At 74.5% G+C, this 56,491-nt stretch carries 49 protein-coding genes (2 of these 49 running past the window's edge); 26 read left to right on the top strand and 23 right to left on the bottom strand.

Annotated features, from left to right (window positions below; all coding sequences use genetic code 11):
- Positions 1 to 1,165 carry the 3' portion of an MFS transporter gene (locus ABZ862_RS16080; protein ID WP_360957934.1) on the top strand. It extends 68 nt beyond the left edge of the window, so 1,165 of the gene's 1,233 nt are visible here — the last part of the coding sequence; its start codon lies off the left edge, out of view; it ends in the stop codon at positions 1,163 to 1,165.
- Between the two features lie 20 nt (positions 1,166 to 1,185).
- Here the strand turns inward: ABZ862_RS16080 and ABZ862_RS16075 are convergent, their stop codons facing one another.
- On the bottom strand, positions 1,186 to 1,650 hold the full coding sequence (locus tag ABZ862_RS16075; RefSeq protein ID WP_360957932.1) for an RpiB/LacA/LacB family sugar-phosphate isomerase: 465 nt from the start codon (positions 1,648 to 1,650) through the stop codon (positions 1,186 to 1,188).
- A gap of 92 nt (positions 1,651 to 1,742) precedes the next feature.
- Here ABZ862_RS16075 and ABZ862_RS16070 point away from each other — a divergent pair, with 92 nt between their 5' ends.
- Positions 1,743 to 2,492, top strand: coding sequence for a maleylpyruvate isomerase family mycothiol-dependent enzyme (locus tag ABZ862_RS16070; protein WP_360957929.1), 750 nt, complete (start codon positions 1,743 to 1,745; stop codon positions 2,490 to 2,492).
- A 72-nt stretch (positions 2,493 to 2,564) separates the two neighbouring features.
- Here ABZ862_RS16070 and ABZ862_RS16065 read toward each other — a convergent pair whose 3' ends face one another.
- Together ABZ862_RS16065 and ABZ862_RS16060 are read right to left on the bottom strand one after the other, a co-directional pair.
- Positions 2,565 to 3,221, bottom strand: a complete 657-nt coding sequence (locus tag ABZ862_RS16065; RefSeq protein WP_360957926.1) for a response regulator transcription factor — start codon at positions 3,219 to 3,221, stop codon at positions 2,565 to 2,567.
- Between the two features lie 466 nt (positions 3,222 to 3,687).
- A complete protein-coding gene (locus ABZ862_RS16060; RefSeq protein ID WP_360957923.1) occupies positions 3,688 to 5,016 on the bottom strand; it encodes a geranylgeranyl reductase family protein in 1,329 nt (442 codons plus the stop codon).
- Positions 5,017 to 5,276: 260 nt separating this feature from the next.
- On the opposite strand from ABZ862_RS16060, the gene ABZ862_RS16055 reads away from it, so the two are divergent.
- Positions 5,277 to 6,632, top strand: a complete 1,356-nt coding sequence (locus tag ABZ862_RS16055) for a dipeptidase (RefSeq protein WP_360957920.1) — start codon at positions 5,277 to 5,279, stop codon at positions 6,630 to 6,632.
- A gap of 288 nt (positions 6,633 to 6,920) precedes the next feature.
- Here ABZ862_RS16055 and ABZ862_RS16050 read toward each other — a convergent pair whose 3' ends face one another.
- From ABZ862_RS16050 to ABZ862_RS16040, 3 genes are all read right to left on the bottom strand, one after another.
- Positions 6,921 to 7,961, bottom strand: coding sequence for an NUDIX domain-containing protein (locus ABZ862_RS16050; RefSeq protein WP_360957918.1), 1,041 nt, complete (start codon positions 7,959 to 7,961; stop codon positions 6,921 to 6,923).
- Between the two features lie 157 nt (positions 7,962 to 8,118).
- Complete coding sequence (locus ABZ862_RS16045) at positions 8,119 to 8,319, bottom strand: hypothetical protein (protein WP_360957915.1); 201 nt, start codon at positions 8,317 to 8,319, stop codon at positions 8,119 to 8,121.
- Positions 8,320 to 8,503: 184 nt separating this feature from the next.
- On the bottom strand, positions 8,504 to 9,466 hold the full coding sequence (locus ABZ862_RS16040; protein ID WP_360957913.1) for an ROK family protein: 963 nt from the start codon (positions 9,464 to 9,466) through the stop codon (positions 8,504 to 8,506).
- A 272-nt stretch (positions 9,467 to 9,738) separates the two neighbouring features.
- Between ABZ862_RS16040 and ABZ862_RS16035 the strand changes: the two genes are divergently transcribed.
- On the top strand, positions 9,739 to 10,725 hold the full coding sequence (locus tag ABZ862_RS16035; protein ID WP_360957910.1) for a LacI family DNA-binding transcriptional regulator: 987 nt from the start codon (positions 9,739 to 9,741) through the stop codon (positions 10,723 to 10,725).
- An 89-nt stretch (positions 10,726 to 10,814) separates the two neighbouring features.
- On the opposite strand, the gene ABZ862_RS16030 is transcribed toward ABZ862_RS16035, so the two are convergent.
- The 5 genes from ABZ862_RS16030 to ABZ862_RS16010 all read right to left on the bottom strand — a co-directional run bounded on the left by ABZ862_RS16030 (position 10,815) and on the right by ABZ862_RS16010 (position 15,717).
- A complete protein-coding gene (locus tag ABZ862_RS16030; protein WP_360957907.1) occupies positions 10,815 to 12,158 on the bottom strand; it encodes an aldolase/citrate lyase family protein in 1,344 nt (447 codons plus the stop codon).
- Between the two features lie 148 nt (positions 12,159 to 12,306).
- Positions 12,307 to 13,269, bottom strand: a complete 963-nt coding sequence (locus ABZ862_RS16025) for an electron transfer flavoprotein subunit alpha/FixB family protein (protein ID WP_360957905.1) — start codon at positions 13,267 to 13,269, stop codon at positions 12,307 to 12,309.
- 104 nt (positions 13,270 to 13,373) lie between these two features.
- Positions 13,374 to 14,159, bottom strand: a complete 786-nt coding sequence (locus ABZ862_RS16020) for an electron transfer flavoprotein subunit beta/FixA family protein (RefSeq protein ID WP_360957903.1) — start codon at positions 14,157 to 14,159, stop codon at positions 13,374 to 13,376.
- A gap of 218 nt (positions 14,160 to 14,377) precedes the next feature.
- On the bottom strand, positions 14,378 to 14,887 hold the full coding sequence (locus ABZ862_RS16015; protein WP_360957902.1) for a flavin reductase family protein: 510 nt from the start codon (positions 14,885 to 14,887) through the stop codon (positions 14,378 to 14,380).
- Between the two features lie 416 nt (positions 14,888 to 15,303).
- Positions 15,304 to 15,717: a thioredoxin family protein gene (locus ABZ862_RS16010; protein ID WP_360957900.1), complete on the bottom strand. Its 414-nt coding sequence runs from the start codon at positions 15,715 to 15,717 to the stop codon at positions 15,304 to 15,306.
- Between the two features lie 75 nt (positions 15,718 to 15,792).
- On the opposite strand from ABZ862_RS16010, the gene ABZ862_RS16005 reads away from it, so the two are divergent.
- Together ABZ862_RS16005 and ABZ862_RS16000 are read left to right on the top strand one after the other, a co-directional pair.
- Positions 15,793 to 16,218, top strand: coding sequence for a DUF4395 domain-containing protein (locus tag ABZ862_RS16005; protein ID WP_360957897.1), 426 nt, complete (start codon positions 15,793 to 15,795; stop codon positions 16,216 to 16,218).
- A gap of 210 nt (positions 16,219 to 16,428) precedes the next feature.
- Positions 16,429 to 17,157, top strand: a complete 729-nt coding sequence (locus ABZ862_RS16000) for a lysophospholipid acyltransferase family protein (RefSeq protein WP_360957894.1) — start codon at positions 16,429 to 16,431, stop codon at positions 17,155 to 17,157.
- A 33-nt stretch (positions 17,158 to 17,190) separates the two neighbouring features.
- On the opposite strand, the gene ABZ862_RS15995 is transcribed toward ABZ862_RS16000, so the two are convergent.
- From ABZ862_RS15995 to ABZ862_RS15980, 4 genes are all read right to left on the bottom strand, one after another.
- Complete coding sequence (locus ABZ862_RS15995; protein ID WP_360957891.1) at positions 17,191 to 17,781, bottom strand: transglutaminase domain-containing protein; 591 nt, start codon at positions 17,779 to 17,781, stop codon at positions 17,191 to 17,193.
- A 110-nt stretch (positions 17,782 to 17,891) separates the two neighbouring features.
- Positions 17,892 to 18,962: a low specificity L-threonine aldolase gene (locus tag ABZ862_RS15990; RefSeq protein ID WP_360957889.1), complete on the bottom strand. Its 1,071-nt coding sequence runs from the start codon at positions 18,960 to 18,962 to the stop codon at positions 17,892 to 17,894.
- Entirely contained in the window at positions 18,959 to 19,714 is a 756-nt protein-coding gene (locus ABZ862_RS15985; RefSeq protein ID WP_360957886.1) for an SDR family NAD(P)-dependent oxidoreductase, read from the bottom strand. Before ABZ862_RS15985 ends, ABZ862_RS15990 begins: the two co-directional genes overlap by 4 nt.
- Before the next feature lie 164 nt (positions 19,715 to 19,878).
- Positions 19,879 to 21,276: a DUF6421 family protein gene (locus ABZ862_RS15980; RefSeq protein ID WP_360957883.1), complete on the bottom strand. Its 1,398-nt coding sequence runs from the start codon at positions 21,274 to 21,276 to the stop codon at positions 19,879 to 19,881.
- A 536-nt stretch (positions 21,277 to 21,812) separates the two neighbouring features.
- Here ABZ862_RS15980 and ABZ862_RS15975 point away from each other — a divergent pair.
- Positions 21,813 to 22,496: a glycerophosphodiester phosphodiesterase family protein gene (locus tag ABZ862_RS15975; protein ID WP_360957880.1), complete on the top strand. Its 684-nt coding sequence runs from the start codon at positions 21,813 to 21,815 to the stop codon at positions 22,494 to 22,496.
- Positions 22,497 to 22,565: 69 nt separating this feature from the next.
- Here ABZ862_RS15975 and ABZ862_RS15970 read toward each other — a convergent pair whose 3' ends face one another.
- Entirely contained in the window at positions 22,566 to 23,108 is a 543-nt protein-coding gene (locus ABZ862_RS15970) for a GNAT family N-acetyltransferase (RefSeq protein WP_360957877.1), read from the bottom strand.
- Positions 23,109 to 23,204: 96 nt separating this feature from the next.
- On the opposite strand from ABZ862_RS15970, the gene ABZ862_RS15965 reads away from it, so the two are divergent.
- A complete protein-coding gene (locus ABZ862_RS15965; protein ID WP_360957874.1) occupies positions 23,205 to 23,597 on the top strand; it encodes a VOC family protein in 393 nt (130 codons plus the stop codon).
- A gap of 71 nt (positions 23,598 to 23,668) precedes the next feature.
- Here the strand turns inward: ABZ862_RS15965 and ABZ862_RS15960 are convergent, their stop codons facing one another.
- Together ABZ862_RS15960 and ABZ862_RS15955 are read right to left on the bottom strand one after the other, a co-directional pair.
- Positions 23,669 to 24,226, bottom strand: coding sequence for a MarR family transcriptional regulator (locus tag ABZ862_RS15960; RefSeq protein ID WP_360957872.1), 558 nt, complete (start codon positions 24,224 to 24,226; stop codon positions 23,669 to 23,671).
- A complete protein-coding gene (locus ABZ862_RS15955) occupies positions 24,223 to 25,863 on the bottom strand; it encodes an FUSC family protein (protein ID WP_360958167.1) in 1,641 nt (546 codons plus the stop codon). Before ABZ862_RS15955 ends, ABZ862_RS15960 begins: the two co-directional genes overlap by 4 nt.
- Positions 25,864 to 26,126: 263 nt before the next feature.
- Between ABZ862_RS15955 and ABZ862_RS15950 the strand changes: the two genes are divergently transcribed.
- The 4 genes from ABZ862_RS15950 (at position 26,127) to ABZ862_RS15935 (ending at position 29,686) form a co-directional block, all read left to right on the top strand.
- On the top strand, positions 26,127 to 26,708 hold the full coding sequence (locus ABZ862_RS15950; protein WP_360957869.1) for a DUF5134 domain-containing protein: 582 nt from the start codon (positions 26,127 to 26,129) through the stop codon (positions 26,706 to 26,708).
- An 86-nt stretch (positions 26,709 to 26,794) separates the two neighbouring features.
- Positions 26,795 to 27,736 (top strand): M56 family metallopeptidase, encoded by a 942-nt coding sequence (locus ABZ862_RS15945; RefSeq protein ID WP_360957866.1) that lies wholly within the window; start codon positions 26,795 to 26,797, stop codon positions 27,734 to 27,736.
- A gap of 341 nt (positions 27,737 to 28,077) precedes the next feature.
- Positions 28,078 to 28,779, top strand: coding sequence for an HAD-IA family hydrolase (locus ABZ862_RS15940; RefSeq protein WP_360957863.1), 702 nt, complete (start codon positions 28,078 to 28,080; stop codon positions 28,777 to 28,779).
- A 178-nt stretch (positions 28,780 to 28,957) separates the two neighbouring features.
- Entirely contained in the window at positions 28,958 to 29,686 is a 729-nt protein-coding gene (locus tag ABZ862_RS15935; protein WP_360957861.1) for a helix-turn-helix domain-containing protein, read from the top strand.
- On the opposite strand, the gene ABZ862_RS15930 is transcribed toward ABZ862_RS15935, so the two are convergent.
- Entirely contained in the window at positions 29,669 to 30,025 is a 357-nt protein-coding gene (locus ABZ862_RS15930) for a helix-turn-helix domain-containing protein (RefSeq protein WP_360957858.1), read from the bottom strand. The genes ABZ862_RS15935 and ABZ862_RS15930 overlap by 18 nt on opposite strands.
- A gap of 235 nt (positions 30,026 to 30,260) precedes the next feature.
- Between ABZ862_RS15930 and ABZ862_RS15925 the strand changes: the two genes are divergently transcribed.
- Both ABZ862_RS15925 and ABZ862_RS15920 read left to right on the top strand, forming a co-directional pair.
- Positions 30,261 to 31,337 (top strand): NADH:flavin oxidoreductase/NADH oxidase, encoded by a 1,077-nt coding sequence (locus tag ABZ862_RS15925; protein WP_360957856.1) that lies wholly within the window; start codon positions 30,261 to 30,263, stop codon positions 31,335 to 31,337.
- Between the two features lie 453 nt (positions 31,338 to 31,790).
- The gene (locus ABZ862_RS15920) at positions 31,791 to 32,768 is read left to right on the top strand and encodes a polysaccharide lyase family 1 protein (RefSeq protein ID WP_360957853.1); all 978 of its coding nucleotides are present in this window, start codon (positions 31,791 to 31,793) and stop codon (positions 32,766 to 32,768) included.
- A 120-nt stretch (positions 32,769 to 32,888) separates the two neighbouring features.
- Here the strand turns inward: ABZ862_RS15920 and ABZ862_RS15915 are convergent, their stop codons facing one another.
- Complete coding sequence (locus ABZ862_RS15915; RefSeq protein ID WP_360957850.1) at positions 32,889 to 33,638, bottom strand: PaaX family transcriptional regulator C-terminal domain-containing protein; 750 nt, start codon at positions 33,636 to 33,638, stop codon at positions 32,889 to 32,891.
- A gap of 73 nt (positions 33,639 to 33,711) precedes the next feature.
- Here ABZ862_RS15915 and ABZ862_RS15910 point away from each other — a divergent pair, with 73 nt between their 5' ends.
- Positions 33,712 to 35,379, top strand: a complete 1,668-nt coding sequence (locus ABZ862_RS15910; protein WP_360957847.1) for an acyl-CoA dehydrogenase family protein — start codon at positions 33,712 to 33,714, stop codon at positions 35,377 to 35,379.
- A 161-nt stretch (positions 35,380 to 35,540) separates the two neighbouring features.
- On the opposite strand, the gene ABZ862_RS15905 is transcribed toward ABZ862_RS15910, so the two are convergent.
- Positions 35,541 to 36,125, bottom strand: coding sequence for a hypothetical protein (locus tag ABZ862_RS15905; RefSeq protein WP_360957844.1), 585 nt, complete (start codon positions 36,123 to 36,125; stop codon positions 35,541 to 35,543).
- A 291-nt stretch (positions 36,126 to 36,416) separates the two neighbouring features.
- Between ABZ862_RS15905 and ABZ862_RS15900 the strand changes: the two genes are divergently transcribed.
- The 4 genes from ABZ862_RS15900 to ABZ862_RS15885 all read left to right on the top strand — a co-directional run bounded on the left by ABZ862_RS15900 (position 36,417) and on the right by ABZ862_RS15885 (position 40,392).
- A complete protein-coding gene (locus tag ABZ862_RS15900) occupies positions 36,417 to 37,502 on the top strand; it encodes an exo-alpha-sialidase (RefSeq protein ID WP_360957841.1) in 1,086 nt (361 codons plus the stop codon).
- 106 nt (positions 37,503 to 37,608) lie between these two features.
- Complete coding sequence (locus ABZ862_RS15895; protein ID WP_360957838.1) at positions 37,609 to 38,286, top strand: uracil-DNA glycosylase; 678 nt, start codon at positions 37,609 to 37,611, stop codon at positions 38,284 to 38,286.
- A complete protein-coding gene (locus tag ABZ862_RS15890) occupies positions 38,283 to 39,314 on the top strand; it encodes a BadF/BadG/BcrA/BcrD ATPase family protein (RefSeq protein WP_360957835.1) in 1,032 nt (343 codons plus the stop codon). Before ABZ862_RS15895 ends, ABZ862_RS15890 begins: the two co-directional genes overlap by 4 nt.
- Before the next feature lie 151 nt (positions 39,315 to 39,465).
- A complete protein-coding gene (locus tag ABZ862_RS15885; protein ID WP_360957833.1) occupies positions 39,466 to 40,392 on the top strand; it encodes a hypothetical protein in 927 nt (308 codons plus the stop codon).
- 430 nt (positions 40,393 to 40,822) lie between these two features.
- On the opposite strand, the gene ABZ862_RS15880 is transcribed toward ABZ862_RS15885, so the two are convergent.
- Positions 40,823 to 41,839 carry a lactonase family protein gene (locus ABZ862_RS15880; RefSeq protein ID WP_360957830.1) on the bottom strand — a complete coding sequence of 339 codons (1,017 nt, stop codon included), beginning with the start codon at positions 41,837 to 41,839 and terminating at the stop codon, positions 40,823 to 40,825.
- Between the two features lie 431 nt (positions 41,840 to 42,270).
- Here ABZ862_RS15880 and ABZ862_RS15875 point away from each other — a divergent pair, with 431 nt between their 5' ends.
- Entirely contained in the window at positions 42,271 to 42,747 is a 477-nt protein-coding gene (locus tag ABZ862_RS15875) for an Lrp/AsnC family transcriptional regulator (RefSeq protein WP_360958165.1), read from the top strand.
- A gap of 7 nt (positions 42,748 to 42,754) precedes the next feature.
- On the opposite strand, the gene ABZ862_RS15870 is transcribed toward ABZ862_RS15875, so the two are convergent.
- Complete coding sequence (locus ABZ862_RS15870) at positions 42,755 to 43,555, bottom strand: LysR substrate-binding domain-containing protein (RefSeq protein ID WP_360957827.1); 801 nt, start codon at positions 43,553 to 43,555, stop codon at positions 42,755 to 42,757.
- An 88-nt stretch (positions 43,556 to 43,643) separates the two neighbouring features.
- On the opposite strand from ABZ862_RS15870, the gene ABZ862_RS15865 reads away from it, so the two are divergent.
- The 6 genes from ABZ862_RS15865 to ABZ862_RS15840 form a co-directional block, all read left to right on the top strand.
- Positions 43,644 to 44,093, top strand: a complete 450-nt coding sequence (locus tag ABZ862_RS15865; RefSeq protein ID WP_360957824.1) for a DUF5997 family protein — start codon at positions 43,644 to 43,646, stop codon at positions 44,091 to 44,093.
- 224 nt (positions 44,094 to 44,317) lie between these two features.
- Positions 44,318 to 45,172: a DUF4132 domain-containing protein gene (locus tag ABZ862_RS15860; protein WP_360957821.1), complete on the top strand. Its 855-nt coding sequence runs from the start codon at positions 44,318 to 44,320 to the stop codon at positions 45,170 to 45,172.
- Positions 45,169 to 50,205: a hypothetical protein gene (locus ABZ862_RS15855; RefSeq protein WP_360957818.1), complete on the top strand. Its 5,037-nt coding sequence runs from the start codon at positions 45,169 to 45,171 to the stop codon at positions 50,203 to 50,205. The genes ABZ862_RS15860 and ABZ862_RS15855 overlap by 4 nt, the downstream gene beginning before the upstream one ends.
- Positions 50,202 to 51,371, top strand: coding sequence for an AAA family ATPase (locus ABZ862_RS15850; protein ID WP_360957815.1), 1,170 nt, complete (start codon positions 50,202 to 50,204; stop codon positions 51,369 to 51,371). The genes ABZ862_RS15855 and ABZ862_RS15850 overlap by 4 nt, the downstream gene beginning before the upstream one ends.
- Before the next feature lie 62 nt (positions 51,372 to 51,433).
- A complete protein-coding gene (locus ABZ862_RS15845) occupies positions 51,434 to 55,051 on the top strand; it encodes a DUF5682 family protein (protein ID WP_360958162.1) in 3,618 nt (1,205 codons plus the stop codon).
- Positions 55,048 to 56,491, top strand: partial view of a hypothetical protein gene (locus tag ABZ862_RS15840; RefSeq protein ID WP_360957812.1) — the 5' portion only. 386 nt of this gene lie beyond the right edge of the window; the window shows 1,444 of its 1,830 coding nt (coding positions 1–1,444); it begins with the start codon at positions 55,048 to 55,050; the stop codon falls past the right edge of the window. Before ABZ862_RS15845 ends, ABZ862_RS15840 begins: the two co-directional genes overlap by 4 nt.

Genomic DNA, 56,491 nt, shown 5'->3' with positions numbered 1-56,491 from the left:
CCGTGCCGCGCTGACCGTCTTCTTCTTCCTCGACGGGTTCGTCTTCGCAGGCTGGGTCGTGCGCATCCCCGCGATCAAGCACCAGACCCACGCCTCCGCCGGGTCGCTGGGGCTCGCGCTGCTCGGGGTGTCCGCGGGGGCCGTGGTCACCATGACGCTCACCGGGCGGCTCTGCCGCCGCTTCGGCAGTCACCTCGTGACCGTCTGGTGCGCGGCACTGCTCTCCCTCACCGTGGTCCTGCCCCCGCTCACCCACTCGGCGCCTGCCCTCGGTGCCGTGCTGCTGCTCTTCGGCGCCGCGTACGGCTCGCTGAACGTCGCCTTCAACAGCGCGGCCGTCGACCTGGTGGCCGCGCTGGGGCGACCGGTCATGCCCAGTTTCCACGCCGCGTTCAGCCTGGGCGGCATGGTGGGCGCGGGGCTCGGCGGACTGGTGGCGGGCGCCCTGTCACCCACCGTGCATCTGGCCGGGCTGGCCGTGACCGGTCTCGTGGTCACCGCCGCCGCCGGACGTGTGCTCCTGCGGTACGACGCCCCTGCCCCCGCGACTGCGGCGGCGGCCCCCGCGGCCGTGACGGCGGCGCAGGAGACCGCCCCGGCCCCGCGCGGGCTCGGCCCCCGCAACCGCGGACCCGTGATCGTCTTCGGCCTCGTCGCCCTCTGCACGGCCTACGGCGAGGGCGCCCTGGCCGACTGGGGTGCCCTGCACCTCACCCAGGACCTGCACTCCTCCCCGGGTCTCGCGGCCGCGGGCTACTCCTGCTTCGCGCTCGCCATGACCGCCGGCCGGCTCAGCGGGACGACGCTCCTCGAACGGCTGGGCCGCTCGCGCACCGTGGTGGCGGGCGGCGCCACGGCCGCCGCCGGAATGCTGCTGGGCGCGCTCGCCCCGGCCGCCTGGGCCGTGCTGCTCGGCTTCGCGGTCACCGGCCTCGGACTCGCCAACATCTTCCCCGTCGCCGTCGAACGCGCGGGCGCCCTCGCCGGACCGAGCGGCGTCGCCGTCGCCTCCACGCTCGGCTACGGGGGCATGCTCCTCGGACCGCCCGCGATCGGCTTCATGGCCGAGTGGTTCTCCCTTCCGACCGCGCTGACCAGCGTCGCCGTACTCGCCGCCGTGGCCGCCGTGATCGGCTTCCGGGCCCGGCACGCCGCCGCCGGATGACGTCCGGTCACCGGCCCGCGTCAGATGTCCTGCGGCGCCGTCCTGTCCGCGTCCAGCCGGGCCACGTACGCCACGTTCTCCCGGTCGTCGGTGTCCTGGCCCGCCTCGGCGGCGAACCAGGCGTCCAGGATCTCCGTCAGCAGCGGCCCGGAGGTCAGCCGCAGACCGAGGGCGAGGACATTGGCGTCGTTCCAGCGGCGGGCGCCGTCGGCGGTGTACGCGTCCGTGCACAGGGCCGCCCGGACACCGGGCACCTTGTTGGCGGCGATCGACGCCCCGGTGCCGGTCCAGCAGCACACGACGGCCTGGTCGGACCGTCCGGCGGCGACGTCACGGGCCGCCGCCCCGGAACACACCGCCCACCGCGGGTCGTCCCCGGGGCGCAGCGCGCCGTACGTCAGCACGTCGTGACCGCGTTCGCGCAGCTCGGCGACGACGGCGCGGGCCACGGGTTCGTCCGTGTCGGAGGAGACGGAGATCCGCATGTGCCCGACGATAGCCGTCCCGGACGTCACGGCGCGGAGAGTCCCGTCGGCCCCTGGGCCGGCGGCGGGCTCGCTGAGGCAGACTCCTCCCCATGGAGACTGCCGAGTTCGTAGAGATCCTGGACCGCGAAGGCCGGTCCCTGGCCGCGGCCGCCGAGGAGGCGGGCATGGACGCCGGTGTGCCGCCCTGCCCCGGCTGGCGGATACGCGATCTGATCGAGCACATCGGGCCGATCCACCGATGGGCGGCCGGGTTCGTCGCGGAGCAGTTCACCTCGCCCCGGCCGGCCGGCCCGCCGCCGCCCGGTCTCGACGATGCCGCGCTGCTGTCCTGGTACCGGGAGGGGCACCGGCAGCTCGTCGACACGCTCTCCTCCGCCGCGCCGGACGTGGCGTGCTGGCACTTCATGCCCGCGCCCACGCCGCTGGCCTTCTGGGCACGGCGGCAGGCGCACGAGACGGCCGTGCACCGTGTCGACGCGGAAGCCGCACGCGGGGGCGGACCGGGTGTGGTCCCGGCCGGGTTCGCCCTCGACGGCATCGACGAGATCCTGTGCGGCTTCCACGCCCGCGCCAAGAGCCGGGTCCGCAGCGACGAGCCCCGCGTGCTGCGGGTACGGGCCACCGGCACGGGGGACGACGCCGCTGACGGCGTGGTGTGGACCGTACGGCTGTCGCAGGAACCGCCGGTCGCGGAGCGGGGTGCGACGGCGGAACCCGATGCGGAGATCAGCGGCCCCGCTGCCGAGCTGTATCTGGCGCTGTGGAACAGGCTGCCCCTGCCCCGGGGGTCCGGCGACGCCGCGACGCTACGGCTGTGGCGGGAGAATTCCGCGGTCTGAGACCGGGAGGCACGTCCCGGGAGAGGGGTCCCGACCGGCCGGGTCCGGCCGGGCTCACCCCGGCCGATCGGCTCACCCCGGTCGTATCAGCCCCGACTCATAGGCCAGCACGACCAGTTGGGCGCGGTCGCGGGCACCGGTCTTGGTCATGGCGCGGCTCACACGGGTCTTCGCGGTGAGCGGGCCGACCACCAGCCGGCGGGCGATCTCCTCGTCGGACAGGCCGATGCCGACGAGGACCAGCACGTCCCTCTCCTGTTCGGTGAGTCCGGCGAGGGCGCCCGCTGCCGCCGGATCCCGGAAACGGGGCGCGAACTCGGCGATCAGCCTGCGGGTCGCCGCCGGCGCCGGGAGCGCGTCGCCCGCGACCACCGCCCTGACCGCACGGAGGAGTTCGTCCGGCCCGGTGTCCTTGGCCAGGAAGCCGGAGGCACCGGAGCGGATCGCCTCGAAGACGTACTCGTCGAGCTCGACGGTGGTGAGGACGACGACCTTCACGTCCTGCAGTCCGGCGTCCTCGTCGATGTGCCGGGTCGCCGCCAGGCCGTCCACCACAGGCATCCGGATGTCCATGAGGACGACGTCCGGGAGCAGTTCGCGCGCCCGGCGCAGCGCCTCCTCGCCGTCGGCGGCCTCCCCCACCACCTCGATGTCCGGCTCGGCGTCCAGCAGAACCCGGAAGCCGGCCCGGACCGACGGCTGGTCGTCGGCGAGCAGTACGCGGATCATCGGCCGTCCTCCTTGCCCCGGCGCGCACCCCCGCCCGCGCCGGGCCGCCGGTGTCGTTCCCGTACGTGCGAACCGGCGACCTGGCGGCCACCTGCCCCGCCGCCGTCCGTAAACGGTCCCGCCTCGATCGTGCCACCCGGCGCGTCGGCCCGCTCGCGCATGCCGGCCGGGCCGCTGCCACCGCCGGCCCCGGTCCTGTGCGGCTGCCTCGGGCGCGGGACGGCCCGAAGCCGTGCTCTTCGACGGCGCCGGCCGCGGCCCGTTCCCGCGCCGGACCGTGCTGTACCGCGCCGTACCGCCCCCGACCACACCGTCTTCCGCATCGGCGCCGCAGGCCGACGGTCAGGGTCCGACCGCGGAGAGCGGCTGTCACGGACTCACCTCGGCCACCGGCCGCAGACCACCGGCCGTCACGGACCCGGCACCGCCGACCGGCCGTCACGGACCGGCTGTCACGGACCGGCCGTCACGAGCCCGCCGTGTCCTCCGAGGCGGCATCCCCCACCGCGCCGGTCTCCGCGCCCTCGCCCGGATCCCCGTCGTCCGGGGCGGCCGCCGGGTCCGCGCCCGGCCCCGTGCCCGTCCCGGTCCTGCGGTCCAGCAGGTTCAGCCCACGCTGGGCCAGCGGATGGGTGCGGACGAGTTCGCCCAGGGTCGTCGCGCCCTGGGTGATGTCCTTGAACGCCCGCCAGGCCGGACGGAAGCCGGTCAGGGCGGCGTGGAACAGCCCGGGACGGCGCTCGAACGCCGCCAGCATCCGCTTGCCGACGCTCATCTCGACGCCCAGGCCCGCCTTGACGGCGAACGCGTAGTTCAGCGCCTGCCGCCGGGTGTCCACCGCGTCGTGCGCCTCGGAGATCCGCACCGCCCACTCCCCCGCCAGCCGCCCCGACCGCAGCGCGAAGGAGATACCCTCCCGGGTCCACGGCTCGAGCAGCCCGGCCGCGTCCCCGCACACCAGCACCCGTCCCCTGGACAGCGGCGAGTCGTCGGCACGGCAGCGCGTCAGATGCCCGGAGGAGATGCTCGGCTCGAAACCGGCGAGGCCCAGCCGGGCGACGAAGTCCTCCAGGTAGCGCTTGGTCGCCGCGCCCTCGCCCCGCGCCGAGATGACCCCGACCGTGAGCGTGTCGCCCTTGGGGAACACCCAGCCGTAACTGCCCGGCATCGGGCCCCAGTCGATGAGCACGCGCCCCTTCCAGTCCTCGGCGACGGTCTCCGGGACCGGGATCTCCGCCTCGAGACCGAGGTCGACCTGGTCGAGCTTCACGCCGACGTGCGCCCCTATGCGGCTGGCGCTGCCGTCCGCGCCGACCACCGCGCGGGCCAGCACGGTCTCGCCGCCCTGCAGCACCACGGCGACCGTCCGCCGGTCGGGCACCGCCGAACCGTGCTGCTCGACCCGCTGCACGGCCGCGCCGGTACGCAGTTCGGCGCCCGCCTTCTGCGCGTGCTCGACCAGCTGCTGGTCGAACTCCGGCCGGTTGATCAGGCCGAACAGCATCTGCTTGGAGCGGCGGGTGCGCGTGAACCGGCCGTTGTGGGAGAAGGTGACCGCGTGCACCCGGTCCCGCAGCGGCAGCTCGAAGCCGGGCGGCAGGGAGTCCCGGGAGGGTCCGATGATGCCGCCGCCGCATGTCTTGTAGCGGGGCAGTCCGGCCTTCTCCAGCAGGAGGACGCTGCGCCCCGCGACCGCCGCCGCGTAGGCGGCCGAGGCCCCCGCGGGTCCCGCGCCCACCACGACGACGTCCCACACCCGCCGCATGTCGTCCGCCGAAGAGTTCTCGCTGCTCACCAAGGTCCGCTGCTCCCGATCAAGGTGCCTGACGCTCCTGTCTCCCGCATCCTACGGCGGCCGGCGATCAAGCCGCTGTGGCAGGATCGGCACCGCCGGGACCCTGCACACACGTACGACACCTACGCGGACGGGCGCACGGGACCCCCCGGACACCACGAACACCCACGCAGTACGGAAGTACTCGGCGGGCACGCGGGCGACCCGACGTGCTCCACCCGTACTCCCGCTACAACGTCGCACCCACAAGGAGCGTGCCCATGTCGCCGCATCCGGTCGCCGAGACCGTCGCCTCTCTGATGCCCCGGGCGAAGGCGGAGCTCACCGAACTGGTGGCCTTCAGATCGGTGGCGGACTTCGACCAGTTCCCCCGGAGCGAGAACGAGGGCGCCGCGAACTGGATCGCCGGCGCGCTGCGCGCCGAGGGTTTCGAGGACGTGGCCCTGCTCGACACGCCCGACGGCACGCAGTCGGTCTACGGCTGTCTGCCCGGCCCCGAGGGCGCGAAGACCGTCCTGCTCTACGCCCACTACGACGTGCAGCCGCCGCTGGACGCGGCCAGCTGGACGACCCCGCCCTTCGAACTGACCGAGCGCGACGGCCGGTGGTACGGCCGGGGCACGGCGGACTGCAAGGGCGGCGTGCTCATGCATCTGCTCGCGCTGCGCGCCCTGAAGGCGAACGGCGGCGTCCCGGTGCGCGTCAAGGTGATCGTGGAGGGCTCGGAGGAGCAGGGCACGGGCGGTCTCGAGCGGTACGCCGAGGCACACCCGGAGCTCCTCACCGCCGACACGATCGTCATCGGCGACACGGGCAACTTCCGCGCGGGACTGCCGACGGTCACCTCGACGTTGCGCGGTATGACCATGGTGCGGATCCGGGTCGACACCCTCGAGGGCAACCTGCACTCGGGCCAGTTCGGCGGCGCCGCCCCCGACGCGCTGGCCGCGCTGATCCGGGTGCTGGACTCGCTGCGCGCCGAGGACGGCTCGACGACCGTCGACGGGCTGTCCGGCGACGCGGCGTGGGACGGACTGGCCTACGACGACGAGCAGTTCCGCCAGGACGCCAAGGTGCTCGACGGTGTGGAACTGATCGGCTCCGGCACGGTCGCCGACCGCGTGTGGGCACGGCCCGCGGTGACGGTCCTCGGCATCGACTGCCCGCCGGTCGTCGGCGCCACGCCGTCCGTGCAGGCGACTGCCCGCGCCCTGGTCAGTCTGCGGGTGCCGCCGGGCGTCGACGCGGCCGGGGCGAGCAGGCTGCTGGAGGCCCATCTGGCGGCGCACACGCCGTGGGGCGCGCGGGTCAGCACCGAGCAGGTCGGGCAGGGCCAGGCGTTCCGCGCGGACACCACCAGCCCGGCGTACCGGGCGATGGCCGACGCGATGGCGGTCGCCTACCCCGGCCAGAAGATGCAGTACGCCGGTCAGGGCGGCTCCATCCCGCTGTGCAGCACGCTCGCCACCCTCTACCCGGACGCGGAGATCCTGCTCATCGGGCTGAGCGAGCCGGAGGCGCAGATCCACGCCGTGAACGAGAGTGTCTCCCCCGACGAGCTCGAGCGTCTGTCGGTGGCGGAGGCGCTGTTCCTGCGCGCCTACGCGGCGAGCTGAACCCCGCCGGCCCCGGCCGGTGCACCGCTCCCCGGGGCCTCCCGCCGCCGGGGCCGTGACACCGCCTCCCCGCCGCCCTCCCGGCCGCGCCCGACGCGGCCGGGAGGGTGTCCGGAACGGGACGGGACCCGCACACCGGGGAACGGGCCCGCCCGCGGCCTGCCGGTACGCGGAAGACACGGCCCCTTCACCGGTGCGGGGAACGGACCGCACCGCCGGTGCGGGGAAGCCGGAGCATCCGCCTCCCGGCACCCGGCCGCCCGGGATCCGGCCGTCGCGCCCCCGGTGTCAGCCGACCGGTATCCCGGCCTCCAGGTACAGCGCCGCACCGCGCTCCCGGGCGCGCAGCGCCCAGCGCAGCCGCTCGTAGCGGACCGGGGGCAGCAGGTCGGCGGCCTCCGCTTCGGTGACGAAGCGCCAGGCGCGCAGTTCCGGTCCCGGGAGGGTCAGCCGGGCGGCGTCGCCGGTGCCGAGGCGTCCGCCGTCGAACAGCAGGCGCAGACCGCCGTAGCCGGGCGGCGCGGGCCGCTCCCAGTCCACGACGAGCAGGCTGGGCACCTCGTCGAGCTGTATCCCGGTCTCCTCGGCGACCTCGCGCATGCCCCCGCGTGCGGGAGCCTCACCGGGTTCGACGACGCCCCCGGGGAACTCCCAGCCGGCCTTGTAGGTGGGGTCGACGAGCAGCACCCGGTCGTGCTCGTCGAACAGCAGCACCCCGGCGGCGAGGGTCTCGGCGCCGGGCTCCGGGGTCTGCACTATGTCGCAGGCGGGGACGTCGCCGTCACGGACGGCCTCCGCGATACGGACCGCGGTCTCGTACGGGGTGAGGGCGCCGGTGTCGATCGGGTGGGAGTCGGCGGTGAGCCAGGCGGCGAGAGCGTGGCGGTACGGCTCGATCTGGTCGTAGGACCACTGGCGTACGCGTATCTCGCCGTCGGGGAGGTCCGGGGGGACCTCGCGGTTCGCTATCCGCTCGCGCAGGATCGTTTCGGCCGGTGCCAGCAGAATGTGCCGTACGGGAATCCTGCGGGCGGCCAGGCCTCCGAAGATCTCGTCGCGGTAGTCCTGGCGGAGCAGGGTCATGGGGACCACGAGGGTCCCGCCGAGTTCGGTGAGCATGGCGGCGGCGGTGTCGATGACGAGCCGCCGCCAGATCGGGAGGTCCTGGTAGTCGCCGGCCTCCGCCAGGCGTTTGGCCGGCAGCAGACGGGTCAGTGCTCCGCCGATGACCTCGGGGTCGAAGAGCGCGCTGTTCGGGATCAGGTCGATCAGTTCCCGTGCGGTGGTGGACTTCCCCGCACCGAACGCACCGTTGATCCAGACGATCACGGTTCCCCCTCGTGTATTGGACCCCTGTGGCTTGCCCGCTCCACCCTGCCACGAAAACCAGGCCCAGTTGAGGGCACGCCCGGAGGGCGCCGGTGCCCGCCGCCACGTGCGGGGGGACCGGCGCTCTCCGGGCGCCGCCGTCGGCCGTACGCGGCCGTCAGGCGTGCTGTCCCGTCACGCCGCCGTCGTCGTCGGCTGCGGGAGCGTCCTGGGCGAGGGGGTGGTCCGGAGCGCCGACGGTGTCCTTCACGTCGAGACCGCCGGGTCCGGCGTGGTGGCCGGAGTGCGACGGACTGATCGCCGCGACGACGAACCCGGTGGCGAGGGAGGCGATGGCGAGCATGCTGCGCTTCTTCATATCCGGCTCAACGCCCGGAAGGGCGCAGGGGTCACGCCCTGCGCCCGGCCACCGGCCGCCGCCCCGGGGGCGCGGGGCCGTAGCGGCATACGGCTCCGCCGCGCGGACGCGACCGGCACCCCCCGCACCGGCACCGGCCGACGGCGGGGGGAACCGCACCGCCGACCGTGCCGGGACACCTGCGTCAGACCCCCGCGACCCCCGCCACCGGTTCGTCCCAGCGGCGCGTCAGCGCGGCCGCCGCGGCGCCGACGAGCCCCGCGTCGGTGCCCATCTGCGCCGGTACGACCTTCACGTGCTGTGCGAAGGACAGCGTGGCGTAGTCGCGGAGGGCGAGCCGCAGCGGGGCGAACAGCACCTCGCCCGCCTTGCCGACGCCACCGCCGATGACGGCGATGTCGATCTCGACGAGGGTGGCGGTGGCCGCGATACCGGCGGCCAGGGCCTGTGCGGCCCGTTCGAAGGAGGCCACGGCGATCGGGTCGCCCCGGCGTGCCGCGGCGGCCACGGCTGCCGCCGAGGTGTCACCGTCGGGGCCGGGCCGCCAGCCGTTCTCCACCGCACGGCGGGCGATGTTGGGGCCGCTCGCGATGCGCTCGACACAGCCGCGCGCGCCGCACGGGCACAGGTCGCCGTCCAGGTCGACGCTGATGTGCCCGATGTGGCCCGCGTTGCCCGTGGGGCCGGGGTGCAGCTGTCCGTTGAGGACGAGGCCGCCTCCGACACCGGTGGAGACCACCATGCACAGCGCGTTCTCATGGCCGCGGGCGGCGCCCTGCCAGTGTTCCGCCGCGGTGATGGCGACGCCGTCGCCGATCAGCTCGACCGGCAGTCCCCCGGCCGCGGCCCGGACCCTCTCGACGAGCGGATAGCCGCGCCAGCCAGGCACGTTGACGGGGCTGACCGTGCCCACGGAGCGGTCCACGGGGCCCGCGCTGCCGATGCCGATCGAGGCTGCTCGTCCCCACAGCGGCGACACGGTGAGCTCACCGATCACCTCCGCGACGGCACCCATCACGGTGTCGCCGTCCTGCTGTGCCGGCGTGGCCCGCTGGGCGCGCACCAGGATGCGACCGTCGCCGTCGACCAGCGCACCGGCGATCTTGGTGCCGCCGATGTCGAGCGCGGCCACGAGGTTGGTAGTCATAGAAAGTCAGGTCTCCCCGTTCAACCATGGGATATGGGGTGGCCCGGCCACGCAGGGGGACGCGGTCCGGAGTTTGCGATGCACAGTCTCTCGCGCCTCTGACAACGTTGTCCAGGCCGTATGCTCGACGCCACATCCTCATACAGACCCATGGGCCGCCGCATCCCCGTGGACGACAAAGGACAGGACAGCGCATCGTGCCCGAGGCCATCCGACGCACCGCCCGCCCCGCAGACCCCCGCACCGGATCGCGTTACGGCAATCGTCCGACGATGAAGGACGTAGCCGCCCGGGCCGGGGTGGGGCTGAAGACGGTCTCCCGCGTCGTCAACAGCGAGCCCGGGGTCACTCCCGACACCGAGCGGCGCGTCCAGGAGGCCATCGACGCGCTCGGCTTCCGCCGCAACGACAGCGCACGGGTGCTGCGCAAGGGCCGCACCGCCAGCATCGGGCTGGTGCTGGAGGATCTCGCCGACCCGTTCTACGGTCCGCTGAGCCGCGCCGTGGAGGAGGTGGCCCGCGCCCACGGCACCCTGCTGTTCAACGGCTCCAGCGCCGAGGACCCGGAGCGCGAGCAGGAACTGGCGCTGGCCCTGTGCGCCCGGCGTGTGGACGGTCTCGTGGTGATCCCGGCGGGGGACGACCACCGCTATCTGGAGCCCGAGATCAAGGCGGGCGTGGCAACCGTGTTCGTGGACCGTCCGGCCGGTCAGATCGACGCGGACGTGGTCCTGTCGGACAACTTCGGCGGCGCGCGGGACGGGGTCAACCACCTGATCGCGCACGGCCACCGCAGGATCGGCTTCATCGGTGACATGCCGCGCATCCACACGGCGGTCGAGCGGCTGCGCGGATACCGGGCCGCCATGGAGGACGCGGGCATATCCGTCGAGGACACCTGGATGTCCCTCGGCGTCACGGATCCCGAGCGGGTGCGTCTGGCGGCCGAGGGGATGCTCACCGGGTCCTCTCCCGTCACCGCGATCTTCACCGGCAACAACAGGGTGACGGTGACCGTCATCCGGGTCCTCGCCGAGCACACCCGGCCGGTCGCCCTGGTCGGCTTCGACGACTTCGAGCTCGCCGATCTGCTCACACCGGGCATCACGGTCGTCGCCCAGGACTCCGCGGCGCTCGGCCGCACGGCCGCCGAGCGCCTCTTCCACCAGCTGGACGGCACTCCGCTCGCCCCGGAACGCATCGAGCTGCCGACCCGTCTGATCACCCGCGGCTCGGGCGAACTGCCCCCGGCGGACTGACCTTCCGTGCCTGCCGCGGACGAGGGCGCCGCGCGGGTGCCCCGCGCCGGTGCCGCCGTCCTCGTCCGCCCTGTCCTCCGTCACCACCGCTACGAGCCCGGTGTCCCCGTGCCGAGCCCGTCCCGCCCGGCGAAGCGCTCCAGTCCGGCCCTCGTCAGGCCGGTCGCCGTCGTGACCTCGGTGTCGTCGAGGGCTCCGCAGTCCAGACCGCGCAGCAGATGGCCGCTGAGAGCCTTCGCGGTGGCGGGTTCGTCCATGACCGCGGTGACCGTGCCCGTGTCCCCGGGGCCGCCGGTGTTCCCGGGGCCGCCGCCGGCGCGGCGGGCGTAGCGGGCGAGGCGGTCGGCGGCCGGGCGCCAGCCCTCGCGGTAGAACGCGAAGACGGCGGCGTAGCGGGTGGGAAGGTGTCCGGGGTGCATGTCCCAGCCCTGGTAGTAGGCGCGGGCCAGGGCACGGCGGGTGAGACCGTGGTGCAGTCGCCAGGCGGCGTGGACCTGTGCGGTGGGGCCGACGGGCAGCACGTTGGTGGAGCCGTCGCAGACCCGTACGCCGGTGCCCGCGGCCGCGACCTGCATGACCGCCTTGGCGTGGTCGGCGACGGGATGGTCGCTCGTCTGGTGGGCGGCGGAGACACCGAGGGCGGCGCTGTAGTCGAAGGTGCCGTAGTGCAGTCCGGTGGCGCGGCCTTCGGCGGCCCGGATGAGACGGGCGACGGTGGCGGTGCCGTCGGAGGCGAGGATGGCCTGGCCGGTCTCGATCTGGATCTCGAAGCCGATCCGGCCGGCCGGCAGCCCATGGGTCCGCTCGAACGCGCCGAGCAGCCGGACCAGCGCGGTGACCTGCTGCGGGTAGGTCACCTTGGGCAGGGTGAGCACCAGCCCGCCGGGCAGCCCGCCGGCGGCCATGAGCCCGGTGAGGAAGATGTCGAGGGTGCGGATGCCCCGGTCGCGGACGGCCGCCTCCAGGCATTTCGTCCGGATCCCCGTGTACGGCGGCGCGGTGCCGTCGGCGTACGCCTGCGCGACCAGCCGGGCGGCACGGGCGGCCGCCTCGTCCTCCTCGGCGTCGGGGCGCGGGCCGTAGCCGTCCTCGAAGTCGATCCGCAGGTCTTCCACCGGTTCGCGTTCGAGTTTGGCCCGGACCCGGGCGTGGACCTCTTCGGCGAGGCTGTCGGGCAGACCGAGGACGGCGGCGAAGGAGGCCGCGTCGGGGGCGTGTTCGTCGAGGAGCGCCAGGGCCCGGTCGCCCCAGGAACGGACGGTGCCGGCGTCGAACGTGTCGCCGGGCACGTAGACGGTGTGCACGGGCTGGCGGGTGCCGGGGTCCCCGGGGTAGCGGCGCGCGAGTTCGGCGTCCACGGGCGCGAGGGAGGCGCCGATCTCCTCGCGGACGGCGCCGCTGATGCTGGTCGCCACCTTTTCCCGCTGCCCCATCCGGTACCCCCTCGGTTTCCGCAGCACGGAATCGGTGATCCGCAGCGAAGCTATCCGTGGCTCCGCCCGGGGTCAACACCCTCCCGGGACGGCCGGAGGCTCCCGGGACCGGTGCGGTCGCGGGAGCCTTTGCCGGGTGCGGCGGGGTTCAGCCCTTGCGGGTGTTGATCTCTTCGGTGAGCTGGGGGACGACGTCGAAGAGGTCGCCGACGACGCCGTAGTCGACGAGGTCGAAGATGGGGGCCTCGGGGTCCTTGTTGACGGCGACGATGGTCTTGGAGGTCTGCATGCCGGCGCGGTGCTGGATGGCACCGGAGATGCCGTTGGCGATGTAGAGCTGCGGGGAGACGCTCTTGCCGGTCTGGCCGACCTGGTTGGTGTGCGGGTACCAGCCCGCGTCGACCGCGGCGCGGGAGGCGCCGACGGCCGCGCCCAGGGAGTCGGCGAGGGCCTCGATGACCGCGAAGTTCTCCGCGCCGTTCACCCCGCGGCCGCCGGAGACCACGATCGCGGCCTCGGTCAGCTCCGGACGGCCCGTCGACTCGCGCGGCGTGCGGGCGGTGACCTTCGTGCCGGTCGCCAGCGCGGAGAACGACACCTCCAGGGCCTCGACGGCGCCGGCGGCCGGAGCGGCCTCCACGGCGGCGCTGTTGGGCTTGACGGTGATGACCGGGGTGCCCTTGCTGACGCGGGATTTGGTGGTGAAGGAGGCGGCGAACGCCGACTGGGTGGCCACCGGGCCCTCGTCGCCGGCCTCCAGGTCGACGGCGTCGGTGATGACGCCCGAGCCGATGCGCAGCGCGAGACGGGCGGCGACCTCCTTGCCCTCCGTGCCGGAGGGGACCAGCACGGCGGCCGGGGAGACGGCGGCGACGGCGGCCTGCAGGGCGTCGACCTTCGGCACGACCAGGTAGTCGGCGTACTCGGGGGCCTCGTGGGTCAGTACCCGGGTGGCGCCGTGCTCGGCGAGCACGGGGGCCGTCGCGGCGGCGCCCGCGCCGAGGGCCACGGCGACCGGCTCGCCGAGGCGGCGGGCCAGGGTCAGCAGTTCGAGGGTGGGCTTGCGGACGGCACCGTCCACGTGGTCGACGTAGACGAGGACTTCAGCCATGGGAATGCACTCCTGCGGAACGAAGGTGAGGGACGGTCAGCGGGGACGGCTGCCGGACGTGCGGGCTGCGGGCCCCGGATGCGCTTCTGGCCCGCGAGGCCGTGTCAGACGAATTTGCGCTCCGCGAGGAAGGCGGCGAGCTGCCTGCCGCCCTCGCCCTCGTCCTTGACGATCGTGCCCGCCGTGCGCGCCGGGCGCTCCGTCACGGTCTCGACCGCGCTCCACGCGCCCTCCAGGCCGACGTCCCCGGCCTCGATGTCCAGGTCGGACAGGTCCCACGCCTGGACCGGCTTCTTCTTCGCCGCCATGATCCCCTTGAAGGAGGGGTAGCGGGCCTCGCCCGACTGGTCGGTGACCGACACGACCGCCGGAAGCGACGCCTGGAGCTGCTCGGACGCGGTGTCGCCGTCCCGGCGGCCCGTGACGACGCCGTCCTCGACCGTGACCTCGGACAGCAGCGTCACCTGAGGCACCCCCAGCCGCTCCGCCAGCAGCGCGGGCACGACGCCCATGGTGCCGTCGGTGGAGGCCATGCCGGAGACGACCAGGTCGAAGCCGGCCTTCTCGATCGCCTTCGCCAGCACCAGCGAGGTGCCGATGGCGTCGGTGCCGTGCAGGTCGTCGTCCTCGACGTGGACCGCCTTGTCGGCGCCCATCGACAGGGCCTTGCGCAGCGCGTCCTTCGCGTCCTCCGGACCCACCGTCAGGACGGTCACCTCGGCGTCGTCCGCGCTCTCCGCGATCTGCAGGGCCTGTTCGACGGCGTACTCGTCCAGTTCGGAGAGCAGACCGTCCACATCGTCCCGGTCGACGGTCAGGTCCTCGGCGAAGTGCCGGTCGCCGGTGGCGTCGGGCACGTACTTCACAGTGACAACGATCCTCAAGCTCACGCCGGCTCTCCTACTGCATCGTCATTTCCGGACTGCCTTGCCGCAGGCAGCCTGGGCGCCACGAGCGGCTCGGCCCGGTCGGGGCACCCCACGCTCCGAACGAAATATTACTCACCAGTACAGCGAGTTCCTGCCCGCTAAGCAAGCGCTTTGAACTGTGACCTGCGCAACGCAGCGTAACCAAATCCGGACGGCTTCGCAGGATGACCGCGCAGTGACTAATGCCGCAGGCCGTTGAACCTGCCCTGGTGGTAGAGAAGGGGACGGCCGGTTCCCCCGGTGTCACCGGCGAGAACCTCCGCCAGCACGATCCGGTGATCGCCGGCGGGCACCCGGGTGACGACCCGGCAGACCGTCCAGGCCAGAACGTCTTCGAGGACCGGTACCCCCTCGGGTCCCTCGTACCAGGCGGTGGCCGCGCCGAACCGGTCGGCGCCGCTGCGCGCGAAGGTGACGGCCAGATCCTCCTGGTGCTCGCCGAGTATGTGCACCCCCACCAGTCCCGAACTCTCTATCGCGGCCCAGCTGGAGGCACCGGTGCCCATGGCGAAGGAGAGCATCGGGGGCTCGGCGCACACGGAGGAGAGGGAGGTGGCGGTGAAGCCGACGGGACCGTCGGCGCCGCGCGCGGTGATCACCGCGACTCCGGCGGCGTGCCGCCGGAAGACGGAGCGGAGGAGGTCGGGGGAGGCGAGCTGGGGGGTGCGGACGTCAGGTGTTGCCGTCATGGATGAAGGTGTCCTTCTGCGGAGGGGGCGAGCGGGTTCCGTGGCGGTTCAACTGCCCCGGCACAGGGCGCTCGCGGTGCCGGCGTGGTCCTTTCGGACGCGCCCGTGGAGAAGGAGGTCCCTAGGCATGGTGTCAGACTGACGATAGGTGGCCGGTGCAGTCAAGTGGGTCCGGGCGGATGGGAGCAGCCTCACGGTCGCCGGCAGGACCGTGCGGACCCTTGCGCGCGGGCCCCGGACCTCCCCCGGCCGGCCGGGTCGTGCGTGGGTGCCGGGCAGCCTCCCGTCGTCCCGGAGCAGCCGGGTGACGCGCGGGCCCCGGACCTCTCCCGGCCGGGTCGTGCGGGCGGTTCTCCCGGAGGCCGCTCGCACCGCCGCCGGCCACGGCTCGCCCGCACCGCTCCCCGGCGACCCGCTCAGACCGCCTCCCCCAGTGCCGCGATGACGTCCGCCTTGCGGGGCTGGCCGGTGGCACGCCGGATCACCTGGCCGTCCGCGTCGAGGACCAGCACGGTGGGGGTCTTGAGGATGTCGAGGGCGCGCACCAGGGGGAGGTTGTGTTCGGCGTCGATCTCTATGTGCCGCACGCCGGGGACGAGGTCGGCCACCTCGCCGAGCACCCGGCGGGTCGCGCGGCAGGGCGCGCAGAAGGCGCTGGAGAACTGCACCAGGGTGGCGCGCTCCCCCAGGTCCCCGCCCAGGTCGCCCGCACCGAGCCGCTTTCCGCCGTCACGTCCGCGCACGCGCACTCTGCCGCCCCTTCGCCGCTGCACCACGCCGTAGGCGCTCGCCAGCACGAGCACCGCCACGCACACCAGGATTCCCGTCATGACCTGCCGAAACGTTCATCAGACTGCAAAGATTCCCATGACCCGGATGTGCCCACTGTGCGGAATGCTGGATTCATGGCATTCACGGACATCGATGTGAGAGGGCCGCGTTTCGGCGCGGCGGTGACGACGGCCGTCCTGGCGCTCGTACTGGTCACCGGAAACGTCTGGCTGCTGGCCTGGCAGACCCTGGCGTTCGCGCTGGGCGCGGCCGGCGGGGTGGGACGGTCGCCGTACGGGCTGCTGTTCCGCCGGGTGATACGGCCGCGGCTCGGGCCGCCGACGGAGTTCGAGCCGCCTCAGCCGCCGCGGTTCGCGCAGGCGGTGGGGCTGGTCTTCGCCGGGTTCGGGCTCGTCGGCTACTCCCTCGGGCCGGACTGGCTGGGGCTCGCGGCGACCGGGGCGGCGCTGGCGGCCGCGTTCCTGAACGCCGTGTTCGGATACTGCCTGGGGTGCGAGACGTATCTGCTCCTCCGGAGGGTGACGGCACCCGCGGAGTGAGCGCACGGCCACGGGACCGGGGCGGCCCGGAGGCCGAAAGCCCGAGGTGATCAGGGCAACGACGTGACGAGGATCTCGTCACCGTCGGGCACCCGGGCTGGCCCCCCGCACGTTCTTCGGGCACCATGCGACAGGCCGCGACTCACGGCTGCGTAACTTCTCCACTGGGAACCCCCTTCCCAGACAGAGCAGGAAGGGTCCACCCCGCTCATGGCAGAGCTGGTCTACCGTCCGGTCATCGGCTTCGCGCTCGCGCTCTTCAAGGCGTGGGACCTGAAGATCGACTGCAAGGGCTCGGAGAACATTCCGCGCACGGGCGGTGCGGTCCTGGTGAGCAACCACATCAGCTATCTGGACTTCGTGTTCGACGGCATGGCGGCCCGCCCGCAGAAGCGGCTGGTGCGTTTCATGGCGAAGGACGCGGTGTTCCGGCACCGGATCTCCGGTCCGCTGATGCGCGGGATGAAGCACATCCCGGTGGACCGTGAGAACGGCGAGGCGGCCTACCAGCACGCGCTGGACTCGCTGCGGGCCGGTGAGATCGTCGGGGTGTTCCCGGAGGCCACCATCTCCCAGTCGTTCACGCTCAAGAGCTTCAAGTCCGGCGCAGCGCGCCTGGCGCAGGAGGCGGGTGTCCCGCTGATCCCGATGGCGCTCTGGGGCACGCAGCGGATCTGGACCAAGGGCCGGCCGCGCACCTTCAAGCGCAACCACTTCCCGGTCACCATCCGGGTCGGCGAGGCGATCGAGGCCTCCAAGGACAAGTACGCGGGTGCGATCACCCGGCAGTTGCGCGAGCGTGTCCAGGAGCTCCTGGACGCCGCCCAGCGCGCTTATCCCGGACGGCCCAAGGACGCGGACGACACCTGGTGGCTGCCGGCGCATCTCGGCGGTACGGCGCCGACGCCGGAGCAGATCCGCGCCGCCGAGGCGGGCTGAGCCGCCCGCCCGCGGTTGCGCCGCACGGCGGACTCAGAGTTCCGCGGGCAGCGTCCTCCAGAGGTACGGCCGGTCCGGGGCCGCCTTCATCGCGTCGAGCACCGCCGGATGCGGCCGCTCGTGGAGCACGGGACAGTCGGCCTCACCGGCGTCCGGGTCCGGGATCCAGGCGAGCCGCTCGCCGGTCAGGGAGAACCGGGCGTCCACCCCGGGTTTGTTGCCGCGCGGGTCCTGCCGGTGCCAGGCGCCCCGGAAGCGGACGGCGACCAGGCCGTGCAGGACATGGCCGCCGTCGTCGTGCCTCAGCCGCTGGTAGCACAGGGCGGTCGGGATGTCCTCGGCCCGCAGCAGCGCGGCCAGCGCGTGGGCCTTGGCATGGCAGATCCCGGTACGCCGCGCCAGGACGTCGGAGGCGCGCCAGGTGACGCGCTCGTCGCCGCTGTCGGCGGAGTGCGGAATGCCGTCACGCACGAACTCGTACGCGGCTCGCGCATACCCGTACGAGTCCTCGACCTGTTTCGCCAGCCGGGCGGCGGTCTCCCGCACCAGCGGGTGTTCATGGTCGACGGCCTCGTCCGCCATGAGGTAGGCGGACAGGTCCGGGTTGTTCTGGATCAGCTGCATGCCCGCAGAGCATAGGAACGCGATCACCCACCCGTCAATTATTTTACGGAGTCGCGCATACCTATGCAGTGCGGCGCTCGACGGCCGGGTCCCGCCAGGCCCTCTCCGGCCTACCTGGCCATCTCCTCCTTGACCGCCGCCACGAAGGCGTCCACGTCCTCCTCGGTGGTGTCGAAGGCGCACATCCAGCGGACGACCCCCGCCGCCTCGTCCCAGAAGTAGAAGCGGAACCGCTTCTGCAAGCGCTCGCCCACCTCGTGCGGGAGCCGGGCGAACACGCCGTTGGCCTGCACCGGGTGGAGGATCTCGACCCCGTGGACGGCCCGTACGCCCTCGGCGAGCCGCTGGGCCATCTCGTTGGCGTGCCGGGCGTTGCGCAGCCAGAGGTCCTTGGCGAGCAGGGCCTCCAGCTGCACCGAGACGAAGCGCATCTTGGAGGCGAGCTGCATGGACAGTTTGCGCAGGTGTCTCATCCGGCGGACGGCGTCCCGGTCGATGACGACGACCGCCTCCCCGATGATCGCGCCGTTCTTCGTGCCGCCCAGCGAGAGGACGTCGACGCCGACCACGTTGGTGAACGTCCGCATCGGCACGTCGAGAAAGGCGGCGGCGTTGGCGATCCGGGAGCCGTCCAGGTGCACCGTCATGCCGTGCGCATGGGCGTGCTCGCAGACCGCGCGGATCTCCGCCGGGGTGTAGACGGTGCCGAGTTCGGTGCTCTGGGTGATCGAGACGACCTGGGGCATCGCCCGGTGCTCGTCCTCCCAGCCGTACGCCTGACGGTCGATCAGCTCGGGGGTGAGCTTGCCGTCGGGGGTGGGCACGGTGAGCAGCTTGAGCCCGCCCATCCGCTCCGGGGCGCCGCCCTCGTCGACGTTGATGTGGGCGCTCTCCGCGCAGATCACCGCGCCCCAGCGGTCGGTGACGGCCTGGAGCGCGACGACATTGGCGCCGGTGCCGTTGAAGACCGGGAACGCCTCGGCGCCTGCGCCGAAGTGGCCGCGCACGACCTGCTGGAGGTGCTCGGTGTAGACGTCCCCGCCGTACGCCGTCTGATGGCCGCCGTTGGCCAGCGCCAGGGCGGCGAGCACCTCGGGATGCACTCCGGCGTAGTTGTCGCTGGCGAAGCCGCGCGCCTCGGGGTCGTGACGGCGGCGTGCGTCGGTGCGGGGTGGGTTCACGGCTCCTCGGTCAGCCACAGACGGTGTCCGTTCACTTCGGCGGCGGGCTTGTCCCAGACGCCGGCGATGGCCTCGGCCAGCTCCTCGACATCGGTGAAGCCCGCGAACTTCGCGTTGGGTCGCTCGGCGCGCATCGCGTCGTGCACCAGCGCCTTCACGACCAGGATCGCAGCCGCCGAGGTGGGCCCGCCCGCGCCCTCGGCCTTTCCGGCCTTGCGGAAGTAGTCCGCCATCGCCAGGGTCCACGCCTCGGCGGCGGCCTTGGCCGCGGCGTAGGCGGCGTTGCCGGCGGTCGGCCGGCTCGCCCCGGCGGCGCTGATCAGGACGTAACGGCCCCGTGCGCTGCGCTGGAGCGCCTCGTGGAAGGCGAGGGTGGTGTGCTGCACGGTGCGGATGAGCAGCAGTTCCAGGAAGTCCCAGTCGTCGAGACTGGTCTTGGTGAAGGTCTCGCTGCCGCGCCAGCCGCCGACGAGGTGGACCAGGCCGTCGACGCGGCCGAACTCCTTCTCGATCCGTGCGGCCCAGTCCCGGGTGGTGTCCAGGTCGAGCAGATCGACGGTCTCGCCCACGACCGTCGCCCCGCCGTGGCCGTAGCGGGCGCGGTCGACGGCCTCCACGAGCCGTTCCGGGTCGTTGTCCGAGCCGACGACGATCGCGCCCGCGTCGGCGAGCCGTGCCAGTGCCGCGCGTCCGGCGGGTCCGCCCGCGCCCGCCACCGCGATCACCGCACCGCTGAGAGCCCCGTTCCCCATGTTCTTCGCCTCCTGAGCAGCGTGCCGTACCCCGTCTGTGCGCCTTCGGGCGCCCGTACCGCCCGTACCAGGGACCGGGAACGTGCTCACGCGGGCTCTGCGGGTCCCCGCGTGCTCACCTCCCGGCACCTCCGTACGCCCCTCGGGTCCGGGGCGCGGGCCGCTCACGCGGCGGTGCGTTCCACGCCGTCCGCCGTGATGCCCCGGGTCGACGCGATCACGTCCTTGAGCTTCTTGGACAGCGCTTCATAGAACATGCTCAGCGGAAACTCGTCGGGAAGCACGTCATCGACGAGTCTGCGCGGCGGCTGGGTCAGGTCCAGGGCGTCGGGGCCCTTGGCCCACTTGGAGCCCGGGTGCGGCGCGAGATAGCGCGAGACCAGTTCGTACCCGGCGAACCAGTGCACGAGCTTGGGGCGGTCTATGCCGTCGCGGTAGAGCTTCTCGATCTCGGCGCAGAGCTGATTGGTGACCTGCGGGGCGCGCTCCCAGTCGATGCGCAGCCGGTTGTCGGTCCAGCGCACCACGTCGTGCCGGTGCAGATGGGCGAACAGCAGCTGACCGCCGAGGCCGTCGTAGTTGCGGACGCGCTCACCGGTGACCGGGAAGCGGAACATCCGGTCGAGGAGCACCGCGTACTGCACGTCGCGGGCCTGCGGGACGCCGTCCGCCTCCAGGAGCACGGCCTCCTTGAAGGCGGTGAGGTCGCAGCGCAGCTCCTCCAGGCCGTACATCCAGAACGGCTGGCGCTGTTTGATCATGAACGGGTCGAAGGGCAGGTCGCCGTGGCTGTGGGCCCGGTCGTGGACCATGTCCCACAGGACGAACGCCTCCTGGCAGCGCTGCTGGTCGTGGACCATCGCGGCGATGTCGTCGGGCAGTTCGAGGCCGAGGACGCCGACGGCGGCGTCCGTCACGCGCCGGAAGCGGGCCGCCTCGCGGTCGCAGAAGATGCCGCCCCAGGTGAAGCGCTCCGGTGCCTGGCGCACGGCGACGGTCTCCGGGAAAAGGACGGCGGAGTTGGTGTCGTAGCCCGCGGTGAAGTCCTCGAAGGTGATGGCGCAGAACAGCGGGTTGTCGAAGCGGGTGCGCTCCAGCTCGGCCAGCCAGCCGGGCCAGACCATGCGCAGCACGACGGCCTCGAGATTGCGGTCGGGGTTGCCGTTCTGGGTGTACATCGGGAAGACGACCAGATGCTGGAGACCGTCCTCGCGGTGCGCGGCGGGCTGGAAGGCCAGCAGCGAGTCGAGGAAGTCCGGCACCGCGAAGCCGCCCTCGGCCCAGCGCCGCAGGTCCCCGGCGAGGGCGGAGTGGTAGGCGGCGTCGTGCGGGAGCAGCGGGGCCAGCTCCTCGATCGCGGTGATCGCGCGGTGCACGGCGCGCTCGGCGTCGGCCCGCCGCGGGGCGTCCTCGGCGCCGAAATCGATCGAGCCGTCCTTGGTCTGCCATGGCCGGATCTGCTCGACGGCCCCCTTGAGCACGGGCCACGCCGGGTGCTCCACCACCCTGGCCGCAGGTGAAACCTGCCCCTCCGTCGCCGTCTGCACAAGAATTTCCGTCATGCCCCATCCTCCACGGGAGAACCTCGCGTGCTGCCACCGTAAGCGCCCCCGGTTTCCCCCAGCAAGGGGGAGTTTCCGTAAAACCTTGCGCCTGGCGGCGTCGTAACCGCGTTTTTTCCTGCCGGACACGTCCACGGCGCATGAGGTGAGCGCGGCAGGGCAGGCTTCCGGACCGTTCGCCCGGCAGGGGCGGGATCCGGCCGCCCGTACGGCGGGCGGGCACCCGGCCCGGCGGCACGGGCCCGCGAAGCGGCGGCGCGGCCCGCCGGAGCGGGCGGGACCCTCGGCGGCGGCAGTGCGGGCCTTCGGTCCCGGCGCACTGGTCCGTCCGGGCGGAATCCGCAGGACCGGCCGCTACCGGCGCGTACGCCGGGCGCGCCCCGGCCGGACCCGGCCCGGCGGTACGGCCGATCGGCCGTGCACGGGCGGGTCCGACCGGGGATCCGGCCGTTAGGCTGCGGATCTGCCGCGAGGACAAGGGTGTCCGTCCGGTCCGCGCGGGTACCGAGCCGCCGTCGACGGAAGCGAGTCGAACCTTGAACTTCCTCACCATCGGTCACCGCGGAGTCATGGGTGTCGAGCCCGAGAACACCCTCCGGTCCTTCGCCGCCGCCCAGCAGGCGGGCCTGGACGTCATCGAACTCGATCTGCACCTGAGCAAGGACGGTGCCCTCGTCGTCATGCACGACGCCGATGTGGACCGCACGACCGACGGCAGCGGCCCGATCGCCGAGATGACCCTGGACGAACTGCGCGCCCTGGACGCGGGCCGCGGCGAGCGGATCCCCGTGTTCGAGGAGGTCCTGGACGCGGTGCAGGCACCGCTGCAGGCCGAGATCAAGGACGTGCAGGCGGCCCGGACACTCGCCGGGGTCATGACCGCACGGGACCTGGTGGACCGGGTCGAGGTGTCCTCGTTCCACGCCGACGCCCTCACCGAGATCTCCCGGCTGGTCCCCGGGGTGCGCACCGCCCTCGTCGCCGGCCGCTACGGGCTGGAGGTCGTGGACCGCGCCCTCGACGCCGGAGCGGACACCGTCTGCCTCGAGATCCGCCGGCTGACCCTGGAGACCGCCGAGCAGGCGCGCAAGTCCGGTCTGCGGGTCTTCGGCTGGGTGGTGAACACCCAGGACCAGCTGCGGCTCGCACGGGCCCTGGAACTGGACGGCGTGACCACCGACTACCCGGACATCAAGCGCACCGGCCGCTTCACGGCCTGACGGGGCGCGGTCCGGGGGCCTGCCCCGGACCTGGCACGGGAGCCCGTCCCGGACGGACGGGTCCCGCGGTCAGCCGAGTTCCTTGACCAGGAGCTCGAACTCCAGGCCGGCGCGCCGCGGGACGCCGAAGCGCTCGTCGCCGTACGGGAACGGGCTGGTCCGGCCCGTACGGCGGTAGCCGCGCCGCTCGTACCAGGCGATCAGGTCCTCGCGCGCCGTGATCACGGTCATGTGCATCTCGTCCGCGCCCCAGCCCGTGCGGGCCTGCCGTTCCGCCTCCGAGATGATCACCTTCCCGAGCCCGGCGCCCTGGAGGGCGGGGCTGACCGCGAACATGCCGAAGTAGGCGTGGCCGCCGCGGTGCTCCAGCTGGCAGCAGGCCACGATCCGGCCGTCCCGCTCCACGGTGAGCAGCCTGCTGCCGGGCGACCTGATGACCTCCAGCACACCCTCCGGATCGGTGCGCTGCCCCTCCAGGATGTCCGCCTCGGTGGTCCACCCGGCCCGGCTCGACTCGCCCCGGTACGCCGATTCGACGAGCGCGACCAGCGCGTCCACGTCGGCGTCCGTGGCGTCGCGGAAACTGAGTCCGGTGACTGCGGCGGTGTCCATGGGCTGTACTCCGGTTCTACGGCTTCTGGGGCGCCTGCGGCGCGGCTCGGCAGGGACGAGGGTAGCCAGCCGGCGCGGGCGGTTACGCTCCGGGGCATGGTGCACGTACTCAGCAGCCGGACCCTGCTGCGCCCCTCCGATCCCGAGCGCTCCCGCGACTTCTACGGCCGCCGGCTCGGCCTCCCGGTCTACCGCGAGTTCGGCACGGGCCCGGAGCGGGGGACCGTCTACTTCCTCGGCGGGGGCTTCCTGGAGCTGTCCGGGCGCTCGGACACGGCACCGTCCCCGGCGGTGACGCTGTGGCTCCAGGTCGAGGACGTGGCGGCGGCGTACGAGGAGCTGCGCGCGAACGGCATCGGCAACGTCCGCCCTCCGGTGCGCGAACCGTGGGGGCTGGTCGAGATGTGGATCACCGACCCGGACGGCACGAGGATCGTCCTCGTCGAGGTACCGGCGGAGCACCCGCTGCGGTACCGGCCGGAGGCCTGAGCCGGCGGGGCTCGAGAGGGCGGGCCGGGGAGGGCCGGGCTCGACGGGTGCCGGCCACGGTCCGCCGGGGCTCAGGCGCGGAGGCGGCCCGCGCCGGTCTCCAGCCTGCCCAGCAGCTCGGCCAGCAGGCCCGCGAGGCGGTCCTGCACCGCCGGGTCGAGGGCGGACAGGACCGCCGTCTCGTAGGCGAGCTGTTCCGGCAGGACCGCGTCGACGAGGGCGCGGCCCGCGTCGGTGAGCCGGACGTGGGCGACACGGCGGTCGCGGGTGTCACCCCGGCGTTCGACCAGGCCGCGCTCGGTGAGCTGCTTGAGCCGTTTGGTGACGGCGGCACCCGAGGAGAAGGTCTCGCGGGCCAGGTCGCCCGGCGTCAGTTCGTGGCCGGTGCGGCGCAGCGCGCCGAGCAGTTCGTACTCGGAGCGGCTGAGTCCGGCGCGACGCAGCGGGGCGTCCTCGGCCTGCTGGAGGAGGGCGGCGCAGCGGGTGACACGGCCGATGATCTCCATGGGGCCGGTGTCGAGACCGGGGTGCACGGCCTTCCACTGCCCGACGACCCCGGCGACGGTGTCCTCCCGCGTCGGCCCGGTGGCCGTGTCGCCGGTCGCGGGCCGTCCGTTCGTCACCGTCATGGCCGTGGCTCCTCCGTCGTCCTCGCAACGGGATCCGGGCCCCGGCCCAGTCCCAGGCGTCGTGCCGTCGCAGCGAGCGTACGGTGTCCGGCCTGCTCGGCGAGCACGACCCGCTCGTGGGGCAGGGCGCGCTGCCACCACTCCCCCGCGGCGGCGTCGGTGGCGGCGCGCAGGGCCGCCAGGGCGGCGGCGAGGGCGCGGCGGGCGCTCTCCAGGCCGGCGGGCGCGGGAGCGGGTCCGGCGAGCAGCCGCGCGGCGTGTTCACGGGCACGTTCGGCGGCGCGGAGGGCGTGCTCGACGCGGTCGCCCGCGCGCCGGTTGGTGACGGCGACGGCGGCGACGAACCCGGCGAGGGCGCCGACGAGGGTGTCCACGACGCGCTGGGTGACCAGCCGGCCCGGGTCCTGGACGTGCGCGAACTCGGTGATGAGCAGTGCCATCGGGGTCACGCACACGGTGCCGAGCCAGTAGTTGCGGCCGATCAGGGCCTCCGCGCCGAAGTTGAAGGCGAGGCACAGCAGCACCAGGACCGCCTGGCTGAGGTGGGCCAGCGGGGCGACGGCGGCGAAGACGAGGACACCGATCAGATTGCCGACGACGCGCTGGACGCCCCGGCTCCAGGTGAGGGTGACGTTGGCCTGGTAGAGGGCGGCGGCGGTGACCAGCGCCCAGTAGGGGCGGCCGACACCGAGAGCGAGGGAGGCGTATCCGGCGAGGGCGCAGCCCAGGGCGGTGCGCACCGCGATCGGGGTCTGGCCGCCGAGCCTGCGCAGCAACGGGGTGCGCGGCTCGGCGAGTTCGATGTCGACGCCGAGGAGTTCGTCCGCCGTGCCCGGCAGGTCCGCGGCGTGCGGCACGGGTCCGGTGCCGCACAGTTCGCGTGCCCAGCGGCGCATCTGGCGGGGGTCGGCGTCGGCGGGTGCGGCGAGGGCGACCTCGGCGCGCACGAGGAGGGCCTCGAGGGCGCGCCGGGTGGCGGCGGAGCGGGGGCCGGTGGCGGTCAGGGTCTGCCAGGCGGCCTGTACGGCGGCCGCCGCGGCGGCGCGGGTGCGGGCCTGGTGCTCGCCGGTGCCGAGGGTGGCGGCATGGGCGGCGGCCGCGTTCAGGGCGTGGGCGGTGGCACGGCGTTCGGGGCCGTGCGGGCGCAGCAGCCCGGGGGCCATGCCCACCAGCCAGGCCCAGGCGCCGGCGGCGAGGGCCCACGCGAGATGGCCGGGCACCTGGGCGAGGGTCTGCGGCGCGAAGAGCGCGGCGGAGCTGATGAAGGCGAGGACCACGTTGCCGGGCGGGCCGATGCGGGTGGCGTCGCACAGCGCCTTCTGCGCGGCGGCGAGCACGGCGCCGACGGCGACCAGGACGGCGGTGTCGGTGGTGAGGGAGGCGGTGGTCAGGGCTGCGGCGAGGCCGCCGGTCATGCCGAGGATCACCAGGGCCAGCGTCCGGGCGCGGGCGGCGTAGGGGCAGTTGTGGGCGTAGAGCGCGCACAGGGACCCGGCCATCGTGTACATGGCCAGGTCGAGCCGGCCCAGCGCGAGCAGGAGGAGGTTGGGCGGGGCGACGGAGGCGACGACGCTCAGGGCGGGCTTGAACCAGATGTCGGAGGGCCGGCCGAGGCGCAGGACCCCGGTCAGCGGCAGGCGCCGAACGAACGGGGTGCGGTCCGGGGCGCGGGGGACGGTGCGGGTCGGCGGGGAGGTCGGGGACGTACGGGTCACGTCCATAACTTTAACAGGTGTTTTACCTGTAAATTATTCTGCCGGGAGGTCCCCGCCCGCCGTGCTCCCCCGCGTGCTCCCCGAGTACACCTCTGCGCGTGCGTGCGCACCGCGTGTCCCGGGCATCCCTCGGTCGACGTCCGCGTCCACGGGCTGTCACCGGAGCGTCGAACGGGGAGGCGCGCGTGCACGGACCGGCTTCACCCGGGTGGCTGCTCGTCGTGCTGTGCGCGGCGACCGGCACCTACTGTCTGCTGCGCATGCGCAGCCGTGTCGAGGAACAGCGCCGCTCCGCGGGCGGGGAGGCGCTGATGGGCTTCGGCATGGCGGTGATGGCCGTGCCCGCCACGGCGTTCGCCCCGCCGGTGTGGGCGTGGCCCGGGTATGCGGCGGTGTTCGGCGCGGCCGGGCTGCGCGCGCTGTGGGCCGCGCGGCGCGGTCCGCACCACCTGCACCATCTGATGGGCACGACCGCCATGGTCTACATGGCCGTGGTGATGTCCGCCGCACCCGGCGGCCACCGCCACGGTGCGACGGGCGTCCCGCCGCTGACGGGAGTGCTGCTGCTGTACTTCGCCGGGTACGTGCTGCTGTCCGGCGCCCGCCTCGTCCCGGTGACCGCGACGGGTGCCGCGGGTGCCGCCGTCGCGGGGGGCACGGGTGTCGCGGGGGGCGGCGCACCGCGGTGGGGCGACCGTCCCGAACTGGCCCGGGCCTGCCGGCTGGCCATGGGGATCGGCATGGTGGCGATGCTGCTGGGCCTGTGACGCACGCGACCGTACGACGGTCGTCCGCGTCACGTCACCACCGCGCTCGTTACCACGGAGGGCGGCGGCGCTCGTAGTCTTGTCCCATGATGGTCCCGGTCGTACTGCTGCTGCTCGGCGTCCTGACCGCCGTCGTCGCTCCCGGACTGCTGGGCCGGGCCGACTGGACGGACCGCGAGCCGGTGGTCGCGCTGTGGGTGTGGCAGTGCGTGGTGGTGGGCGTGCTGCTGAGTTTCGGGCTGTCGATGACACTGAGCGCGGCGTCGGCCTGGGAGGCCGTGCGCGGCCGGCTGTTCGCCTCCGCACCGCACGGGGTGAGGGACGCGTACGAGCCCGGCGCGGGCGGTCCCTGGGCGGCGGCGACCGCGGTGCTGCTGGCGTGCGGCGGGATGTGGAGCGCCTGGATGCTGCTGCGGGAGGTCTTCCGGGCCCGGGCCCGGCGCCGGCTCCGCAGGGCCGAACTGGTCCGGCGGGTCCCTCGGCTGCCCGGCGAGGAGGAGCACGCCGACGGCCGTCTGGTGGTCCTGGAGGGCGAGCGGGCCGACGCATGGTGGCTGCCCGGCACCCCGCCCCGGCTGGTGGTCACCACCGCTGCCCTGCGCCGCCTGAAGGGCCGGCAGCTCGACGCCGTCCTCGCGCATGAGCAGGGCCACGCCACGGCCCGGCACGACTGGCTGCGGCACAGCTCGGCCGCGCTGGCCAACGGCTTCCCGCAGGTGCCGGTGTTCGCGGCGTTCCGCGACCAGATCCACCGTCTGGTCGAGCTCTCCGCCGACGACATGGCCTCCCGCCGCTTCGGCCGCCTCACCACCGCCCTGGCACTCGTGGAACTCAACGAGGACCGGGGCGTGTTCGGGCCCGCGCACACACCGGAGGACCACGACGTCCCGCAGCGCGTCTACCGCCTCCTCACTCCCGCGCACCGCCTCCCGCCCCTGCACCGCCTGCGCCTGACGGCCCTCGCGGCCCTGATCCCGGCGGTCCCCCTCCTGGTGGCCTTCGTACCGGGACTGCGGGCACTGGGTTAGCGGCGGCCCCCGGCCGGCGCCCCCTTCCCGCCTCCGGCTCCGACCCCGGTCGGTCTCGGTCCCCGGCCTCCGGCCCGCGTCCCGCCCCTGCCCCGCCGGCCTCCGGTCCTTGCCCCCTGCCCGCCTCGGCCCCTGTCTCCCGTCGGCCTCCACCCCCTGTCCGGGTCCGCATCCCGCCCCGGCCTCCAGCTCCTGTCCGTCTCGGCCCCGGCCCCGCCCGGCCTCCCGCCCGACTCGGCCCCCGGCCGCCTCCGGACCCCGTCCCGCCCCGTCCCGTGTCCGCCGCGGCGGTCCTCTCGATCGTCCCGCCGGGCGGAACACCGCGCCGTAGGATCGTCGGCATGACAGCCGCTGTGAAGGCCGTGCTCTTCGATTTCTCCGGGACGCTCTTCCGTATCGAGTCCACCGAGGCGTGGCTGCGGGCCGTCCTCGCGGACACCGGGGTCGTGGTGACGGACGCGGAGGCCGCCGGGCTGGCGCGGGCGCTGGAGGAGGCCGGCGCGCTGCCCGGCGGGGCGTTCCCGGTACGGGTGCCCGACGGACTGGCCGCCGTCTGGGCGGTGCGTGACCGCAGCGCCGCCGAGCACCGCGCGGCGTACACCGGGCTGTCCCGTCAGGTGCGGCTGCCCGCGCCGGAGTTGCACGACGCGCTGTACGACCGGCACATGACCCCGGCCGCCTGGTCACCGTATCCCGACGCCGCCGGGGTGCTGCACGCGCTGCGCGAACGCGGCCTCGGGGTCGGTGTGGTGAGCAACATCGGCTGGGACCTGCGCCCGGTGTTCCGCGCGCACGGGCTCGACCGGTACGTCGGCACGTACGTGCTGTCGTACGAGCACGGCGTCCAGAAGCCCGACCCCCGGCTGTTCGCCACCGCCTGCGAGGCGCTCGGCACCGATCCGCGGGAGGTGCTGATGGTGGGTGACGACCGGCGCGCGGACGGCGGCGCCGCGGAACTGGGCTGCGGGGTGCACCTCGTGGCGCATCTGCCGGTGGATCAGCGGCCGGACGGGCTGGGGCCGGTGCTCGGACTGGTCGGCTGAATGCCACGGGGAAGCGGCAACCAGCCGCGCGGACAGGCGAGTCGGCCGAACGCCGCCCGTCTGAGACGATCCCCCGCGTCGTCCCAGACGGGCGGCAGCCCTGAGGAGGCCCACCTGATCGTGGACCTGCACGCGTTGAGTATAGTTGGCTGGCAGCCAGTCAACGCAGGAGTCAAGCATGTCCCCCCGCAGCGCCTCGGTCAATGAAGAATTGCGGCGCCGCTCCCGGGAGCGGCTTCTGCACGCCGCGGTGGAACTCGTCAGCGAGCACGGCTACGAGGCGACGACCCTCGGCGCGATAGCGGACCGCGCGGGTTCGGCCCGCGGACTGGTCTCGTACTACTTCCCGGGCAAACGCCAGTTGGTGCAGTCCGCCGTCCACCGGATGATGCACCGCACCCTGGAGGAGGCCCTGGAGCGCGAACCGCGCACCGAGGACGGCCGGGAGCGGCTGGCACGGGCCATCGACGCGATCCTGGGCCTGGCCCGCGACCAGCCGGTGCTGATGCGCCAGCACATGGCGGGGCTGCTCCAGGCGGAGGGTTTCGTGCAGTGTCCGGAGCAGCAGCGGCTGTCCGAACTGCTCGGCGACACCGTCGCACGCTACGGCTCGCAGAACGTCGGCGCCGACTACCCCATGCTGCGCGCCCTGCTGATGGGTTCGGTGTACGCAGCGCTGGTGCCCGGGGTGCCGATGCGGGTGCCGGTGCTGCGCGCGGAGCTGTTCAAGCGTTACCAGCTCGACTGGGAGTCGGGCACCCCGCCGGAGACGGCGAAGGGCCGGCCGGGCGGCAGCCATGACAACGATCTCTCACGGTTCTTCGCGACCGGGGCACGCTCCCTCGGCGCCGACGGGCAGGGACCGGGCGGTTCCGCCCGCCGGTCCGGCTCAGACGCCGGGTCCTAGACGGCGGAACTGGCGGCCCGCGGCGGCCAGGAGACAGTCGAGCAGGCCCGGGAAGAGGGCGTCCAGATCGTCGCGGCGCAGCCCGTTCATCTTCGCGGTGCCCCGGTAGACCTGCCGGATCACCCCGTTCTCGCGCAGCACCCGGAAGTGGTGCGTGGTGGTGGACTTCGTCACCGGCAGCTCGAACTGCGAGCAGCTGAGTTCGTCGCGGTCGCCGGCCAGTTCGCGCACGATCCGCAGCCGCACCGGGTCGGAGAGCGCGTGCAGGACGCCCTCCAGCCGGATCTCCTCGCGTGTCGGGTGCGAGAGCTCACGACCGGTCGCGATGGTCCTGGTCACGGCGGCTCCCCTTGTCTCTGCCCTGCTGCTGTCACCTCTGCGCCGCGCCCGGGCGGCCCCGTCCGTTCACCGTCCCGTCCGGTCACGGCCTCGCCCGGTCACGACCTCACCTGTGCACGGCACCGCTCATTGTACGAGACCCTTCGTAGTTTGACACTCCCCGTACTACGATGTCTATCGTACGACGAACCCGGCCCGCCGGCCCCGTGACGAACCACGACGAACGGAGTCCGCAGTGAGCGCGCTCTTCGAGCCCTTCACCCTGCGCGAGACGACCATCCCCAACCGCGTCTGGATGCCCCCGATGTGCCAGTACTCGGCCGCACCCGAGGGGGAGCTCACGGGCGCGCCGAACGACTGGCACTTCGCCCACTACGCGGCGCGCGCGGCCGGCGGCACCGGCCTGATCGTCGTCGAGGCCACCGCCGTCACGCCCGAGGGCCGGATCTCGCCGTACGACCTGGGGATCTGGAACGACACCCAGGCCGAGGCGTTCCGCAGGATCACGCGTTTCCTGACCGCGCAGGGGACGGTCCCGGCGATCCAGCTGGCGCACGCCGGGCGAAAGGCGTCGACCGAGCGGCCCTGGAAGGGCGGGGCGCCGGTCGGACCCGAGCAGCACGGCTGGCGGCCGCTGGCCCCGAGCCCGGTCGCGTTCGCCGAGGGCCACCCGGTTCCGGACGAACTGACGGTGGATCAGATCCGCTCGGTCGTGGACCACTTCGCGGCCGCCGCACGCCGGGCCCTCGACGCCGGTTTCGAGATCGCCGAGATCCACGGCGCCCACGGCTATCTGATCAACGAGTTCCTCTCCCCGCACTCCAACCACCGCACCGACGCCTACGGCGGCTCGTACGAGAACCGCACCCGTCTCGCCCTCGAAGTCGTCGACGCCGTGCGGGAGGTGTGGCCCGGTGACAAGCCGCTGTTCTTCCGGATCTCGGCGACCGAGTGGCTGGAGGACGGCGGCTGGACGCCGGAGGACACGGTGCGCCTCGCCGGTGAACTGCACGCCCACGGCGTCGACCTGCTCGACGTCTCCACCGGCGGCAACGCGGCCGGGGTACGCATTCCCGTCGGCCCCGGCTACCAGGTCCCCTTCGCCACCCGGGTGCGGACCGGGACGTCGATGCCGGTGGCCGCCGTCGGCCTGATCACCGACCCCGGGCAGGCGGCGAAGATCGTGGCCAACGGCGAGGCCGACGCGGTGCTGCTGGGCCGCGAGCTGCTGCGCGACCCGTCCTGGGCCCGCCGCGCGGCCCGTGAACTCGGTGCCACGGTGAGGATCCCGGAGCAGTACCACCGTTCCTGACACCCGTACCGAAGCCCGACCGGCCGTGGCCGGTATCCGTGACCGTCCCTGCGAGCGTGACGGCCACGGATACCGGCCACGGCCGTGCCCTTCGGGTCACGCGGCGGCGGCCGGGGAGCACCTCGCGTCACGGCCCGCCCGCGGCTCTCCGTGGAAGCGCTCCCACGCGTCGGGCGGGGCACAGCGTGGAACCGCTCCCACACCGGAGCACAGAAAGCCCTTGCTCTCCTCATGAACCCATCCCCTTCCACCTGGGCGAACAAAAAACGTGCTACGCAAAGCGTTGACTAGAAAGCGCTTGCATCCTACGGTCCGTTCAACACCGTGACCGTTCGGCACGACGCACGACGTGATTTCCCGACGGAGCGGCCACGATGAAAGCGTCACCGTCCTGCATGACGCACGTCGTTCACATACATGGCTCAACTCCCCCTCCCGAAGGGACGCACCCGCATGCGTACTCGCTTACCGCGTACACACGCGCAAAGGTCCGCTCTCGCGACGGCGGCCGCGGCCGCACTGGCGACGGTGGGCGTGCTCGCCCTGCCGCAGCCGGCCCAGGCGGCGGACTCCTCGCCGGTCGGGTTCGGCGCCGGAACCACCGGCGGCGGCAGCGCCTCGGCGGTCACCGTGTCGACGCTCAGCACGTTCAAGACGGCGGTGGCCGGCAGCACGGCCAAGGTCGTCAAGGTGAGCGGCCTGATCTCCCTGAGCGGCCAGGTCGACGTCGGGGCCAACACCACGATCCTGGGCGTGGGTTCGTCGTCGGGCTTCACCGGTGGCGGGCTGCGCCTGAAGAGCGTCAGCAACGTCGTCGTCCGCAACCTCAACATCAGCAAGGCCGTCGGCACGGACGCGATCACCGTGCAGAACTCGACGAAGGTGTGGATCGACCACAACACCCTGTCGTCGGACCGCGACCACGACAAGGACTACTACGACGGTCTGCTCGACATCACGCACGCCTCGGACTACGTCACCGTGTCCTGGAACAGCTTCAAGGACCACTGGAAGGGCTCGCTCGTCGGCCACAGCGACAGCAACGCGAGCGAGGACACCGGGCATCTGCGGGTGACGTACCACCACAACTGGTTCAACAACGTCAACTCCCGCATTCCCAGCCTGCGGTTCGGCACCGGACACTTCTACGACAACTACGTCGTCGGCGCGGACACCGCCGTGCACTCCCGGATGGGCGCGCAGATGCTCGTCGAGAACAACGTCTTCCGCAGCACCTCCGTCGCGGTGACCACCAACCGCGACAGCGACGTGGACGGCTACGCCAACCTCAAGGGCAACGACCTCGGCGGCGCCTCCACCGAGATCTCGCAGGTCGGCACCTTCACCTCTCCGCCGTACAGCTACACCGCGGAGCCGGCCTCCAGCGTCGTCGCCTCCGTGACGGCCGGCGCGGGCACCGGGAAGATCTGACCCTCCCCGCCGGGGGAAGGCGGCCGTACGGAGCGCTCCCGCGGGCGCCGCGTACGGCCGCCGCCGCGCGTACGGCGCCCGCCGTGCCCGCCGCGGGCCGGGACCGTCGCCATGAGGCCGTCAGGCGTGACCGAGGACGTTCTCGGTCAGCTCCCGCCGGTGCGCGGTGTACCGCTCGCGCAGGGCCTCGCCCGGCCAGTCGGCGGGCAGCAGCGCGGGAGGCAGTACGGGGTCGGCGAGCAGGTGCCGTACGGCCGCCGCGAGGGCGGTGAAGCGGTCCGCCGGTCCGGAGGCCTCGGCGATGCGGGCGAGCAGCGCGCCGGCCGTCCGCGCCCACGCCTGAAGCGGCCAGAGCCGCGCCGCCAGTTCGGCGTCGGGTCCGGCGGGGCGGGTGGTGAAGCGCTGCACCGCCGGGCCGAGCGCGCCGGGCGCGGGGCGGAGCAGGTTGGCGGGGCGCAGCCAGACGCCCTCACGCAGCTCGGCGAGCCGGTGGGCGGTCAGCCGGGCGCGCAGCTCGGCCCGTTCAGCGGGCTCGCGGCCGGTGGCGGTGATCACGACCAGTTCCCAGTCGCCGTCCCAGGGGCGGGTCTCCGGGTGCACGGCCTCGTCCTGGCGCCGCTGGCGGGCCAGCAGCCGGTCGCTGAGGCCGTAGACCCCGTCGCTGCGCACCAGGTCCCCGGCGGCCGTCATCCGGCTGAGCGCGGCCCGCAGCGCGGATCCGGCGACACCGAACGGTTCGACACGGCGCACCAGGTCCCTGACCGGCAGCTCGGGCGGGTGGGTGCCGAGCAGCAGACTCAGCACGACGGACCGGGCGGACAGCGGTCGCAGTACCAGCTCGGCGGGGTGTTCGGGCACGTCGATGCGCATGGCACGCACTGTACGGGGCGGACTCCTTATTACACTATTGCTACAACCGAAGCCGAGATGCAACACTCGTCGCATGGTCCCGACTCTCGCGCACGTTCAGCCGCCGCAGGACGCCGCCGGCACGCACGATGTCACCAACCAGGCCCCTCCCCTGGCTCCTTACGACGCGTCCGAGGACGTGGCCCTGATCGAGGCGCTGCACCGGGAGGGCGCCGGCTGGGCCGAGGAGGACATCCGGCGCCTCGGGCTGCGGGCGGGCGGCACCGAGGTCCAGGAGTGGTCCGAGCTGGCCAACCGGCACGAGCCGGAGCTGCGCACCCACGACCGGTACGGGCACCGGATCGACGAGGTGGAGTTCCACCCGAGCTGGCACCGGCTGATGCGGGTCGCGGTCGCCGAGGGACTGGCGGGCGCGCCGTGGGCCGACGGCCGGCCCGGCGCCCATGTCGCACGGACGGCGGGCGGCCTCGTGTGGGGGCACACGGAGGCGGGACACGGCTGCCCGACGTCGATGACGTACGCCGCGGTCCCCGTGCTGCGCCGTGAGCCGGAGCTGGCCGCCGTGTACGAACCGCTGCTGACCAGCCGGGTCTACGAGCCGGGGCTCACGGTGCCGAGCGGGAAACGCGGGCTGCTCGCGGGCATGGGCATGACGGAGAAACAGGGCGGCTCCGACGTCCGCGCCAACACCACGGCGGCGACGCCCACCGCCGAGCCCGGCGTGTACACGCTGCGGGGGCACAAGTGGTTCACGTCGGCGCCGATGAGCGATGTGTTCCTGGTCCTCGCGCAGGCGCCGGACGGTCTGTCCTGCTTCCTGGTGCCGCGTGTCCTGCCCGACGGCAGCCGCAACGTGTTCCGCGTCCAGCGGCTGAAGGACAAGCTGGGCAACCGCTCCAACGCGTCCGCCGAGCCGGAGTTCGACGGGACCGTGGCCTGGCGGGTGGGTCCCGAGGGGCGGGGTGTGAAGACCATCATCGACATGGTCAACTGCACGCGGCTGGACTGCGTGATGATGTCGGCCGCGCTGATGCGCAGGACGCTCGTCGAGGCGGGCCACCACACGCGGCACCGCAGGGCGTTCGGCGCGCGGCTGGTGGACCAGCCGCTGATGCGCAACGTGCTGGCCGACCTGGCGCTGGAGTCGGAGGCCGCGACGGCGCTCACGCTGCGGCTGGCCGGGGCGGCCGACCGCGCGGTGCGCGGCGACGCCGGGGAGCAGGCGTTCCGGCGGATCGCGACGGCGGTGGGCAAGTACTGGGTGACGAAGCGGGGACCGGCCTTCACCGCGGAGGCCCTGGAGTGCCTCGGCGGCAACGGCTACGTGGAGGACTCGGGCATGCCCCGGCACTACCGGGAGGCCCCGCTGCTGTCGATCTGGGAGGGCTCGGGGAACGTGAACGCCCTCGACGTGCTGCGGGCGCTCGGCCGGGAGCCCGGGACCGCGGACGCCCTGTTCGCCGAACTCGCCCTGGCCGCGGGGGCGGACGAGCGGCTGGACAGCGCGGTGGCCCGTCTGAGGCGTGATCTGCCGGGGGCCGGGCAGGCCGGCGCGCGGCGGCTGGTGGAGCTGGCGGCCCTCACGCTCCAGGGGGCCCTGCTGGTCCGGCACGCCCCGGCCGCGGTCGCCGACGCCTTCTGCGCGACCCGTCTGGGCGGCGACTGGGGCCACTCCTTCGGCACCCTGCCGGCGGCGGCCGGCCTGGACACGATCCTGGCCCGGGGACTGCCCGGGGAGTGACCGGGTGGAGACCGGGGAGTGACCGGGTCCGGCCCGGGGAGTGACCGGGTGGAGACCGGGGAGCGACCTGCGGGCCCGGGTGGTGCGGGGGCGGGCCTGCCCGGGTGCGCCCAGGTCCCGCCCCGCTGATGCCGGTGGCAGGCAGGGGACGGCCGGGGAGGTCAGCCCGTCCTGCGGCCCCAGATCGGGCCCAGCCGGGCCCATTCCGTGTCCCAGCGGTCCATCCGGCGCCGTTCCAGCCGGCCGCGCAGGACACGGCCGGAGACGAACGGGACGGCGGCCGCGCCCACGCCCAGCAGGGCGCCCAGCACCGTGCCGCGCAGCCGGGCCTCGGCGGCGGTGGCGGGGCGGCTCACCAGGTGTCCCTCCGGGTCGTTCCACACGGTGACCGGGGTGCCCACGGCGCTGCCGGGGGCGACCCTGGCCCGGCCGCTGCGCGGGGAGCCGTCCGGGGCGACCCAGCCGACCCGGACCCAGACCCGTTCACCGGCGGTCCCGTCGCCGTCACGGGGACGTCTGCCGGGGGCCTCCTCGGTGACCAGGGCGACGGCGGGGCGCCATTCGGCGCGTTCCCTGGCCAGGCCGCTCTCCACGGACCGGGCGGCCGCCGTGCCGGCCAGCGCCCCGGCGAAGAGGGTGAGCAGCCAGGTGCCGAGCACCACCCAGGCCTCCACCGTGTCGGCGCGGCGCCTGAGCGGATTGCGCCGCCACCGCCACAGCCACACCTTCGGACCACGGAACGCCATCGGGGGCTTCCTCCTCACGAGCGCGGGACAGGCCTGACCGCCCTCCCATACGGGTGACGGCTCCGGCTTGCTCACGACGGGCAGGAGGGGACCCGGCGGCACCCGGGTGCGCGCACACCGGGGGCGCGGGCGAACGGCTCGGGGCCATCCCGCCCGAAACGCTCATGTCACCTCTCGTCCGCCCCCTGAGCCGGGGCAACGTCACCTTCGGAGGTGACTGTCAGTGGTGGGGTGCAGACTGGCCGGTGTCTGTGGACTACCTGTGACGAAGACGTCCCGGAGGTGATCGGCATGGCCGAGGTTCTGCTCGCCGTGGGCACCCGCAAGGGCCTGTTCATCGGGCGGCGGCGAAGGGGGAGCTGGGAGTTCGACGAGGGTCCCTGCTTCAACGCGCAGGCGATCTACTCGGTCGCCGTCGACACCCGGGGGCCGGTGCCGCGGCTGCTGGCAGGGGGTGACAGCGCGCACTGGGGGCCGTCCGTGTTCCACTCCGACGACCTGGGCCGCACCTGGACCGAACCGGCCAGTCCGGCCGTCAGGTTCCCGCAGGACACGGGTGCCTCTCTGGAGCGGGTGTGGCAGCTGCATCCGGCCGCGGCCGAGGAGGACGTGGTCTACGCGGGCACGGAACCGGCCGCGCTGTACCGGTCGGCGGACCGCGGGGAGAGCTTCGAACTGGTGCGGCCGCTGTGGGAGCACCCCACCCGCTCGCGGTGGGTGCCGGGCGGCGGCGGTGAGGGCCTGCACACCGTGGTCACCGACCGGCGCGACCCGCGCGCGGTGACGGTCGCCGTGTCGACGGCGGGCGTGTTCCGCTCCACGGACGGCGGGGCGAGCTGGGCACCCTCCAACTCCGGTGTGTCGGCGGTGTTCCTGCCGGATCCGAACCCCGAGTTCGGCCAGTGCGTGCACAAGATCGCCCAGGACGCGGCCGCCCCGGACCGGCTGTATCTGCAGAACCACTGGGGCGTGTACCGCAGCGACGACGCGGGCGGCCGGTGGACCGACATCGGAGCGGGCCTGCCGTCCACGTTCGGTTTCGCGGTGGCGGCCCATCCCGGACGGGGGGACACGGCGTACGTGTTCCCGATCAACGCCGACGCGGACCGGGTGCCCGCCGGTCACCGGTGCCGGGTCTTCCGCACCGCGGACGCGGGCGGCAGCTGGGAGCCGCTGACGGCGGGTCTGCCGGCCGAGGACCACTACGGCACGGTGCTGCGGGACGCGCTGTGCACGGACGACGCGGACCCGGCTGGCGTGTACTTCGGCAACCGCAACGGCGAGGTGTACGCGTCGGCCGACGACGGCGACAGCTGGCGGCTGCTGGCGTCGCATCTGCCGGATGTGCTGTGCGTCCGGGCGGCGGTGGTGGCGTGAAACCGACGGGGCGGGGATCAGCGGCGAGTCGGGCGGGAACACGGGTGTCACGCGGTCCTGGCCATCGGTTGATCTCCGTCACCTGCCGGGCAGTAGGGTGACGCCCGTGGCACCACGACCGTTGCATGAAATCGTCGAAGCGGGCTGGGCGAACGCTCTGGAACCCGTAGCCGGACAGATCGCCAGGATGGGTGACTTCCTGCGCTCCGAGATCGCCGAGGGGCGCACCTACCTCCCGGCCGGACAGAACGTCCTGCGGGCCTTCCAGCAGCCCTTCGACGAGGTACGCGTCCTCGTCGTCGGCCAGGACCCCTACCCGACCCCGGGACACGCCGTGGGGCTGTCGTTCTCGGTGGCGCCGGAGGTACGTCCGCTGCCCGGCAGCCTGATCAACATCTTCCGGGAGCTCACCACCGACCTGGGGCTCGGCCAGCCGTCCAACGGCGACCTCACGCCCTGGACCCGGCAGGGGGTGCTGCTGCTCAACAGGGCGCTCACGACGGCGCCGCGCAAACCGGCCGCGCATCGCGGCAAGGGCTGGGAGGAGGTCACCGAGCAGGCGATACGGGCGCTGGCGGCGCGCGGCAAACCGCTGGTGTCGATCCTCTGGGGCCGTGACGCGCGCAATCTGCGGCCGCTGCTCGGCGACCTCCCGTCGGTGGAGTCGGCGCATCCGTCACCCATGTCGGCCGACCGGGGGTTCTTCGGTTCCCGGCCGTTCAGCAGGGCCAACGACCTGCTGGTCCGGCAGGGCGGACAGCCCGTGGACTGGCGTCTGCCGTGACCGGTCCGCCGGCCGGCTCCCGGGTTCACTCCCCCGGTCCGGCCGGCTCCGGGATCCTCGCCGTCGATTCCGGCGGCTCGGGGCTGCGCGTCGCCGTCGGCGGCACGGAGGGCGGGCCGCCGGGCGTACGGGAGTCCGCGGTACCGGTGCGCACCGGGGCGCGGGGCATCGACACCGGGCACCTGATGGAGCAGCTCGTGCCCATGGTACGGGAGCTGACCGCCCTGACAGGGGTCGGCCGGACGACGGTGGCCGTGGTCGGCGCCGCCGGGCTCGCGACTCTGGGTGACGCGCTGCGGGCCGAGCTGCCCGGCACCCTGGCACGGGAGTTCGGGGTGCGCACGCTCGCGCTCGCGGCCGACGCCGTGACCGCGTACGCGGGTGCGCTCGGGTCTCGGCCGGGCACGGTGGTCGCGGCCGGGACCGGACTCATCGCGACCGGCACCGATCTGACGCGGTGGCGGCGCGCGGACGGCTGGGGTCATCTGCTGGGCGACTGCGGCGGCGGGGCGTGGATCGGCCGGGCCGGTCTCGAGGCGGCGCTGCGCGCCCACGACGGACGGCACGGCGGCTCCCCCGCACTGCTGACCCGCGCCGAGCGGCGGTTCGGGCCGGTGTCCGGGCTGCCCGGAGAACTCTATCCGCGCTCCGACCGTGCTGCCGTACTGGCCTCCTTCGCCCCCGAGGTGGCCGGCTGCGCCCCGGACGACCCGGTCTCGGCCGGCATCCTGCGGGCGGCGGCCGGGCACATCGCCGACTCCGCCGCGGCGGTGTGCCCGGCCGGGGACGCGCCGTGCCTGGCCCTCACCGGCGGCCTGTTCGGGCTCGGTGACGCGCTGCTCGTACCGCTGGAGGAGATGCTGGGCGTCCGGCTGCCGCATGTCCGGCGGGTCGCCGCGGAGGGGGATCCGCTGCACGGCGCGGTGCGCATCGCGGGCGATCTGGCGGCGGACCGGCTCAGGCTGCCGGTGGACGAGAACATGCTGAACATCATCACCACACCCGAAATCACCCTCAACGGGGATTGACCGGGCAGCGCCGCTGTGACCCGGCAGACCGGAAGCGTGGGCCGATCAGACCTTGATCCGTGCGTAACTCATCCGACAAAACAGGACGGATACCGCTCACCTGCCCCCTCCCCGAACAGAGAAGCCCAGGAAACCAGTAACATGCGGCGCCATGAGCTCCCCCACTGGGCCCGCGTCCGGCCTGCCCGTACGAATGCCGCGACCCCGCCAGCCCGGACGGCACCGCCGCCCCGAACCGCTGGTGGCTCCCGAGGGCGCGCCCGCGCTCGTCCTCGCGGTGCCGGGCGCGCCCAGCGCCGCCACGCGCAGCCTCGCCGAGGAGGTCGTGAGCATCGCCCGCTCCGAACTGCCCGGCCTGGACGCACGCATCGGCTACCTCGAGGGTGACGATGCGGAGTTCCCCACGCTCCGGTCCGTCCTGACGCACGCGGCCGAGGAGCGCACCGCCCGCTACGAGCAGGCCGTCGCCGCCGGTGTCGCGGCGAAGGAGCCCGAGGGCCCCGTGGCCGTCGTCGTGCCGCTGCTCGCCGGACCGGACAACGCGCTGCTGCGCCGGGTCCGTCAGGCCGTCATGGACAGCCGCATCGCGGCCGAACTGACCGATGTGCTCGGCCCCCACCCGCTGCTCGCCGAGGCGCTGCACGTCCGGCTGTCCGAGGCCGGTCTGGCCCGCGCCGACCGCGCCCGTCTGTTCACCGTGGCGACCGCCGCGGACGGCATCATCCTGGCCTCCGTGGGCGGCGACGAGGCGGTGCAGGCCGCCGGGATCACCGGCATGCTGCTGGCCGCGCGCCTGGCCGTACCGGTGATGGCGGCGGCTCTGGACGAGGACGGCTCGATCGCCTCCATCGCCGAGCAGCTGCGCGGCTCCGGCTCGCAGCAGCTGGCCCTCGCGCCGTATCTGATCGGCCCCGAGATCGAGCCGGGGCTGCTGGAGGCGGCGGCCGCGGAGGTGGACTGCGCCACGGCGGAGCCGCTCGGCCCCTACCCCGCGATCGGCAAGCTCGCGCTGGCCAAGTACACCTCGGCGCTGGGCATCGCCCCGCCGCAGCCGCAGGGCAGCATGCCGAGCCACTGACGCCGACGCCGGCCGAGCCAGCGGGTCGGTGCGCGACCGAGAACGACACAGGGTCCGCCCCGGACACGGGGGCGGGCCCTTCGCCGTGTCCGCTCCCCGCGACCTGCCCCGATGCCGGAGGCCGGGCCGTGCGGGGCGGGGTCGCAGGTCGCCGCCGCCAGCCGTCCATCGTCAGCCGTCAGCCGTCCGACCGCTGTCGTCCGACCGCCGCCTTCCGTCAGCCGCCGGCTGCCCCGACCGCAGCCGCGCGCACCGCGTGCCGACGGCCTCCCGGGTCTCCCCGCCTCCGGGCCCCTCCCGGCCTGCCGGCCCGGCCGATGGGGGTCCGGGGACGTGGTCCCCGGGGACGGGAACGGGAAGGGGCGGCGGGGGCGGCTTCCCTCGGTAACGGCGGCGCACGGCGCACGGCGCGGGAGGAATCCCGCCGGGGTCAGCCGAGCACCACGCACGAGGCGGCGGCCACGCGGACCGAGCCGCAGCGCCGCGGGATCCCGGTACGGGGATCGACAGCGAACCAGGTCACGTCCCCGGAGCGCTCGTTGGCCACGTAGAGGAAGCCGTCCGCCCCCGCGAGCGCGCGCGGCCAGCGGCCCCCGCAGGGCACCGAGGCGACCAGCCGCAGCGCCTCGCCCTCCCCCTCGACGGCGAACACCGACAGCGCGTCCGCGCCACGCGTCGCGGTCCACACGAAGCGTCCGTCGGGCGAGACCACGATGCCGGACGGATAGGCGTCACCGGCCGGTGCGCCCGGCAGCGCCTGTGTCTCCGTCAGCGGCTTCAGGGTGCCGCTCACGGCGTCCCAGCGGCACACGGCGACGGCGGGGGTCAGCTCGTTCACCACGTAGGCGTACCGGCCGCCCGGGTGGAAGGCCAGGTGGCGCGGCCCCGAGCCGGGCCGCAGGGCGAACTCCCCGTGCAGGGCGAGGGCCCCGCCGTCCAGCGTGCACACCCGCACGGAGTCGGTGCCGAGGTCGACGCTGAGCACCCAGCGCCCGCTGGGGTCGCCCTGCACCTGGTGGGCGTGCGGGCCGCGCTGCCGCGGGGCGTGGGGACCCGAACCGGTGTGCCGCAGCCGCCCGGACGGGGCGGGCGCGAGGCCGCCGTCGGCGCGGAGCGGTACCGCGGTGACGCTGCCGCAGCCGTAGTTGGCGGTCAGGACGTGCCCGTCGAACAGGCTGAGGTGGGTCGGCCCGCTGCCGACGGGCACCGGTCGCCCGGTGAGCCGCGGCACCCCGCCCGTCACCCGGTACGCGGCCACCGTGCCCTCGGTGGTCTCGCTCACCGCGTAGAGCGTGTCCCCGTCCGGGGCCAGGGCCAGATACGACGGGTCGGGCACGCCGTCCGCGCTGCCCAGCAGGCGCAGTGCGCCGCTGTCCGGGTCGACGGCCGCCGTGACGACGCCGGGGCCGCCCGCCGCCGTGAACGATCCGATGAACGCCCGTCGCATACCGCCGCCCGCCACCGCTGTCCCCTCTCGGTCCGCATCCGGTCCTGCCCGGGCCGTGTCCGGACCGTATGCGGTCCGCGGTCGCTCCCCACCGTGGGGGTGACGCTAGCAGCCACCCCCGCCCCGAGGTCTAGACCAACTCTGGATACGTTCCGGAGGACCGGCGGCCGGTGAGAGCACCGCTCCGGTCGGGGCGAAGGGAAAAGAGCCGTGAAGTCCCGGCGTGCCATCGGCCGGATCGCCCCCGGCCCGACGGGACCGGTGGCCCGGACAGCACCCGATCGGCGGAGCCACCGGCGCGGCGGAGACGCGGCACGCGCTTCCGTGGTCCTGCCGGCGGCCTTCCGGAACGCGTCTCACCCGTTCGGCCGACCACCGGGCCGTTGGTAGAGTCGGTGAAGATCATCCAGCCAGGAGGGCACCGGATCGTCATGGCCGTGGACGAGTTCGACACTCGTATCCTGCGTCTGCTGCTGGAGCAGCCGCGTACCAGTGTGCGGGAGTGCGCCCGGGTCCTCGGTGTCGCCCGCGGTACGCTCCAGGCCCGGCTCGACCGTCTGGAGCGCGACGGTGTGATCACCGGCTCCGGGCCGACGCTCGCCCCGGCCGCGCTCGGCCATCCGGTGCTGGCGTTCGTGCACGTCGAGGTCGTCCAGGGCCACCTGGACGAGGTGGGCGACGCCCTGTCGGCCGTACCGGAGATCGTCGAGGCGCACTCCGTCACGGGCGGCGGTGATCTGCTCACCAGGGTCGTGGCTCGTGACAACGCTCATCTGGAGGACGTGCTCCAGAAGCTGGCCGGGCTGCCCGGAGTGGTGCGCACCCGCACCCAGGTGGCCCTGCGGGAGCGCGTGCCGCACCGGATGCTGCCGCTGGTGAAGGAACTGAGCCGCACCGGCCGCGCGTGAGCCCGGCCTACGGACGGCGGCGCGGCGTCCCCCGCCGGGCACCCGGCGGCTTGCGGCCCCCGGACTTCGGCTGAGCGGCACCCGACCGCCCGGAGGCGCCCTGCGCCTTGCCTGCGCCCGATTTCCCGCCACCTGTTTTCCCGGCACCCGATTTCCCGGCGCTGGGCTTCCGGCCGCTGTCGGGCGTCTGGGCGGGCGTGCGGCCGCGGGTGCTGTTGACGGTACGGCCGCGGACCACGCCGATGAAGTCGTCGACCAGGTCGGTGGTGGCGTCCTGCGGCCAGGACAGGGCGACGCCGGACTGCGGGGCGTCCGGCACCGGCCGGTAGGTGAGATCGCGGCGGTGGTGGAGGCGGGCCAGTGACTGGGGCACGAGGAGCAGGCCCACACCGGCCGCGACCAGTTCGACGGCGTCGGCGGTGGTGGCGGGCCGTTCGACGGCGGGCAGGCCCGGTGGCCGTTCCCAGCCGAACACGTCGTCGAGGGGACGGAAGACCACGTCGTCGGCCAGATCGGCCAGGGTGACCTCGTCCGCGGCGGTCACCACGTGGTCCTTGGGGACCACGACCACGGTGGTCTCCGTGTAGAGGGGGATGGCGCTGAAGACCGTACGGTCGACCGGCAGCCGTACGATCCCCGCGTCCGCCCCGCCGTCCCGCAGCACGTCGCACGCCTCGGCGGCCGGCACGGGGACCAGGCCGAGGGGGACGTCGGGGAAGCGCTCGGCCCAGATCCGCACCCACTTGCCGGGGGTCGTACCGGGGACGTACGCGAGCCGGAACGAGAGGGATGCCGCCGAGCCAGTCACCCCGCCAGGTTACCCGGCGCGGCAGGGGCCGCCGGAGGCGACGGGTCCGGACGCCGGGGGCGACCGCTCGTGCCGATAGTCTGGACCCATGAAGTCGCAGCAGAGCGCCCAGACGATGAAGCCCGCCACGGCGGCGAAGAAGCTGGGCGTGTACCTCCCCGCCACCCCCGCCGAGTTCCAGGAGGGCGTGGTCTCGCGCACCGAGCTGCACGGGCTCCAGACCGATCCTCCGGAGTGGCTGCGCGAACTGCGACGCGACGGACCGCACCCCCGCCCGGTGGTCGCGGCCAGGCTGGGCGTCTCCATCGCCGGGCTCGCCCGCGGCGGGATCACCGAGCCGCTGACCACCGAGCAGATCGAGGCCCTCAGGGACGAGCGTCCCGAGTGGCTGGAGAAGGAGCGCGCCACCCAGGCCGAGGTGCGCAAGGAGGCGGAGCGGGTCAAGCAGAAGCACGCGGAGACCGCCGAGAAGAGCGAGAAGGCCGCGGGTGCGGCGAAGGACGACAGGAACGGCAGGGGCGGCAGGACGAGGGCCTGACCGTCCGCCGTCCGCCCCGTGCCGCGCGTCCGCGGCCCGGAGCCCGGAGCACCGAACCCGGTGCTCCGGGCTTCTTCATGTCTGCGGCACGGCGTCCGTGACCTGGTCCTTCGTCAGCTCCCGGGCCTTTGGCCGCTGCTGCGCGAACCCGCCTGCCCCTCTCGATGTCAGTGGTGTCCTCTACAGTTCCCGTCACTTGATCAAAGCGGTGCGGGGAGGCACAAATGGGGTGGGTGTCGGCAGGCGACTACGAGGTCGCCCTCGACGACGGCAAGGTGGTGTGCCGCAACAGCGCGGGCAAGCTGCTGAAGACCGTGCCGAAGAAACTCGCCGACGATCCGGCGGTGACGGAGCTGCGCCAGCTCACCCAGTGGCTCGAGCGGCACGCACGGGAGTGCCTGGCCGATGTGGAGCGGTGGATGGTCCGCTCGCTCCCGGTGCCGCTCGCCGTCGTCGCACGGGTGTGGCCCGACCCGGCCTGGCGGTCCGCGCTGCGCGACCTCGTCGTCACCGGGGAGGACGGAGAGGTCGCGGGGTTCCTGCGGGACGCCGACCCCGAACGCGGGCTCGGGGTCGTCGACCTGGACGGGGACACGGTCCGCATCAGCCCCGAGCTGGTACGGCTGCCGCACCCCGTGCTCCTGGACGACCTGGAGGAGCTGCGGGAGTTCGCCGTCGAACTCGGTGTCGAGCAGGCCGCCGGGCAGTTGTTCCGCGAGGTGTGGCACCGCCCCGCGGGCCTGGACACCGCGGCCACCGAGGTGAACGACTACGCGGGCGGGACGTTCAAGCAGTTGCGTTTCCTGCACGGCAGGGCGAGCCAGCTCGGTTACCGGGTGCGCGGCGGACACGCCGTCTGTCCGGTCGTGGAGGACGGCCGCACGGTCGAGGCCCGCGTCTGGGTGGGCGACTACGAGGGCTACGAGGAGACCGAGACCGGCGCACTGATGTGGGCCGACCCCGGGGGCCGGGCGCTGACGCTCGGCCGGATCGGGCCGGTGGCCTGGTCGGAGGGCATGCGCATGGCGGCCGCACTGTACGCCGGGCGTGACATCGAGGACGAGGAGCAGGCGGCATGACCACGTACGACGACACCACGGCCGCGGCCCTGCTCGACGCGGGCGCGGTGCTCCCCCTGGGCTCCACCTCCCGCGAGGACGCGGACACCCTCACCGTCCGCACGTACACGCACCCCGCCCTGGACGGCCGGCGCGTCGTCCGTCTCGTGCCGGGCACGCTCGGCGCGGCCGAGGACCTCGCCCTGGACTTCCTCGGCCTGGCCCGGGAACCGGAGGCGCCCGAGGCCGGCCAGATCCGCCGGGAGACCCTCGGTTTCCCGGCCTGGGCACTGGTCAACGACCCGGCCAACGGCCACCACGCGCTGGCCCTCGTCCAGGACGTCGAACGGCTCGCCCGGCAGGCCTGGTCCCGGCCCGGAACCGCCAAGGACGGCTTCGAGGAACTGGGCGAACGCCTCGGCCGCGCCGTGCCGCACTTCCTGCCCACCTTCTACGAGGAGGCCGCCCGGGTCTTCCTCCAGCAGAAGAACACGGCGTACGCGGCGGCGTTCTTCGGCAAGGCCCGCGAGGCCGAGCGGGTCCATGCCCTCGCCGTGGACGAGGAGCGGCAGCGGGCGGTGTTCCTGGAGTTCGCGTTCGCCGGTGCGCTGACCGTCAAGGCGCTCAAGGAGTATGTGAAGGACCTGTCCCGGCGGCTCGAACCCGCCGCGGCGTGGGCGCAGTTCCGGCAGCTGAGCGTGGAGCGCTGCGCGGCCGGGATGCCGCCGTACGCGTCGCTTCCGCAGGATGCCCGCGCCCTGCTCAAGGCGGCCGGTCTGGACCGGGTGACCGAGGAGTGCGCGCTGCTGGCGGAGCTGATCGCCTCGCCCGCCGTCGTCCGCGCCCCCGTGTCGTTCTGGACGGCCTACCGGCCCGCGCTCGCCGTCCTCGCCGAGCGCGAGCCGGCCGTCCGGGCACGGCTGCTGGAGATCATGCCGAGCGGTCTCGGCCGGGGCCCCGAGCCCGAGGGGTTCTGGCTGGCGCTGCTGGCGGAGACCGGCGCCGACCTGCTGCTGACCGGGCAGGAACGGCCGGCGGGACAGGACGTCGACGCGGCGGACTGGCTGAGCCGCTGGGCCGTGCACCGCAAGTACGGGAGCGGGCTGTCCCAGCGCTCCGAGGCGACACTCGGCCTCGTGGCGCGGATGGCACCGAAGCTGCGGGCGGACGGCCGCCCCGTGGACCTCTTCTCCGGCCGCTGGTACACCGGCGCCGAGCTCGATCTGCTGGACCTGTGCGCCGCCGAGGGCGTCCCGCTCACGATGCCGGAGGGCGGCACCGCGCAACTGCCCCTCGACCGCTGGCTGAACGACACCCGTCCCGGGCGGCGGGACCTGGCGGCCGTGGCCGCCGATCCCCGCCTGCGGCCCCTGCTGCACCGGGCCCTGGACGACCTGGGTCACCGCACGACACCGAAGCTGCTGGCCGACCTGACCGCCCTGCCGGCGCTCCACGACGTCCTGCGGGAGTGGCTGGAGGAGCGGGCCGCGGAGTTCACCCGCTCGGCGGGACTCCCGGGCGCACGGACCGCCCTGTCCAGGATGCGGGTGTTCCGGCCCGTGGCGGCCCGGGTCAACGCCGCGGCGGTGGCCCGGGTCGCCGCCCACGAGATCGCGCCGCTGGCCGGCCGCACGCTGCGCGCGGGCATCGCCGACGAGCTGGGCTGGCCCGCGCTCGACGAGGCGCTGCGGCTGCTCGACACGGAGACCAAGCCGGGCGAGAGGACCTCACTGACCGTCACCGAGGCCTGGCCCGCGCTGATCCTCTCGCGGCGGCACAAGGCGGTCGTGGTCGGCCCGGACGCCGTCCTCCTCGAGCACGACCTGCGCCTGCCCTGCACACCGGGCGACCACAGGCACCCGTACCTCCGCTACGTCGACGGACAGCTGCTGGTGATGTGGCGGGACGGCAACCGGCAGTCCGGCTACTGGTCCGGCCGTCCGGCCCAGGTGTTCACCGTGGGCGGCGAACAGCTGCCGTGGTACGGCGGCGCCGGCATCACCACCCCTTCCGTCCCGCTGCCCGGCGGCGGCCGTGCCACCGGCGGCCGCACCCTGCACGCCGGGGACACGGTCCTGCCGCCCAGCCGCACCGTTCTCGGTGACGGCACCGGGTACTGGCGCCAGGGCAGGCAGGGCCGGCGGCAGGTGTGGCTCGAGTACGACCCGGCCACGGGTACGCACGGGCGTGCCTCCCTGCCGGCGTTCCTGGCGTCCGCCGTCCGCGAGGACGCGACCCTGCTCCAGGACCACTGCGAGGTGCTGCCCCTGCAGCCCGGCCTGGAGAACAGCCCGTTCGGCACCGACGGCGCGGTCCTGGGCCGCTGGGTGCGCCGGGAGGACGGGGAACGCGGCGGGGCGACGGTCTGCGGCACTCCGGACGGCCGCACGGTCACGCTGGCACAGGGCCGGGGGCACGGCCACGACGTCCCGCTCGGGGCGCTGCGGCTGCCCGGGGACGCCGGGCCCGTCGCCGTCCGGACGGGCCGGCAGATCGCGTTGTTCGCCCCCGACGACACCACCGCCGCCGGGGAACTCGGCCGGGTGACACCGGGCGAGGCGGGAGGCGACTTCGCCGCGGGCACCGCGCTCGTGCCGCCGCTCGCGTTCTGGCACGCGCTGCGACCGCGCGACGAAGGGGCGTCGGCCGTGCTGCGCGCGCTGACGGACGAGCAGGTGGCCGAGGTCCTGGCGGCCGTGGCGGCCGCCCTGGCCGAACGGGAGGCGAGGCTCGCCGCGGCCCGTGGCTCCGGTACCGATGGCACAGACCCGGACGAGGACGCGAACGCGGACGCGGACGCGGACGCACAGATCGTCCCGCCCGCGGAGGAGGTCGCACGGCTCGCCGTGGCCCGGGCGATGCCCGACCTCACCGACGAGCGGATCCGCTCCGGAGTCTCTTCCCTCCTGAGGAAGGCGCTGCGTCTCGCGGCCTCGGCCGCCGAGTTCGCGGCGCCGCCCGCCGCGTCCGGCCGGGCGGCAGGGGCGGACCGCCGCCGTACGCACGGCATGTTCGCCGACTACAGCCCCGAGCACGGGGACGACCTGAGCCTGCGGGAGGCCACCACCGGCCTCGCCCCTCACCCGGGCTGGTGGGGCGGCGGGCAGCAGTGGACCGCGCTGCGCCAGATCCGCGCCGTCAACCACGTGCTGTCCGGGCAGCCCGCGGACGGCAGGCCGCTGGCGGCCCGCCTCCGGTCGGCCGCCCTCGGCGACGGCTGGGTCAGTGACGAGTACACCGTCCCCGCCATCGGCATGAGGTGGCCGCCCGCACTCGCCGTGCTGCGGCCGCTGGTCTACCGGGCCGCCGCGCCGGACATCCCGGAGGCCGAACGGGAGACACTGCTCCTGCTGTTCGAGGCGATCGCCGAAGGACCGCTCGCCGCGCCCGGGGGCGGTCTGCGCGAGATCCTGCTGGGCGAGCCGTACAGCAAGCAGGACCGGACCGGTCAGGTGCTGCGCCGGGCCGGGCGCACGGTGATCGTGCTGGGCCGGCAGAGCCGCGCCGCCGCCGAGGACCGCGTCACCTGGTCCGCCCTCGACCACGACCCGTCGGGCGGGTTCGGCGCGATAGCCCACTTCACCCTGGAGTCGGAGATCCGGTACTCGGTCGCGTTCCCCGCGGGCGGGCTCGCCGCGGTCACCCGGCTGCTCCGTGAGAGGGGCGCCGCCCCCTGGCGGCCGGACGCGCCCGCGGCGCTCACCGCCGCGACGGACGGCGGGCTGGGCCCCGCGCAGGCGGCACTGCTGCTCATCGGCCGGCCGCACCAGCCGGGCGCCGCCGAACTCGCCGCGATCGGGCTGAAGCCCCGTGAGCGGGCCCTGGCGGACGGTCTGCTGAACGCGCTCGACCCGCAGGACCGGGCCGCGCTCGTCGGGGCCCTGCTGCCCACCGACCCCGCCGGCCTGTGGACGTCCGGCCCGGACACGGCCGCCGCGGGCCGGGTGTGGGCCGAGCGCCTCGGCTCCCTGGTACGGGTGCCCGAGGACGTGGCCGCCTCGCTCACCGGGGTGTCCGCCGCCTCGGCCGAGGCCGTGCTGAACCCGGCGCGCACCCCGTGGCTGAGCCGGACCACGGTCCAGCGGCCCGACAAGGACGGCGACCTGGTCGCGGAGGACCCCTCCGCCGTGCCCTCCCGGTCCCACCTGACCGACGCCGTCGAGGCACTGGCCGCGCTCGCCTACACGCTGCCCCACGGGCACGCGCTGCGCGCTGCCCTGCCAGCGGGTCTGGAGGCCCTGCGCCGGCGCCTGGCCGACCCGGGACTGCTGCTCGACCTCGACCTCGAATGGTCCGACCGGGGCCGCTCGACGGCCTCCGAGCTGCGCACGGCGTACGGGATGCCCGCCACCGGGGGCGCCGACGCCCAGGGCGGCACACCCGCCGGTCACGCGCTCGTCCTGCGCCACTGGTACGGCGACATGGAGACCGTCCTGCTGCGCCCGGCCGCGCTCACCGGCCCGGACGACGCCGTGTTCGGACTCCTCGAAGGCATCGTGGGCCCCGCGCGGAGCAGCGGTCTGCGGGCGCTGCGGGCGGTTTTCGGCAAGGACCTGGAAGGCGCCCTCGCGGCCCACGCGGCCGACTTCACCGGCCACGCCCAGGACCCGAGCCTGAGCGTGCCCGATCTGGTCACCGAGGTCGCCGCGGCGCACGGCCTGGGCGAGGACGCGGCGGCGCTGTATCTGATGCTGCTCGCGCTGCCCGACCCGACGGACCGCGAGTGCGTCCGGTGGACCGGCTGGAAACCCGCCCGGGCGAAGAGGGCCCGCGCCGAGCTGGCCGCCTCAGGTCTGGTCGTCGAGGCCAGACGGGCGCGCGCCGGGCGGAACCTGTTCCTGCCCTGCGGCTGGCTCGACCTCAAGGCGCCCGCCCTGCCGGTGGAGCTGTGGAAGCGGGAGCTCTACCCGGTCCACGACCGCACCCGCACCGTGCCGCCGCTCCCGGTCACCGACCTGTTCGCCCGCGCCTGGGACCGTGTCCGGTCCGGCGACGCACCCGCCTACGAAGAACTCACCACCGGCACCACCCGGAAGGGCCGCAGCAAGCGATGACCACCACCCTCTCCCCCGCCCCGGCCCGCCAGATCGTCCCGCCCGAGGAGCGGTACGCCACCGAGCTGGCCTTCCTCGCCGCGTACGACGACGGGCCCCGTCCACCCGCCTGGCGGCTCACCCCGCGTGCGGTCGTCACCTTCGTGATGGGCAGCGGCGGCCGGGCGCTGCGGCTTCCCGACGGCCGCGAGGTCCCCGACGGCACACCGCGCCGCCTCACGGTCGAGGGCAAGTTCGTCGGCGACCGGGCGCTGGTCGAGCGGTGTGTCGTCACCCTCGCCGGTGAGCGCGGCCTGCTGCTCGTCGGTGAGCCCGGCACCGCCAAGTCGATGCTCTCCGAGCTGCTGTCCGCCGCGGTGTGCGGCACCAGCGGCCTGGTCGTGCAGGGCACCGCGGGGACCACCGAGGACCAGCTGAAGTACGGCTGGAACTACGCGCTGCTGCTGGCGCAGGGCCCGAGCGGCAAGGCCCTGGTGCCCTCGCCGGTGCTGACCGCCATGCGGTGCGGCGGGATCGCCCGCGTCGAGGAGGTCACCCGCTGCCTGCCGGAGGTGCAGGACTCGCTGGTGTCACTGCTGTCCGAACGGCGCATCGCCGTGCCCGAGCTGTCCGGCACCGACGAGGCCCTCGCACACGCCGCGCCCGGCTTCAACCTCATCGCCACCGCGAACCTGCGCGACAAGGGCGTCTCGGAGATGTCCGCCGCGCTCAAGCGGCGCTTCAACTTCGAGACGGTCGGCCCGATCCCGGACCTGGACGCCGAGACCGCGCTGGTGCGCAGTCAGGCGCGGGCCGCCGTGGAGCGCGCCGGGACGGCCTTCCAGGTCGACGACACCGTTCTCGAGGCCCTGGTCACCGCGTTCCGCGATCTGCGGGAGGGCCGGTCCGCGGAGGGCTGGGAGGTGGAACGGCCGTCCACCGTCATGTCCACCGCGGAGGCCGTCTCCGTCGCGGGCGCGCTGGGCCTGGCCGCGGCGTACTTCCCCGGCGACCGTGACGTCCTCGGTCTGCTCCCCGGCCATCTGCTCGGCGTGGTCCGCAAGGACGACCCGGCGGACGCGGCCCGGCTGCGCGGCTACTGGGACGGTCCGGTGCGGCGCCGCGCCGAGGAGGGCTCCGCCACCTGGCGCACCCTGTGGGACCTGCGCACGGTCCTGGAGGGCTGACGGCCGTGACCACGACCGACGGTGCGGCCGGCCCGGCCGGCCGCACCCCCGCCCCGCCCGCGATCCCGGGCACCCCCGAGGCGGCCGTCGCCGCGCTCACCGATCCGGCGGGGCCGTACCTGATCGGCGTACGGCATCACGCCCCGTCGCTGGCCGCCGCCGTCCCGGCACTGCTGGACGAGGCGAAGCCGGACGTCCTGCTCGTCGAACTCCCCGCCGAGCTCGAGGAGTGGCTGCCGTGGCTGGCCCACGAGGAGACCCGGGCCCCCGTCGCCCTCGCGGCCGCCCCGGCCGACACGGGCGGGGGCACCGGCCCGGCGTTCTATCCGTTCGCCGACTTCTCGCCGGAACTCGCGGCGGTCCGCTGGGCGGCCCGGCACGGCATACCGGTGCTCACCTGCGATCTGCCGCTCGCCGACCGTGCCTGGCACGGGGAGCGGCCGGGGCAGGCGGCGGCTGCGGAAGGCGGCGGCCCCGGGGCCGGGTCCCCGGAGCCGGGCGACAGCGGCCCCGGCCGGCCCCGGCTGGCCGCGGCGCTGCGGGAGCGGGTCAGCGGCCGGACCGGGGACGATCTGTGGGACCGGCTGGTGGAGGCCGCGGCGCCGGGCTCGCCGCCCGGTGCGCTGCGGCGGGCCGCGCTGCTCACCGGGTGGGCGCTGCGGGCGGACGCGGCCGCGTCCGGGGGCGTGCCCGAGCTGGATCTGCGGCGCGAGCGGTGGATGCGGGCCCGGCTGGCCGCCGCCACCGCGAACGGCGAGCGGGCGGCCGTGGTCGTCGGGGCCTTCCACGCCCCGGCGCTGACCGGGGCGTACGACGGCCTCGCGGCACACGGCACGGCGGTGTACGACACGGCGGCACACGGCACGGCGGCGGGGCCCGGATCCGCGCAGGTCCCCGCCGGCCGGGCGGCGTGGACGACGTCGCTGATCCCGTACACCTACGCGCTGCTGGACGAGCGGTCCGGGTACCCGGCCGGTATCCGGGACCCGGAGTGGCAGCACATGGTGCTCGGTGCGGCGGGCGACCCGGCCGCACTCGACGAGGCACTGATCCGGGCCGCCGTGGGGGTGTGCGGGGAACTGCGCGCTCTGGGACATCCGTCGGGACCGGCCGACGCGCGGGAGATCGTCCGGCTCGCCGGAGACCTAGCACGGCTGCGCGGTCTGCCCGCGGCGGGCCGGGGCGAACTGGTCGAGGCGGTGCAGACCGTGCTGGCGCAGGGCGAGCCGTACGGCCGCGGCCGGGCCGTGGCACGGGCGATGCAGCGGGTGCTGGTCGGTACGCGCGCCGGCAGCCCCGCGCCCGGTGCCCCGCGCAGCGGTCTGGCCCCGGCCGTGGAGGCGGAGCTGGCCGAGCTGGGCCTGCCGGGCCCGGACACCGGTGCCTCCGGTACGGCGCGGGAGCTGCGGCTCGACCCGCTGCGCTCCCCCCTCGACCGCCGCCGCGAGCTGCTGCTTCGCCGGCTCACGGTGTGCGGGGTGCCGTACGCGGAGACCAGGCGGGTCACCGGGGCGGGCGGTGCCGAGGCGCTCACCTCGCGCTGGGAGGTGCGCTGGACGCCCGCCACGGCGGCCGTGCTCGCCGCGGCCGGGACGCGCGGGGTCACCCCCGGCCAGGCCGCCGAGGGTGTGCTGCGCGAGCGGTGGCGCACGGAACGGGACGAGGGCGGCCCCACCGCCGGGCAGACCCTCCAGGGCATCGCGCAGGCGGCGCAGTGCGGTCTGCCCGCCCTCACCGACGAGCGGCTGGCGGAGAGCGCCGAGGTGCTGCCCTCCGCGGGCACCCTGCCGGAACTCCTCGCGGGCCTGGCCCTGCTGGACCGGGTACGGGCCGGGCACATCGCGGGTCTCGCCGCCGACGGCAGCCGTACGGCCGGCGCGGCTGCGGTGGCGGAACTGCTCACCTCCGCGGCGGTGCGGCAGGTGGACGGCCTGACGGGTTCGGAGGACCCGGCCGACGCCCACGCCCTGCTCGAACTCGCCCAGCGCGCCGACGTGCTGGGCGGCGTACGGCTCGCCGACGCGCTGGCACGGCTGGCGGCCGGCGGTTCCCCGCTGATGCGCGGCGCCGCCGGAGCCGTCCGGGTGCTGCTGGGTCACGAGGACGCCGGAGCGCTCGGCCGCCGCGCCGCCGCATGGCTCGACCCGGCCACCGGCCCCGAGGCCCGCGGCGCGCTCACCGCCAAGCTCACCGGACTGCTGACCGCCGCGGGCCCGCTGCTGGAAGCGGCGGGCCCCGCGCTGGAACCGCTGCTCGACCGGGTGTCCGAGCTGCCGGACCGGGACTTCCTCGACCGGCTGCCCGCACTGCGCGGCGGCTTCGACACCCTGAGCCCGGCGGCCCGTGACCGGCTGCTCGGCGCCGTCGAGGAACGTCTCGGCACCGGCCGGGTCGGCGACACCGGGGGCTTCGACCCGGCCGCGCTCGCCCGGTGGACCGGCGCGGACCTCGCGGCGCGGAGCGTCCTGGAGACGCTCGGACTGCTGCCTCCGCCGCGGGACCGGGCGGAGGAGGGCGAGGAATCCGCCGGCGACGAAGCGGTCTCGGGGACACCGGCGCACCACGCCTCCGAGGACCGGCTGCTGACGCCCGCCGACCGCTGGCGCCTGGTTCTGGGCCGCCGTGCCAACCGGCTGCCCGCGTCGGCGGCCGCCCTGGCCACCGCGCTGGACGAGCTCTACGGCAGCGGCCGTGGCGAGGGCAGCCGGGGCGACCTGGGCGGGGGCGGAGCGGGACGGGAGGCGCCGTATCCCGGGGTGCGGGAGTGGTCCGAGGAACTGGCCGCCCTGTTCGGACCCGGCGTCCGGGAGGAGGTGCTGGCGGCCGCCGCGGCTTCCGGACGCACCGACGTGCTGGCGGAGCTGGACCCCGGCAGCGTACGGCCCTCCGTGGATCTGCTGCGGACCGTGCTGCGGCACGCGGGCGGGCTGCCGGAGGCCCGGCTGGCCGCGCTGCGTCCGCTGGTCCGCCGCCTGGTCGAGGCGCTCACCCGGCAGCTGGCCACCCGCCTGCGGCCCGCGCTGCACGGCGCGGTGCTGCCCCGTCCCAGCCGCCGTCCGGGCGGTGGCCTCGACCTGCCGCGCACCCTGCGGGCCAATCTGGCCACCGCGCGCCGCGCCGCCGACGGCACGGTGCGGGTGATCCCGGAACGGCCCGTCTTCCGTACCCGCGCCACACGCGCGGCGGAGTGGCGGCTGGTCCTGGTCACCGACGTGTCGGGGTCCATGGAGGCGTCCACGATATGGGCGGCCCTGACGGCGTCGGTGCTGGCCGGCGTGCCGACCCTGTCCACGCACTTCCTGGCCTTCTCCACCGAGGTCATCGACCTCACCGGCCATGTCGGGGATCCGCTGTCGCTGCTGCTGGAGGTCAGGGTGGGCGGCGGCACGCACATCGCGGCGGGCCTGCGGCACGCCCGGGAGCTGGTCACCGTACCGTCGCGGACGCTCGTCGTGGTCGTCAGCGACTTCGAGGAGGGCTACCCGCTCGGCGGGCTGCTCACCGAGGTCCGCGCCCTGGTGGGGGCGGGCTGTCATGTACTGGGCTGCGCGAGCCTCGACGACGCGGGCCGCCCCCGCTACTCGACCGGCGTGGCCGGGCAGCTCGTCGCGGCCGGGATGCCCGTCGCCGCCCTCAGTCCGCTCGAACTCGCCCGCTGGGTAGGGGAGAAGATCGCATGAGCCCGGATCTGCCTCCGGTCGCGCCGTCCGTCACCGCGGCCCTCGTGGCGGCCCTGTCCCCGCGGCTGCGCAAGCGGCTAGACGCCGGTGTGGCCAAACTGGCGGACCGTCCCGCCGTCCGGGACGGCGGGACGGTCCGCATCGCGGTCGACGACACGACCGATCTCGAACTGCACGCGCCCGGCGGCGTGGTGACGAGCGCGGACGCGATCCGCTGCGGCTGTCTGCTGGCGCCCGACTGCCTGCACCGGGCCGCCGCGGCCTCGGCGGCACCGGTCGCGGACGCTCCGGAGGAGACGGACGGCGCCACCGCCGCCCCGGCCCCGGCGTCCGGCGCCTCCGCCCTCGGCCAGGCACCCGGACCTGACCTTCCCGGACCGGACTTTCCCGCACCGGACGTTCCCGGTCCGGACGCCCCCGCAGCGGTCACGGCCGGGGAGCGCGCCGCCGCACAGGCGGTGCACGACGCCACGGCCACCGTGCTGGAGGCGGGTGTCGACGGCGCGGGGGCCGTGCTCCAGGCGGAGCTGCTGCGTGCCGCGCACACCGCGCGCCTCGCGGGACTGCACCGGGCCGCCGCGTCGGCGGTCTCGGTGGTCACCGGTCTGCGCGCCGCCCGCTCCGCGGATCCGGCGTACCGCCTCGACGATCTGGTCGCCGCCGTCGGCGACACCCTGCGCACCGCGCACCGGCTGCCGCACGCCACCGGACGGGAACTGGCCGCCCTGCGCGGCGCGGCCCGCCGCCCGTACACCCCCGACGGCTCGCTGCGCCTGTACGGCCTGTTCTCCGAACCCGTCCTGACGGCCACCGGATACGCGGGGGCCGTCACCTGGACCGCGGACGCCGCAGGCCGTCTCTACACGGTCTCCGACGTCGCCCCGGGAGGTGCGGCCCGGGCCGCCGGCGCGGTGGGGCGCACCGTGCGGATGGGCGACACGGCGCTGACCCACCGTGAGCTGTCCCGGGCGGGGCTGGCCGTGTCCGGCGCCACGGTGTCGCCGTCGGGGCGGCTGGGGGCGGGAGCGGGCGTACGGGCCGTGCGGGCGTCGGGCGCCGCCTGGAGCGCCGAACCGCTGGAGCGGCTGTGGGCGGTGCCGGTCGCCGAGCAGGTGTCCCGTGCCCTCGACGACGAGGGGCACGACCTGCTGTTCCTCGACGTCACCCTCACCGGCACGGTCCGTGAGGCGTCGGGCGACTGTCTGCTCGCGGACTGCGGGGGCGTGCTCCTGCGGCTCGCGGCGGCGCACGACGATCCCGTACTGCCGTTCCGCGACAACCTCCGCCTCCTCGCGGCCGCCCCCGGCGCCCGGTTGCGTGTCGTGGCCCGCCTGACGCGTGCCCCGCTCCCCCGGGCACTGCTTCTGGCCGCCACCCGCCCCGGCGATCCCGGCACACCCGTCGACCTGGGCTTCGACCGGCTGCTGCGCGCCGACCTGC

It is taken from the genome of Streptomyces sp. NPDC047000 (genome assembly GCF_040644295.1).
GTDB lineage: Bacteria > Actinomycetota > Actinomycetes > Streptomycetales > Streptomycetaceae > Streptomyces.
The sequence above is the reverse complement of the archived record's forward strand: the minus strand, read 5'-3'. Positions and strand labels throughout refer to the sequence as shown.

Bases quoted from the DNA above. Each gene is read 5' to 3' on its own strand.
- ABZ862_RS16075 (WP_360957932.1), bottom strand. From the start codon at position 1,650: ATGCGGATCTCCGTCTCCTCCGACACGGACGAACCCGTGGCCCGCGCC.
- ABZ862_RS16070 (WP_360957929.1), top strand. From the start codon at position 1,743: ATGGAGACTGCCGAGTTCGTAGAGATCCTGGACCGCGAAGGCCGGTCC.
- ABZ862_RS16065 (WP_360957926.1), bottom strand. From the start codon at position 3,221: ATGATCCGCGTACTGCTCGCCGACGACCAGCCGTCGGTCCGGGCCGGC.
- ABZ862_RS16055 (WP_360957920.1), top strand. From the start codon at position 5,277: ATGTCGCCGCATCCGGTCGCCGAGACCGTCGCCTCTCTGATGCCCCGG.
- ABZ862_RS16045 (WP_360957915.1), bottom strand. From the start codon at position 8,319: ATGAAGAAGCGCAGCATGCTCGCCATCGCCTCCCTCGCCACCGGGTTC.
- ABZ862_RS16040 (WP_360957913.1), bottom strand. From the start codon at position 9,466: ATGACTACCAACCTCGTGGCCGCGCTCGACATCGGCGGCACCAAGATC.
- ABZ862_RS16035 (WP_360957910.1), top strand. From the start codon at position 9,739: ATGAAGGACGTAGCCGCCCGGGCCGGGGTGGGGCTGAAGACGGTCTCC.
- ABZ862_RS16030 (WP_360957907.1), bottom strand. From the start codon at position 12,158: ATGGGGCAGCGGGAAAAGGTGGCGACCAGCATCAGCGGCGCCGTCCGC.
- ABZ862_RS16025 (WP_360957905.1), bottom strand. From the start codon at position 13,269: ATGGCTGAAGTCCTCGTCTACGTCGACCACGTGGACGGTGCCGTCCGC.
- ABZ862_RS16015 (WP_360957902.1), bottom strand. From the start codon at position 14,887: ATGACGGCAACACCTGACGTCCGCACCCCCCAGCTCGCCTCCCCCGAC.
- ABZ862_RS16010 (WP_360957900.1), bottom strand. From the start codon at position 15,717: ATGACGGGAATCCTGGTGTGCGTGGCGGTGCTCGTGCTGGCGAGCGCC.
- ABZ862_RS16005 (WP_360957897.1), top strand. From the start codon at position 15,793: ATGGCATTCACGGACATCGATGTGAGAGGGCCGCGTTTCGGCGCGGCG.
- ABZ862_RS16000 (WP_360957894.1), top strand. From the start codon at position 16,429: ATGGCAGAGCTGGTCTACCGTCCGGTCATCGGCTTCGCGCTCGCGCTC.
- ABZ862_RS15995 (WP_360957891.1), bottom strand. From the start codon at position 17,781: ATGCAGCTGATCCAGAACAACCCGGACCTGTCCGCCTACCTCATGGCG.
- ABZ862_RS15985 (WP_360957886.1), bottom strand. From the start codon at position 19,714: ATGGGGAACGGGGCTCTCAGCGGTGCGGTGATCGCGGTGGCGGGCGCG.
- ABZ862_RS15980 (WP_360957883.1), bottom strand. From the start codon at position 21,276: ATGACGGAAATTCTTGTGCAGACGGCGACGGAGGGGCAGGTTTCACCT.
- ABZ862_RS15970 (WP_360957877.1), bottom strand. From the start codon at position 23,108: ATGGACACCGCCGCAGTCACCGGACTCAGTTTCCGCGACGCCACGGAC.
- ABZ862_RS15965 (WP_360957874.1), top strand. From the start codon at position 23,205: ATGGTGCACGTACTCAGCAGCCGGACCCTGCTGCGCCCCTCCGATCCC.
- ABZ862_RS15960 (WP_360957872.1), bottom strand. From the start codon at position 24,226: ATGACGGTGACGAACGGACGGCCCGCGACCGGCGACACGGCCACCGGG.
- ABZ862_RS15945 (WP_360957866.1), top strand. From the start codon at position 26,795: ATGATGGTCCCGGTCGTACTGCTGCTGCTCGGCGTCCTGACCGCCGTC.
- ABZ862_RS15940 (WP_360957863.1), top strand. From the start codon at position 28,078: ATGACAGCCGCTGTGAAGGCCGTGCTCTTCGATTTCTCCGGGACGCTC.
- ABZ862_RS15935 (WP_360957861.1), top strand. From the start codon at position 28,958: ATGTCCCCCCGCAGCGCCTCGGTCAATGAAGAATTGCGGCGCCGCTCC.
- ABZ862_RS15920 (WP_360957853.1), top strand. From the start codon at position 31,791: ATGCGTACTCGCTTACCGCGTACACACGCGCAAAGGTCCGCTCTCGCG.
- ABZ862_RS15915 (WP_360957850.1), bottom strand. From the start codon at position 33,638: ATGCGCATCGACGTGCCCGAACACCCCGCCGAGCTGGTACTGCGACCG.
- ABZ862_RS15910 (WP_360957847.1), top strand. From the start codon at position 33,712: ATGGTCCCGACTCTCGCGCACGTTCAGCCGCCGCAGGACGCCGCCGGC.
- ABZ862_RS15905 (WP_360957844.1), bottom strand. From the start codon at position 36,125: ATGGCGTTCCGTGGTCCGAAGGTGTGGCTGTGGCGGTGGCGGCGCAAT.
- ABZ862_RS15900 (WP_360957841.1), top strand. From the start codon at position 36,417: ATGGCCGAGGTTCTGCTCGCCGTGGGCACCCGCAAGGGCCTGTTCATC.
- ABZ862_RS15885 (WP_360957833.1), top strand. From the start codon at position 39,466: ATGAGCTCCCCCACTGGGCCCGCGTCCGGCCTGCCCGTACGAATGCCG.
- ABZ862_RS15880 (WP_360957830.1), bottom strand. From the start codon at position 41,839: ATGCGACGGGCGTTCATCGGATCGTTCACGGCGGCGGGCGGCCCCGGC.
- ABZ862_RS15875 (WP_360958165.1), top strand. From the start codon at position 42,271: ATGGCCGTGGACGAGTTCGACACTCGTATCCTGCGTCTGCTGCTGGAG.
- ABZ862_RS15865 (WP_360957824.1), top strand. From the start codon at position 43,644: ATGAAGTCGCAGCAGAGCGCCCAGACGATGAAGCCCGCCACGGCGGCG.
- ABZ862_RS15860 (WP_360957821.1), top strand. From the start codon at position 44,318: ATGGGGTGGGTGTCGGCAGGCGACTACGAGGTCGCCCTCGACGACGGC.
- ABZ862_RS15855 (WP_360957818.1), top strand. From the start codon at position 45,169: ATGACCACGTACGACGACACCACGGCCGCGGCCCTGCTCGACGCGGGC.
- ABZ862_RS15850 (WP_360957815.1), top strand. From the start codon at position 50,202: ATGACCACCACCCTCTCCCCCGCCCCGGCCCGCCAGATCGTCCCGCCC.